The sequence below is a fragment of the Pedobacter sp. GW822-FHT03F06 genome (genome assembly GCF_058801365.1).
Genome location: NZ_JBXANE010000002.1, coordinates 393,356 through 451,026 on the forward strand (window position 1 = coordinate 393,356; position 57,671 = coordinate 451,026).

Annotated in this window: 49 protein-coding genes and 2 tRNA genes (2 of these 51 running past the window's edge); 37 read left to right on the forward strand and 14 right to left on the reverse strand. The window is 39.7% G+C overall.

The features are described from left to right. The 4 genes from AC1RJ8_RS04315 to AC1RJ8_RS04330 form a co-directional block, all read right to left on the reverse strand. A protein-coding gene (locus AC1RJ8_RS04315; RefSeq protein WP_057931304.1) for an efflux RND transporter permease subunit crosses the window boundary here: on the reverse strand, positions 1-2,432 show its 5' portion. 763 nt of this gene lie to the left of the window's left edge; 2,432 of the gene's 3,195 nt are visible here — the first part of the coding sequence; its start codon is at positions 2,430-2,432; its stop codon lies beyond the left edge, outside the window. 65 nt (positions 2,433-2,497) lie between these two features. Next, positions 2,498-3,565 carry an efflux RND transporter periplasmic adaptor subunit gene (locus AC1RJ8_RS04320; RefSeq protein ID WP_492952675.1) on the reverse strand — a complete coding sequence of 356 codons (1,068 nt, stop codon included), beginning with the start codon at positions 3,563-3,565 and terminating at the stop codon, positions 2,498-2,500. A gap of 2 nt (positions 3,566-3,567) precedes the next feature. Beyond that, positions 3,568-4,908 carry a TolC family protein gene (locus AC1RJ8_RS04325; RefSeq protein ID WP_492952676.1) on the reverse strand — a complete coding sequence of 447 codons (1,341 nt, stop codon included), beginning with the start codon at positions 4,906-4,908 and terminating at the stop codon, positions 3,568-3,570. A 91-nt stretch (positions 4,909-4,999) separates the two neighbouring features. After that, complete coding sequence (locus AC1RJ8_RS04330; RefSeq protein ID WP_492952677.1) at positions 5,000-5,611, reverse strand: TetR/AcrR family transcriptional regulator; 612 nt, start codon at positions 5,609-5,611, stop codon at positions 5,000-5,002. Between the two features lie 197 nt (positions 5,612-5,808). Between AC1RJ8_RS04330 and AC1RJ8_RS04335 the strand changes: the two genes are divergently transcribed. The 4 genes from AC1RJ8_RS04335 (at position 5,809) to AC1RJ8_RS04350 (ending at position 8,396) form a co-directional block, all read left to right on the forward strand. Beyond that, positions 5,809-6,219 carry a sterol desaturase family protein gene (locus AC1RJ8_RS04335; protein ID WP_493008031.1) on the forward strand — a complete coding sequence of 137 codons (411 nt, stop codon included), beginning with the start codon at positions 5,809-5,811 and terminating at the stop codon, positions 6,217-6,219. A gap of 10 nt (positions 6,220-6,229) precedes the next feature. Beyond that, a complete protein-coding gene (locus tag AC1RJ8_RS04340; RefSeq protein ID WP_492952679.1) occupies positions 6,230-6,679 on the forward strand; it encodes a hypothetical protein in 450 nt (149 codons plus the stop codon). A 41-nt stretch (positions 6,680-6,720) separates the two neighbouring features. Continuing rightward, positions 6,721-7,737 carry a UDP-N-acetylmuramate dehydrogenase gene (gene murB, locus AC1RJ8_RS04345; RefSeq protein WP_492952680.1) on the forward strand — a complete coding sequence of 339 codons (1,017 nt, stop codon included), beginning with the start codon at positions 6,721-6,723 and terminating at the stop codon, positions 7,735-7,737. Between the two features lie 128 nt (positions 7,738-7,865). After that, positions 7,866-8,396 carry an RNA polymerase sigma factor gene (locus AC1RJ8_RS04350; protein ID WP_492952681.1) on the forward strand — a complete coding sequence of 177 codons (531 nt, stop codon included), beginning with the start codon at positions 7,866-7,868 and terminating at the stop codon, positions 8,394-8,396. A 376-nt stretch (positions 8,397-8,772) separates the two neighbouring features. Here AC1RJ8_RS04350 and crtID read toward each other — a convergent pair whose 3' ends face one another. Continuing rightward, on the reverse strand, positions 8,773-10,254 hold the full coding sequence (crtID, locus tag AC1RJ8_RS04355; protein ID WP_492952682.1) for a bifunctional phytoene desaturase/3,4-desaturase: 1,482 nt from the start codon (positions 10,252-10,254) through the stop codon (positions 8,773-8,775). 284 nt (positions 10,255-10,538) lie between these two features. Further along, a complete protein-coding gene (locus AC1RJ8_RS04360; protein WP_492952683.1) occupies positions 10,539-10,751 on the reverse strand; it encodes a GIY-YIG nuclease family protein in 213 nt (70 codons plus the stop codon). Positions 10,752-10,970: 219 nt separating this feature from the next. Between AC1RJ8_RS04360 and AC1RJ8_RS04365 the strand changes: the two genes are divergently transcribed. From AC1RJ8_RS04365 to AC1RJ8_RS04375, 3 genes are all read left to right on the forward strand, one after another. After that, a complete protein-coding gene (locus AC1RJ8_RS04365; protein ID WP_492952684.1) occupies positions 10,971-11,501 on the forward strand; it encodes a hypothetical protein in 531 nt (176 codons plus the stop codon). Continuing rightward, positions 11,502-12,191, forward strand: a complete 690-nt coding sequence (locus AC1RJ8_RS04370) for a lycopene cyclase domain-containing protein (protein ID WP_492952685.1) — start codon at positions 11,502-11,504, stop codon at positions 12,189-12,191. 696 nt (positions 12,192-12,887) lie between these two features. Next, on the forward strand, positions 12,888-13,130 hold the full coding sequence (locus tag AC1RJ8_RS04375) for a cytochrome b5 domain-containing protein (protein WP_492952686.1): 243 nt from the start codon (positions 12,888-12,890) through the stop codon (positions 13,128-13,130). On the opposite strand, the gene AC1RJ8_RS04380 is transcribed toward AC1RJ8_RS04375, so the two are convergent. Beyond that, positions 13,117-13,944 carry a helix-turn-helix domain-containing protein gene (locus AC1RJ8_RS04380; protein ID WP_492952687.1) on the reverse strand — a complete coding sequence of 276 codons (828 nt, stop codon included), beginning with the start codon at positions 13,942-13,944 and terminating at the stop codon, positions 13,117-13,119. The genes AC1RJ8_RS04375 and AC1RJ8_RS04380 overlap by 14 nt on opposite strands. Positions 13,945-14,029: 85 nt before the next feature. Between AC1RJ8_RS04380 and AC1RJ8_RS04385 the strand changes: the two genes are divergently transcribed. Genes AC1RJ8_RS04385 through AC1RJ8_RS04395 form a run of 3 tightly spaced genes read left to right on the forward strand, consistent with a single transcriptional unit; the run spans position 14,030 to position 18,024 of the window. Further along, a complete protein-coding gene (locus tag AC1RJ8_RS04385; protein WP_492952688.1) occupies positions 14,030-15,367 on the forward strand; it encodes a TolC family protein in 1,338 nt (445 codons plus the stop codon). 1 nt (position 15,368) lies between these two features. Next, positions 15,369-16,436 (forward strand): HlyD family secretion protein, encoded by a 1,068-nt coding sequence (locus tag AC1RJ8_RS04390; protein ID WP_492952689.1) that lies wholly within the window; start codon positions 15,369-15,371, stop codon positions 16,434-16,436. Further along, positions 16,429-18,024, forward strand: coding sequence for an MFS transporter (locus AC1RJ8_RS04395; RefSeq protein ID WP_492952690.1), 1,596 nt, complete (start codon positions 16,429-16,431; stop codon positions 18,022-18,024). The genes AC1RJ8_RS04390 and AC1RJ8_RS04395 overlap by 8 nt, the downstream gene beginning before the upstream one ends. Positions 18,025-18,235: 211 nt before the next feature. On the opposite strand, the gene AC1RJ8_RS04400 is transcribed toward AC1RJ8_RS04395, so the two are convergent. Further along, on the reverse strand, positions 18,236-19,156 hold the full coding sequence (locus AC1RJ8_RS04400) for a PfkB family carbohydrate kinase (protein WP_492952691.1): 921 nt from the start codon (positions 19,154-19,156) through the stop codon (positions 18,236-18,238). 259 nt (positions 19,157-19,415) lie between these two features. Between AC1RJ8_RS04400 and AC1RJ8_RS04405 the strand changes: the two genes are divergently transcribed. Continuing rightward, a tRNA-Asn gene (locus AC1RJ8_RS04405) sits at positions 19,416-19,492 on the forward strand. 85 nt (positions 19,493-19,577) lie between these two features. Here the strand turns inward: AC1RJ8_RS04405 and AC1RJ8_RS04410 are convergent. Beyond that, a complete protein-coding gene (locus AC1RJ8_RS04410) occupies positions 19,578-20,480 on the reverse strand; it encodes a PhzF family isomerase (RefSeq protein ID WP_492952692.1) in 903 nt (300 codons plus the stop codon). Between the two features lie 223 nt (positions 20,481-20,703). Here AC1RJ8_RS04410 and AC1RJ8_RS04415 point away from each other — a divergent pair, with 223 nt between their 5' ends. From AC1RJ8_RS04415 to AC1RJ8_RS04435, 5 genes are all read left to right on the forward strand, one after another. After that, on the forward strand, positions 20,704-21,027 hold the full coding sequence (locus AC1RJ8_RS04415) for an ArsR/SmtB family transcription factor (RefSeq protein ID WP_057931288.1): 324 nt from the start codon (positions 20,704-20,706) through the stop codon (positions 21,025-21,027). A gap of 6 nt (positions 21,028-21,033) precedes the next feature. Continuing rightward, complete coding sequence (locus tag AC1RJ8_RS04420; RefSeq protein ID WP_492952693.1) at positions 21,034-21,501, forward strand: SRPBCC domain-containing protein; 468 nt, start codon at positions 21,034-21,036, stop codon at positions 21,499-21,501. A 6-nt stretch (positions 21,502-21,507) separates the two neighbouring features. Further along, positions 21,508-21,894 carry a DoxX family protein gene (locus AC1RJ8_RS04425; protein ID WP_492952694.1) on the forward strand — a complete coding sequence of 129 codons (387 nt, stop codon included), beginning with the start codon at positions 21,508-21,510 and terminating at the stop codon, positions 21,892-21,894. A 157-nt stretch (positions 21,895-22,051) separates the two neighbouring features. Beyond that, a complete protein-coding gene (locus AC1RJ8_RS04430; protein WP_492952695.1) occupies positions 22,052-22,636 on the forward strand; it encodes a YdeI/OmpD-associated family protein in 585 nt (194 codons plus the stop codon). Positions 22,637-23,056: 420 nt separating this feature from the next. Then, on the forward strand, positions 23,057-23,632 hold the full coding sequence (locus AC1RJ8_RS04435) for a DUF4256 domain-containing protein (protein WP_492952696.1): 576 nt from the start codon (positions 23,057-23,059) through the stop codon (positions 23,630-23,632). Between the two features lie 8 nt (positions 23,633-23,640). On the opposite strand, the gene AC1RJ8_RS04440 is transcribed toward AC1RJ8_RS04435, so the two are convergent. Further along, complete coding sequence (locus AC1RJ8_RS04440; protein ID WP_492952697.1) at positions 23,641-24,141, reverse strand: GNAT family N-acetyltransferase; 501 nt, start codon at positions 24,139-24,141, stop codon at positions 23,641-23,643. A gap of 422 nt (positions 24,142-24,563) precedes the next feature. On the opposite strand from AC1RJ8_RS04440, the gene AC1RJ8_RS04445 reads away from it, so the two are divergent. From AC1RJ8_RS04445 to AC1RJ8_RS04485, 9 genes are all read left to right on the forward strand, one after another. Then, on the forward strand, positions 24,564-27,815 hold the full coding sequence (locus AC1RJ8_RS04445; RefSeq protein WP_492952698.1) for a TonB-dependent receptor: 3,252 nt from the start codon (positions 24,564-24,566) through the stop codon (positions 27,813-27,815). A 240-nt stretch (positions 27,816-28,055) separates the two neighbouring features. Then, entirely contained in the window at positions 28,056-28,214 is a 159-nt protein-coding gene (locus tag AC1RJ8_RS04450; RefSeq protein WP_167346157.1) for a hypothetical protein, read from the forward strand. Positions 28,215-28,357: 143 nt separating this feature from the next. After that, complete coding sequence (locus AC1RJ8_RS04455; protein ID WP_057931281.1) at positions 28,358-28,927, forward strand: helix-turn-helix domain-containing protein; 570 nt, start codon at positions 28,358-28,360, stop codon at positions 28,925-28,927. A gap of 91 nt (positions 28,928-29,018) precedes the next feature. Beyond that, on the forward strand, positions 29,019-29,909 hold the full coding sequence (locus tag AC1RJ8_RS04460; RefSeq protein ID WP_492952699.1) for an alkaline phosphatase family protein: 891 nt from the start codon (positions 29,019-29,021) through the stop codon (positions 29,907-29,909). Positions 29,910-30,063: 154 nt separating this feature from the next. Continuing rightward, on the forward strand, positions 30,064-31,383 hold the full coding sequence (locus AC1RJ8_RS04465) for a DUF5690 family protein (protein WP_492952700.1): 1,320 nt from the start codon (positions 30,064-30,066) through the stop codon (positions 31,381-31,383). Between the two features lie 230 nt (positions 31,384-31,613). After that, positions 31,614-32,774 carry a TIGR03364 family FAD-dependent oxidoreductase gene (locus AC1RJ8_RS04470; protein ID WP_492952701.1) on the forward strand — a complete coding sequence of 387 codons (1,161 nt, stop codon included), beginning with the start codon at positions 31,614-31,616 and terminating at the stop codon, positions 32,772-32,774. Between the two features lie 105 nt (positions 32,775-32,879). Then, entirely contained in the window at positions 32,880-36,107 is a 3,228-nt protein-coding gene (locus AC1RJ8_RS04475; RefSeq protein ID WP_492952702.1) for a SusC/RagA family TonB-linked outer membrane protein, read from the forward strand. Positions 36,108-36,117: 10 nt separating this feature from the next. Further along, positions 36,118-37,686: a SusD/RagB family nutrient-binding outer membrane lipoprotein gene (locus AC1RJ8_RS04480; RefSeq protein WP_492952703.1), complete on the forward strand. Its 1,569-nt coding sequence runs from the start codon at positions 36,118-36,120 to the stop codon at positions 37,684-37,686. Positions 37,687-37,881: 195 nt separating this feature from the next. After that, a tRNA-Asn gene (locus tag AC1RJ8_RS04485) sits at positions 37,882-37,958 on the forward strand. Positions 37,959-38,109: 151 nt separating this feature from the next. On the opposite strand, the gene AC1RJ8_RS04490 is transcribed toward AC1RJ8_RS04485, so the two are convergent. Both AC1RJ8_RS04490 and AC1RJ8_RS04495 read right to left on the reverse strand, forming a co-directional pair. Then, complete coding sequence (locus AC1RJ8_RS04490) at positions 38,110-38,706, reverse strand: hypothetical protein (RefSeq protein ID WP_492952704.1); 597 nt, start codon at positions 38,704-38,706, stop codon at positions 38,110-38,112. A gap of 300 nt (positions 38,707-39,006) precedes the next feature. Then, the gene (locus tag AC1RJ8_RS04495) at positions 39,007-39,420 is read right to left on the reverse strand and encodes a VOC family protein (protein WP_492952705.1); all 414 of its coding nucleotides are present in this window, start codon (positions 39,418-39,420) and stop codon (positions 39,007-39,009) included. A gap of 177 nt (positions 39,421-39,597) precedes the next feature. Between AC1RJ8_RS04495 and AC1RJ8_RS04500 the strand changes: the two genes are divergently transcribed. The 3 genes from AC1RJ8_RS04500 (at position 39,598) to AC1RJ8_RS04510 (ending at position 43,064) form a co-directional block, all read left to right on the forward strand. Then, positions 39,598-40,752, forward strand: coding sequence for an aspartyl protease family protein (locus AC1RJ8_RS04500; RefSeq protein ID WP_492952706.1), 1,155 nt, complete (start codon positions 39,598-39,600; stop codon positions 40,750-40,752). A 426-nt stretch (positions 40,753-41,178) separates the two neighbouring features. Next, a complete protein-coding gene (locus AC1RJ8_RS04505) occupies positions 41,179-42,696 on the forward strand; it encodes an alpha-L-fucosidase (protein ID WP_492952707.1) in 1,518 nt (505 codons plus the stop codon). A gap of 29 nt (positions 42,697-42,725) precedes the next feature. Beyond that, positions 42,726-43,064, forward strand: coding sequence for an L-rhamnose mutarotase (locus tag AC1RJ8_RS04510; protein WP_492952708.1), 339 nt, complete (start codon positions 42,726-42,728; stop codon positions 43,062-43,064). 267 nt (positions 43,065-43,331) lie between these two features. Here the strand turns inward: AC1RJ8_RS04510 and AC1RJ8_RS04515 are convergent, their stop codons facing one another. Beyond that, the gene (locus tag AC1RJ8_RS04515; RefSeq protein ID WP_492952709.1) at positions 43,332-43,946 is read right to left on the reverse strand and encodes a hypothetical protein; all 615 of its coding nucleotides are present in this window, start codon (positions 43,944-43,946) and stop codon (positions 43,332-43,334) included. Positions 43,947-44,236: 290 nt separating this feature from the next. Between AC1RJ8_RS04515 and AC1RJ8_RS04520 the strand changes: the two genes are divergently transcribed. The 5 genes from AC1RJ8_RS04520 (at position 44,237) to AC1RJ8_RS04540 (ending at position 49,916) form a co-directional block, all read left to right on the forward strand. After that, the gene (locus AC1RJ8_RS04520) at positions 44,237-45,055 is read left to right on the forward strand and encodes an SDR family NAD(P)-dependent oxidoreductase (protein ID WP_492952710.1); all 819 of its coding nucleotides are present in this window, start codon (positions 44,237-44,239) and stop codon (positions 45,053-45,055) included. Between the two features lie 75 nt (positions 45,056-45,130). Then, positions 45,131-46,021, forward strand: a complete 891-nt coding sequence (locus AC1RJ8_RS04525) for a helix-turn-helix domain-containing protein (protein WP_492952711.1) — start codon at positions 45,131-45,133, stop codon at positions 46,019-46,021. Between the two features lie 375 nt (positions 46,022-46,396). Beyond that, positions 46,397-47,455 carry a sensor histidine kinase gene (locus tag AC1RJ8_RS04530; RefSeq protein ID WP_492952712.1) on the forward strand — a complete coding sequence of 353 codons (1,059 nt, stop codon included), beginning with the start codon at positions 46,397-46,399 and terminating at the stop codon, positions 47,453-47,455. Next, entirely contained in the window at positions 47,455-48,144 is a 690-nt protein-coding gene (locus AC1RJ8_RS04535) for a LytR/AlgR family response regulator transcription factor (RefSeq protein WP_492952713.1), read from the forward strand. The genes AC1RJ8_RS04530 and AC1RJ8_RS04535 overlap by 1 nt, the downstream gene beginning before the upstream one ends. A gap of 17 nt (positions 48,145-48,161) precedes the next feature. After that, the gene (locus AC1RJ8_RS04540) at positions 48,162-49,916 is read left to right on the forward strand and encodes a CocE/NonD family hydrolase (RefSeq protein ID WP_492952714.1); all 1,755 of its coding nucleotides are present in this window, start codon (positions 48,162-48,164) and stop codon (positions 49,914-49,916) included. A 344-nt stretch (positions 49,917-50,260) separates the two neighbouring features. Here the strand turns inward: AC1RJ8_RS04540 and AC1RJ8_RS04545 are convergent, their stop codons facing one another. Beyond that, the gene (locus tag AC1RJ8_RS04545; RefSeq protein ID WP_492952715.1) at positions 50,261-51,049 is read right to left on the reverse strand and encodes an AraC family transcriptional regulator; all 789 of its coding nucleotides are present in this window, start codon (positions 51,047-51,049) and stop codon (positions 50,261-50,263) included. A gap of 93 nt (positions 51,050-51,142) precedes the next feature. Between AC1RJ8_RS04545 and AC1RJ8_RS04550 the strand changes: the two genes are divergently transcribed. The 4 genes from AC1RJ8_RS04550 to AC1RJ8_RS04565 form a co-directional block, all read left to right on the forward strand. After that, positions 51,143-52,201 (forward strand): SDR family oxidoreductase, encoded by a 1,059-nt coding sequence (locus AC1RJ8_RS04550; protein ID WP_492952716.1) that lies wholly within the window; start codon positions 51,143-51,145, stop codon positions 52,199-52,201. Positions 52,202-52,352: 151 nt separating this feature from the next. Further along, on the forward strand, positions 52,353-53,888 hold the full coding sequence (locus AC1RJ8_RS04555; RefSeq protein ID WP_492952717.1) for a SulP family inorganic anion transporter: 1,536 nt from the start codon (positions 52,353-52,355) through the stop codon (positions 53,886-53,888). Positions 53,889-54,428: 540 nt separating this feature from the next. After that, positions 54,429-57,443 (forward strand): SusC/RagA family TonB-linked outer membrane protein, encoded by a 3,015-nt coding sequence (locus tag AC1RJ8_RS04560; RefSeq protein ID WP_492952718.1) that lies wholly within the window; start codon positions 54,429-54,431, stop codon positions 57,441-57,443. A 34-nt stretch (positions 57,444-57,477) separates the two neighbouring features. After that, positions 57,478-57,671, forward strand: partial view of a RagB/SusD family nutrient uptake outer membrane protein gene (locus AC1RJ8_RS04565; RefSeq protein ID WP_492952719.1) — the 5' portion only. It continues 1,321 nt past the right edge of the window; only the first 194 of its 1,515 coding nucleotides appear in the window; the start codon lies at positions 57,478-57,480; the stop codon falls past the right edge of the window.

The following is a 57,671-nucleotide window of genomic DNA, read 5'->3' on the forward strand; positions in this document are numbered from 1 at the left end:
TTTAAACGCTCCAACTGACTTGGGCCCGAACCTTCCGTAATGGTTGCAAACTGTGATAACTTAATCTGTTTACCATCGCTGTTTACAAAAATCAGGTTACGCACGTCATCAATATTCTGGCGGTTAAAGTTTTGATACTGGATATTGATATCGTACTCGTACTCACCTTTACGGTATTTACCATCAGTGTTACCCGCAAACGCTGTTTGCATGGTAGAACCTACCGTTTGTAAAGTTAAGCCAACTGCCGACATCTTATCGCGGTCTACCTGAACGTTAATCTCAGGAGTTCCCTTTTCTACCGATAATTTAATCTCGGTTGCACCAGGGATAGCGGCGAGCACTTTTTGAGCACCTTCAGCATACTTCAATGCGCTGTCTAAATCAGAACCCATTACCACCAATTGGATCGGTGCGTTTTCTGCAATACCCAAAATACTGATCGGAACGGTTTTAACTTTTGCACCAATTAATTCTTTCGCTAATGCACGGCTCATTTTCGTTGCGAAAATATCTGAAGAAACACCTTCACGTTGATCGCGTTCAACCAGCTTAACATTAATCTCCGATTTATAGGCTGTAGCCTGTGTACCACCAAAATCACCAGTCGATTGTCCAACTGTGGTAATTAACTGCGTAATTTCCGGTTGTTTGTCTAAGAAAGCTTCAGCTTTTTGTGTTAAAAAGTTGGTTTGCTCTAAAGAAGCATCTTTTGGTAGCTCTAACTGCACCAGGAACTCACCTTTATCTGATTTAGGGAAGAATTCCGATCCGATAAAACCACCTACCAGTAAACCGCATGAACTTAAGAACATCACCACAACCATAACTAATGTTAAAGCTTTGTGGTTTAACGACCATGTTAAAATGCTGGTAATCCAAAGCGTAAATTTCTTTAATTGTTTTTCGAACCAAAGAATAAAACGGCCGAATAGGTTTTTACCTTCAATACGTTCTAACTTACCGAAACGAGAGAAGATAAGTGGTACAATGGTAAATGAAGCTACTAACGAAAGTAAGGTTGCAATAATTACCACAATACAGAACTGACGTAAGATGTTCGATACCAGGCCTGTACTTACAGCAATCGGGAAGAACACAACCACAATTACGAAAGTAATAGATACTACGGTAAAACCAATTTCTCTTGTTGCATCAGATGCTGCTCTTACCTTGTTTTTACCCATCTCCATATGTCGCTGGATATTTTCCAGTACCACAATCGCATCATCTACCAGGATACCTACCACGAGTGATAGCCCCAGTAACGACATTAAGTTTAAGGTAAAGCCGAATAAGCTGATCCCGATGAAGGTAGCGATTAACGAAACCGGAATCGATACCATTACAATTAACGCATTACGTAAACTGTGCAAGAAGAAAAGCATTACGAAAGCCACCAGGATAACTGCCAGGATTAAATCGTGGATTACCGCATCAGCTGATTCTAAGGTGAAGATTGAACTGTCGTTAACAATTCTAATGTCTAATTTATTTGCTGCGTATTCTGTTTTAAGTTTGGCAATAATGGCGTGTACACCTTTACTTACTTCTACCGCATTTGCATCACTTTGTTTAATGATCTGGATGGCAATAGATGCTTTACGATCAATACGTGCCAGTTTTTCAGTTTCTTTTTGCGAATCCTGAACATCGGCAACGTCACCTAAACGGATCTGTGCACCATCTTTGGTCGTGGTTAGAACGAGGTTTCTCAACTCTTCCATACTTCTGTATTTACCCGATAAACGGATTAATACATCCTGGTTTTGGGTTTTAACACTTCCCGTAGGGAAATCAAGATTGGAGCTCAGAATCAGTTGTTGAACCTGAGGTACCGAAAGGTTGTATCCTTGTAGTTTATCAGCATTTAACGAAACCTGAATTTCGCGTTCCGAACCACCAACCAGGTTAACCTGTGCAATACCGCTCACCCTCGAAATTACGGGGGCAATACGTTTATCGATTAAATCGTAAAAGGTAATATCATCCATATTGGCTGATGCCGACATGGTAATTACCGGTAAATCATCCAAAGAGAATTTACTTAATGATGGCGTTTTTACATCCTCAGGCAGATCAGAAAGAATGGCATTTACCTTTCTTTGTGCATCATTTAAGGAAATATCGATGTTTGCCGCATCAGTTAAGGTGATGGTAACTGTAGATAAACTCTCAAACGATACAGAGTTGATTTTTTTGATGTTTTCCATCGATGATACCGCATCCTCAATTTTTTTGGTTACGGTATTTTCAACCTCATTTGGTGAAGCACCAGGGTAGATGGTCGAAATAGATACTACGTTGTTAGAGAATTTTGGAAGTAATTCATAACCCAACGAAAAGTAACTTAGTAGCCCAAGCAAAGTAAGTGCGGTAAACACCACAATAACCAGCGAAGGCCTTTTTATAGATATGTCTGTTATCTTCATTTTAATAAGTATTGCGTTTTGCGATTGGCGTATCGCGTTTTATAGCCAAAAAATCCCTCTCTAACTTATTTTACGATACTAACGGCAGTACCCTCAGTTAAGTTAATCTGTCCGCTGGTGATTACAGTTTCACCTTCTTTTAAGCCATCAAGAATTTCAACATTGTCTCCTAAAATACGGCCAGCTACCACATTACGGGTTTTAGCGGTATTGTTAGCTTTATCCAATACAAAAACCTGGTTGCTGCTTACACTACCTACAAATGAAGTGCGTGGAATCAGGATGCTAGGCGCCTGTTTAGGGAACTTAAATATTGCAGTTCCGTACATACCCGCTTTTAAAGTATTTTTATGGCTGTTCTCTACTTCAATTTCGATCGGGAAGTTTAGTGTTGCATCGGCTTTAGCAGCGATGAAAGTTACTTTTCCGGAGAAATTATCAGTTGGGAAAACAGAAGATTTAATGTCGATCTGATCGCCGATTTTAAGGTTGGCAACTTGCGATTCGTTAACGTTTACTTTCAGTTTTAATTTAGAAACATCAACAAGTTCGAACATCTGTGTACCCTGAGTATTTACAAATGCACCAACTTCAATGTATCTTTTGTTTACAATACCGTTAATTGGCGATTTAATGTTTGCATCACTCAGTTTACGTTGGGAGGCCTGTAAACGCAATTTTGCATTTCTTGTAGCCAATTTGGCCTGATCTAGCTGTTGTTGCGTAACACCACCAGTTGAGAATGAGCTTTGGTATCTGGCTTCATCTCTCACTGCATTCTGGTAGTTAGCCTCAGCAGTTTCTCTATCAGTATTGATAATTTCAGCGTCAACGCGGGCTAAAACCTGACCTTTGCTTACGCGGTCACCTTCATCAACATAAATAGCCGTAACACGACCTGCATTTTCTGATAAGAAGTTAAGTTCTTGTTTAGGAATAAAGTTTCCGTTTGCGCTGAAATCTAAATTCACAGCTTTTCTCTCTACCTGAGCAACCCGAACGGCAACAGCGCCACCACCTTTAGCAATGAAAGCAGTTTTTTCTTCGTTCTTCTTTTTATTGTTGCTTAAAACATAAGCTATTGCACCAAGGGCAACAACAACTACTATAATTATGGTAATTACTCTTTTCATTTCTATTGTACTAGCGATTTAATATTTCCGTTTGATTTGATTAATTGTATTTCGGCTATTTTATAATTCAATAAAGCCTGTGTATAACTGTTCTGCGCCTCAGTAAGTGCATTTTCTGTATCCAGAAGATCGGTTAAAGAAGCTAAGCCATTGTTATAATTGTTTTGTGTGCTTTTGTAAATTTCCTGCGCCAAATCCGCGTTTTTACGTTGCGATTTAATGGTGTTGATGTTATTGCGTAATTGGATTTTTGCGTTCTCATAAGCCAGATTTAGCGAGTTTACAGATTCTTTTCTGCTCTCTCTTGCTTTCTTGATATCCACATCTGCCTGGCGGATTTTTGAACGTGTTAAAAAACCGTTGAAAATTGGCACTTTCAAAGTCAGACCAACTGCTGATGCGCCATATCCGATTGCAGCAGCATTAGACTTTAGGAAATCGAAACCATCACTTTGGCTTGAGTAGGTATAATTACCCGTTAAAGCCAATGATGGATAATATTCGGCAACGTATGCCTTTCTTTGCAGTGATAAAAGTTTATCCTGATTATCCAAAAGTTTAACCTCTGTTCTGTTTGCCAGATCGATAGAGTCTGTAAATACAGGTAAAGTGGTTACTTCTGTTAATTCGGTAAATGGTAAGCTGATCGGGGTAGAAACCGGCATACCCATCGAGAATTTTAACTGATTCTCCAATTGGGTAATGGCATTAATCACCTGCTCACGCTGTGTATTCAGGTTCGTTAGGTTTACGTTGATCCTGTCAACATCGATTTTTCTGGCTAAACCATTTTTAAACTGGTTTGAAACAATTTTTTCTACAATTTTGACATTTTTAATATTGGTATCAATTACGTTTAACTGTTGTCTGTTTACCAAAACCTGGTAGTAATTGTTGGCCACCAGTTCGATGATCTGTTCTTCTGTTAATTTTGAAGTAAGGTTGTAATATTCCTCACTCGATCTAGCAGCCTGTAGGCCAGTAAAAACCTGTTGGTTGAACAATTGTTGTGAAAGCTGAACACCTGCAGTCGAATTCCAGTTCTGGCCTAATTTAATCGCCTGTGTCTGCCCGCCGAAATTAGCAACAAGCTGACCGATAATAGGATTATAAGTTAAACCAACATTTCCTGTAATTTGAGGTAAGGCCTGTGCCCTAACTTCCTCCACCTTGTATCTCCCGCCTTCAATATCCAATTTCGAGTTCCGGATCTTGGTGTTGTTTTGGAGCGCATAGGTCAGCGCATCTTTTAAGGTAACTTGCTGCTGAGCAACTACCAGCTGCGGTAAAGCCGAGCCGATAATGAGTATGAGCATTAATTTTACCGTTTTTACTCTAAGCATAATGTATTGTTTTTTTGTTTTTGGGTTCTTATGTATTTAAAATTTGCGGCCCCTTTACAATTGGTTTATCATTTGTTGCGGCCAGCGTATTTCAGTCTGAACATCGTAAGCCTCTCACAAATATGGTGGTGAGGTTTTTTTGCTTCAGTGTCATTTTGTTTAATGCTTTTTTATCGGGGAAAAGATCTTTGCCGGTTTCCATAATACACATGGTGCTAAGGCCCATCAAACTTTCCAGATAAAGTTCTGCAACATGGGCAGTATCATCGTGCTCAATTTCTCCCTTTCCTTTTGCCTGGCTAAAAATTTCTGCGAAGAAATCTTTTTCCGAGCTTTTAAGCGTCTGTAATTTGCCTTTAATCACATCATCGTTCAATAAATCAGGAATACCTTCCGTAATCCTTAACATGTAATATTTTTGGAAGAAAGTGTTCCTCACTTCTATGATGCTAAAAAGGATGTCTTCTAAAGGCTGATCTGGATTGTATTTCTTTTTGATCAACTCAAAAAAGTCGTTAAATACCCTTTCTATTACCCCAATGATTAAATGCTTCTTATCCGGGAAATAATAATAAAGCGATGGTTTGGAAACGGAAAGATCTTCTGCAATATCGTTCATTGTGGTTTTACCAATACCAAAATGGATAAAGCGTTTTATAGCGCCATCAATAATTTGCTCTCTCTTTTTATCGGCTACAATCATTTTACTTTTCTACTTTCTGACTTTTTTAATATTTTAGTCAAAAATAGTGCTAAAAAGTGATTTGTTATGAAAGGTTTGTTTAAAAGTGCATTAAGCTTACAATTTAATGACACAATTTTGATTCTTGCGCTGTTTATATATCTTTACAAACCAATCGTTTAGAAAATTTGTCAGCGTTAATCAACATCTTTATTGTATTGTTTACCATCATAGCCATGGAGTGTTTGTCCTGGTTTATACACAAATATTTGTTCCATGGACCACTATGGTTTATGCATAAAAGCCATCACCAAAAAGCAAAATCATTCTTCGAATGGAACGATCTGTTTGCCGTACTATTTGCTGCCCTGTCTCTGTATTTAATGTATATCGATCGCCATAATTTAGGGTATAGATTTTTTATCGGATTAGGTATTACCTTATATGGCATGATCTATTTCGTAGTGCATGATTGGTTTGTGCATAGGCGGTTTAAAACTTTTAAAAGCAACAACACTTATTTGCAGGCGGTACGGAAGGCGCATAAGATCCATCATAAAAATAGGGGCAAAGAAGAAGGCAAGGCTTTTGGGCTATTATTTGTAAGGAAAACGGTATTAAAAAACTAAATTACATGATATGAAAAATTGTTATCTGTTTATTCTTTTCGGAATTATTTGCTTAGCCTTATATTCATGCCATAAAAAAACAGATAAAGACCAGGCTATTGCACTTGTAGAAGCTAAATACGAAAACAGTAATCAGGATTTGAATTTTGATAGTTCCAAATTAGATAGCCTTTACAATATTTCTCCTCAGGCTTATGCTGATAGTCTAAAAAAAGGAAATGAGTTAGATGATACTTTAGCTGTCCTCGAGCGTGAGATAGAGCATTTAAGTCAGACAGAGTCAGATAGTGTAGGCTTAATCAGTGCAAAACTCACCAAAGAAAGATACCGTTTATTGGACGTTGCCAAAACCAAACCAGCTTTTGTCGGCTGGAAACTTTCGAAAGTAGTAGCTGAGGGAGAAAAAGCGGGCACTTTAAGCTTTAATTTCGATAAGGGGATAACCAAAATCGTTCCTTAACTATTTTTTATTTTACTTTTGCAGCATAACCCAGAATCAATATGCTTCAAATCCAGGAAAATATTTCGTTAAAACCATATAATTCGTTTGGTATCGATGTTAAGGCAAGCTACTTTGCCGAGATATTTTCTGAAGCAGATTTAGCCAGGCTGTTTAAAAACGAAATCGTAAAATCTCAAAAGCTCTTGGTTATTGGTGGGGGAAGTAATGTGTTATTTACTCAGGATTATAAGGGATTGGTTGTTAAAATCAGCATCAAAGGCATCGAATCCAAAACGTTTGATGATAAAGTATTGGTAACAGCCGGTGCTGGTGAAGTATGGAACGATTTTGTGAACTACTGCGTTGGACATCATTTTGCTGGTGTAGAGAATTTAAGCCTGATCCCTGGTACAGTGGGTGCATCGCCAATACAGAATATTGGTGCTTATGGGGTAGAGCTTAAAGATGTTTTCGAAAGCTGTAGCGCTTTTGAGATCAAAACCGGGAAAATTAAAACCTTTACTTATGAGGATTGCCATTTCGGTTACCGCGAAAGTATTTTCAAAGGTGAGTTGAAAGGCCAGTATATTATTACATCCGTTACTTTCCGTTTATCGGCGGAAGCGAAAATTAATACCTCCTATGGTGCCATTGAAACCGAGCTGCTGAACAGAGGGATCGAAAACCCGAATATTGCCGATGTTTCTGCCGCTGTATCACATATCCGAGTAAGCAAACTGCCCGATCCGTCTACTATTGGTAACGCAGGTAGTTTCTTTAAAAATCCAGTGATCGAAAAATATGAATTTGCTGATATTGTGGCGAAACACCCCGATGTGGTACACTATCCTACAGCTGATGATAAAATTAAATTGGCGGCAGGCTGGTTAATTGAGCAATGTGGCTGGAAGGGTAAAGTGGTTGGCCAAACAGGCACCTGGAAAAACCAGGCTTTGGTTTTGGTTAACCACGGACATGCGACTGGCACAGAAGTGTATAATTTTTCTGAACAGATTATAGACAGTGTAAAGTCTACTTTTGGAGTCACTTTAGAAAAAGAAGTAAATATTCTGTGACGAAAGCCTGCCCTTATGTAGTTGCACGCTTTTAACACCATGCCAGAAAATTTTGGTACTAAGTTTGTTTAGGTTTATGCGAACGAACAATAATTTATTTGTTTTTTATCTACCTAAAGCTAAATATCATGACAAAATTTGAATTCAATCATCTGGTTAATCATCACTCGGTATCACTTAGATCTTATGCTTTAAATTTTACTAAAGACGCAGAAGACGCAAATGATTTGGTTCAGGATACCATGCTGAAAGCGATCACTTATTACAATAAGTTTAAAGAGGGTACGAATTTAAAAGGCTGGTTGTTTACCATCATGAAAAATACTTTCATTAACAACTATCGCCGACTGGTGAAAACAAATACTTTAATTACACAGAGTGAAGATATATCTTCTGCAAATCTTTCTTATAGTGCAACTAAAAATCAGGCAGAGAGTAAATTTGTGTTAGGCGATATTGATAAAGCCCTTTCGCAATTGCCTGAAGAGTATTATGTGCCTTTTATCCGTTATTTTGAAGGGTATAAGTACCACGAAATTGCAGATATGTTAGCTATTCCGATTGGAACAGTAAAAACGCGTATCCACGTAGCAAGAGGTATTCTTAAAAAATATTTAAAAACCTATTCTAAAGAAATTGCCAGTACAGAAGTGGCTTAAGATACATCCATCGAAAAACTAGAGGCTCAGATTTATCTGGGCCTTTTTTGTTCGAGAAATCTATTTAATAGATCTCTCCATTTCGCTGCACTACAGTCGAGACGATTAGTGTTTTTATCTAAATCGTAATTTGAGGAAAGGATACTTTAAATTCTAAGCAAGTTATTTCCAAAACACCGTAAAAAGCAAAAGGCCTGAAAATTCAGGCCTTTTTGCTTATCATATATTTGGTTAGTTGATTCTTATTTTTTCTTTCAACAATTCGCCTTCTCTCTTATTTCGAAACAAATGCAAACCCCGAACGATTATGCGTTTTGAAGCTTTTTTGCAGTGTTTTTGTTTTGTGGTTATAAAGATAAGGGAAATTTTAAATTTGTCAAGCTTTTTTTAACTTTTTTTTTATTTCTTTTGCTACCACTTGCCCAGAGATGATTGCAGGTGGTACACCAGGCCCCGGAACGGTTAATTGTCCGGTGTATAAAAAATTTGTTACCTTACTTTTCATCTTCGGTTTTAAAAAAGCCGTCTGTTTCAAAGTGTTTGCTAATCCATACGCATTTCCTTTAAAGGCATGGTAATCTTCCACAAAATCATTCATGGCATAACTGCGCTTAAACAAAATATTTTCGCCAATATCGTTTCCGGTTAAATCTTTAAAGCGTTCAATCAATAAATTAAAGTATTCTTCCCTTTTACTTTCGCTATCTGCTAAATCAGGTGCTACCGGAATTAAAAAGAAAAGGTTCTCGCAACCCTCCGGTGCTACGGTTGGATCGGTTACGGAAGGACAACATGCATAAAATAGGGGTTTTGATGGCCATTGTGGATTGGTGTAGATTTCTTCGGCATGTTGATCGAAATCCTCATCAAAGAATAAATTGTGGTGTAATATATTGTCTAGTTTTTTATTTAATCCGATATAAAATAAAAGGCAGGAAGGAGCCATGGTTCTTTTGTCCCAATACTTTTTACTGTAATTGCGGTAAGGTTTATCAAAAAGATGTTGATCGATATGGTGATAATCGGCATTGCCCACCACAAAATCGCTTTTAAAGTTGCCCTTGTTGGTAATTACGTACTCTGCAATGTTGTTTTTAACTTCTATTTTGGTTACTTCGGTATCGAAAATAAATTTTACACCCTGCTCTTCTGCAATTTTTTGCATGGCCATTACAATTTTGTGCATACCCCCCATTGGGTACCAGGTGCCTAAAACCAGGTCGGCATAGTTCATCAAACTGTATAAAGCAGGTGTGTTTTGTGGCGTGGCCCCTAAAAATAAAACCGGGAATTCTAAAAGTTTCCTCAAACGCTCATTCTTGAACAACCGGTAAACATGTTTCCGCATATTGCCCAAAAGCTGCAGTTTGATTCCGCTAACAGCCAATCTGGGGTCGAAATATTCCATCACACTGTGCGAAGGCTTAAAAACATACTCATTCATTCCAACATCGTACTTGTATTTCGCCTGATCAAGAAAATGTTTTAGGTTTTTGCTGCTTCCTGGCTCTAGTTTTTCAAATAAAGCATATAAATCATCTAATGTTGCAGGAACATCAATAGTGTCCTGTTTGCCAAAATAAATGCGGTAAGAAGGACTTAATCTTTTAAGCTCATAAAAATCGGAAGCGGTTTTATTAAAGATATTGTAATAGCTTTCAAAAACATCAGGCATCCAGTACCAGCTGGGGCCCATGTCGAAAAGGAAACCGTCTTTTTGCCAGGTTCTGGCCCTGCCACCGGCCATTTCGTTTTTTTCGATCACCGTAACATCACAACCATCTTTAGCCAATAAAGCTGCTGCAGCCAAACCTGCAAAGCCAGCACCGATAATGGTAATCCTGGGTTTTTTCTCCATGGTGTAAATAAAGGAATTTTATTGCGTTTTGTTTTTGTTTTTTGTTATTCTGAACGCAGTGAAGAATTTTCTTTTGTTAGAAGTAATCTTTATGGGAGCATGATTCAATCGATAGTTTGGGTAACTGTATTTCATCAGTTGGAGATCCCTCGCTATGCTCAGGATGACACTATGGCGCCAAGATCAACAAATGATTTATTCTTCAACAATCATATCATTAAGAAAATCCCAATTTTTGTTTTCAAATTCAATTAACGCATTCTTTTTAGCTCTTGTCCAGCCTTTTATTTCTTTTTCGCGTTCAATAGCATATTCAATGTGTTCAAACCGCTCAAAATAAACCAGGTAGTGGCAATTGTATTTATAAGTAAAAGCAAATTTATTTTCTTTATTCTCGATATGTGTCTAAGTCTTGCTTCCAGATCGTTTGTTACTCCGGGATAAACCACGGTTTTGTTTTTATTGGTTAAAATGTAAACGAAATAATTATGATCCATTGTTAAAAATAAATGTTTTTTTATGATTTTAACTAAAGTGTTTTGTCATTCTGAACGCAGTGAAGAATCTGTTTTTCGTAAGTAGTTACTTAAGTGAGTCTATAGCTTTGAAGGTAAGGTGGTCTGGGTTCTTTATTTCATCGGTCAGAGATCCTTCGTTGCACTCAGGATGACAATTGGAGCAAATGAGCTTAGCTTTTCTTACCTTTGCTCAAACTCATGATTAAATTAGGAATTATATTTTTTCTGCTATTTGCAGCAAGCCATATTACTTACGCCCAGTTATCTACCCAAGAAATTGCGATATTAAAAACGAATATGGTTAAAGCGGTAGAAAACTCGAAGCTAACCGACTCATTGTTTACCAAGTTAGACAAGCTGACCAATAAAACCGCCTTAATTACTGGTTACACCGGAACGTTAGAGGCGCTTAAGGCTAAGCACTCATGGAATCCGTATAACAAGATCAAGTATGTGGGCCGATCGCTCAAAACCATGCAAAAAGCGATTGATATGGATAAAGAAAATATGGAGATTCGCTTCATGCGGTTTTCTATTGAGTTTTATACGCCTTCTTTTCTCGGCTTTAGTAAAGATTTAGCTCAGGATAAAAAAGAGATACTTAAACATTATCAAAATGAAAATTTTGGTCTAGCCGATCGTGAACTGGTTAAAAATGTAGCTAAATTTATGATCGATAGTAAAAAATGTACGCCAGCTGAAGTTAAAATTTTGACAAAATATCTTTAAATGAATTATACCTATCTACTTATCAATCTTGCTGTAATTTTCTTTCCCCTGGTTTTATCTTTCGATAAAAAGGTTCATTTTTTTAGCAAATGGAAGTTTGTATGGCCTTCGATATTAATTACAGGCTTGGTATTTTTAATTTGGGATATCCTGTTTACCAAACTCAAAGTGTGGTCTTTTAATCCGGATTATCTAATCGGTATAAATCTTATGGGGCTGCCCCTAGAAGAGATTTTATTCTTTTTAACGGTTCCTTATGCCTGTGTGTTTATTTACGAATGTTTGAATGCCTATTTCCCAAAAAACGACCTGCAAAAGTATAGCCTCGCATTAAGTAACTTATTCCTGGGACTTTGCGTGGCCATTTTATTTTTTGGTTATAACAGGTGGTACACACTGATCAATTTTGGCTTTTTATTTATGGTGCTGGCTTATGTAGAGTATGTAAATGTGGAGTTCAGGTTTATGTACAGGTTCTACAGGGCTTATCTGGTTTCACTTATCCCATTTTATATCGTTAATGGATTTTTAACTTCTATTCCGGTTGTGTTGTACAACGATCAGCAGAACTTGGGCTTTAGGGTGGGGACTATCCCTTTCGAAGATCATTTTTATTTAATGGGCTTGTTGTTGATGAATATTTACCTGTACGAAGTTTTTAAAAGCAAGGGTGGTAAAAGCCAGGCCTAAAATAAAATTGTTTATTTTTTTTTGGAAACGAATGTTCAGTAGCTCTTGGTAGGGTTAAGTCCCGCTTTCCATTACAAGTCCTCGCTGCGCTTTGGGCTTTTTATTGCAATCGGGTTTAAGAACAGGGGTTTGTGCACCGTGCAGCCGTACAAATGAAATACTGCTGTGGCCACCTAGCCCCGGTTGCAGCGTTACCCTGCAGCAACGAGGTACGAGGCAGCGAAGCGTAAAAGTGGAAAACGGGAAGAAACTTGGTGTTTTTTACAGGCCAGGCGCTCCAAATAATATTAATGTTTTTAGATTAGAAAATGATTGGGCTGTGGTTCTTGGAGGCTGGCAGTCCCGCTTTATGCTTTACTCCTTTGCACTTCGTGTTCGCGCCAATCGGGTTTAAGAACAGGGGTTTGTGCACCGTGCAGCCATACAAATGAAATGCTGTCGTGGCCACCTAGCCCCGGTTGCAGCGTTACCCTGCAGCAACGAGGTACGAGGCAGCGAAGCGTAAAAGTGGAAAACGGGAAGAAACTTGGTGTTTTTTACAGGCCTTGCGCTCCAAATGGGAATAATAAATTGAAATCTCCAGTGTAAGGTCTTCGACTCCGCTCAGACTGACAATGGCTTCAGTAAAAAGGATGTCATCCTGAGCATAGTCGAATGACAATCTTTTTTAATTATCTTCAACCCGAAATTAATTAAATGGATTTACCCAGCTATACGAAACAGCAACTCGCTTTACGCAACGGACAGGATAAACCTCAAATATGGGTGGCTTATAAAGGTTTAATCTACGATATGACCGATAGCAGGCTGTGGCGGAACGGTAAACATTATGAGCACTGGGCCGGACAGGATTTAACAGACGAACTGCCCGATGCACCTCATACTGAAGCTGTTTTTGAGAAATTTATACCGATAGCCAAATTGGCTATACCAAATTAATTTTAGTCAGGGTTGATTGCTTTAGCGCTTTAAACTCCGAGGGCCTTTTGCCCACCATTTTATAAAATGTGTTGCTGAAAGAAGAGATGCTGTTATAACCCACCTGATAGGCAATTTCGCTAATGGTGGCATCGCTTTCCAATAATTTTTCCATAGCTTTTATCATTCTGGCCAGTTTTAGGTACTGAAAGAAAGAGGTATCTAAAGCCGATTGAAATAATCTCGATAATGTACGTTCGCTAAAGCCTGTGGTCTTGCCCACACTTTCTAAACTCATACCATCATCGGCTAGCCCTTCTACAATGTGCTTTAATACAGGTCTTAGCCGCTGGTTATCGGTGGTTGGGAGTGCTATAGGGAGTGGGTGTTCGCTTACTACGGGTAGAATGTTTTTAAGCGTATTTAAAAAATCGTATTCTTTGGTCTGTGGTACAATATTGCCGTTCCAGCGCTCAGAAAAGAGAAACATCTCGAGCAAAAGGTTATTTACAGGATAAATCCCAATCTGTTTATAAAATGGATTTTCTTCATCTGTATGGGTATCGAAATAAATATTCCGCACAATTGCCGCGTAGTAACGGTGCTGTAAATGGTGCTCGACGCCTGCCGGAATCCAAACGTAATGCCGGGCGGGGAGGAAATAAGATTTCTCCTTAGTGTATAGAAAAATGATGCCACCCTCTACATATGTGAGCTGTCCTTTTAAATGCGTATGGTCTTGAAATCGGTCTTCGAACCTGCTATGCCAAACATACATGGTTTCTGGTTTTTCGTCGATTGCAAATAAAAGGTCTTCGTTGCTAACTTTTATCATTTGGCTGGTTTGAATAAATATCTGTCGGTTTAGATAAAACAAAGTAACAAATCTGTATCGAAATTTGCATCATTAATTAACAGATATGAATTTCAACAAGAATAAAAGAAGCTTTTGGTTGTGTATACTTTTTCTTTTATCATCAATTTTTGTTCATGCACAAGCTGTTCCAGATCAAAGCAATTTTACCATCAACCAGATTTGGGCATTAGCAGATAGCAATAATAAAAAGATTCAAATACAGGGCTTCAATGTGCAGGCAACTGATATGCATGTAAAGGTGAGCAAGTCAGAGAGACTACCAGAGTTGGCTGCTGAAGGTATTTATGCGCACGTTTTTCCCTTGCCGATTTACGAAAACGGATTGTTTCATACACCTGGCCAGTTTCCGGTGGTGCCCACTTATTACAAAGCTGGTGCTGATGCCTATTTCAATATTTATAACGGAGGGAAAACCACAGCCGAAATTAATACATCGAAAGTAGAAAGTGAATTGAGTAGGATACAAAAGGGGCAGAGCAAGCAGGAAATTCATTATACTGCAGCGGTTTATTTTTATGATGTTTTCAGGAATATCTCCTATCAGGTTTTATTGGAACAAGACATCCGCGACGGCGAAAAGCAGCTGGCTGAAATCAATCAGCTCTATAAAAACGGTACGATATTAAAAAGTGATGTGTTAAGGGCTGAGTTGCGCCTTTCTAAACAACGTATGCTATTAACCGAAATTAACAACAGCATTAAAATTGCGAAACAGAAACTCAATATTTTGATCGGGAGAACAGATGATGCACCGCTGAATCCACAAATTTTGGACAATGAAACAGATGCCATTGCGCTAAAACAGGTTGACGAATATTTTAACGATGCCAAAACATCATCTTATAAAATACAGATTTCGGAAAAAGAGCAGGCTTTGGCCAAGCTGAAACTGAAAAATGTGAAATCGAACATTATGCCTTCTCTGGGTTTCTTTGGCGAGTACGCTTTTGCTTATCCGCAGATCCAGTTTTACCCTTATGCACTTTCACTTTACAGTACAGGTATGGTAGGATTGAAACTTAAAATCCCGATCTCATCCTGGTACACCAATCAACACAAGGTAAAAGAAGCGGAGATCAGGGTGCATCAGCAGGAGGTTGAAGATCAAGATGTGAAAGATCATATCCGATTGGAAGTGCAGAAAAATTACATCCTTTACAAAGAATCGGTACAACGTATTGCCCTGGCTGAAGAAAATATTAAACAGGCTGCCGAAAGTTACCGCATTGTGCAGAATACCTATTTCAATCAGTTGGCGCTTTTAACCGATCTGCTGGATGCCGAAACCCAATTATTGCAATCGAGGTTCGAACTCACCACTGCAAAAGTGAATGCCAAAATACAATATTATCAATTACAAAAAGCTGTAGGAAACTTATAAAATGAACACACAGAAACAAACTAAAGCCGATAAAATCATCAGTAGAATCACCACCATAATATCGCTCATCGTGTTGGTGGTGTTGGTGATATGGGGTGGGAAAACGCTCTTTGGCTATATTAAATATGAAGAAACCAACGATGCTCAGGTGGATGAATATATTAATCCGGTAACGGCAAGGGTGAGCGGTTATATCAAAGATGTAAAGTTTGAGGAGAATGGAGATGTGAAAAAAGGCGATACGCTGGTTTTGATAGACGATAATGACTATACCGTTCAGGAGGATGAGGCCTCGGCATCTTTATTAAATGCCCAGGCACAGGTTTCTGTGCAGCAGAGCAACATTAAAACCGCCCAGAGCACTGCACTTGTTGCTGAAGCTAAAATTGCTGCCGCCAAAGCTAAACTCTGGAAACAGCAGACCGAGTATAACCGTTATAAAAAACTGTTCGATGCTGAATCGGCTACTCGCCAACAGCTAGAAACCATAGAAAGTTTGTTGCAGGTGGCGCAGGCAGAATACCAGGCGGCTAAAGAAGATTATGCTACTGCTATTTCGAGGATAAACGACATTAAAGCGCAAAGTGATGTGTTGCAATCTGAAATAAAAAGAAGACAAGCTATTATGAAAAGGAATAACCTAAACACCTCTTACACGGTTATTTTAGCGCCTTATGATGGTAAAATGGGTAGAAGAACCATTCAGGCAGGTCAATTGGTTCAAGCCGGCCAAACCATTGCCTATATTGTAGACAGAAGCGCAGGGAAATGGGTGGTGGCTAATTTTAAGGAGACCCAGATTGCGAAAATGCATGTTGGCGAAATGGTAAATGTTGAAGTTGATGCTTTTCCGGGACAATCGTTTATGGGCGAAATTGAATCGCTTTCGGCTGCTACGGGATCGAGGTTTTCGTTACTGCCGCCAGATAATGCGACCGGGAACTTTGTGAAAATTGCGCAACGTATCCCTGTGCGTATTCGCTTAGATAAACAGGGTCGTGATGTCGATTTGTTGAGTGCAGGAATGAGTGCAAGCGTTAAAGTGAAAAGAGACGGGAAAAATGACTGATCATTTGACCATCTTTAAAGCAAGAGTACCCGAGTGGCTCGTAATACTGAGCGTTTTTGCGGTGCTTTTATCTTCTGTATTGCTTTTTGCATTGTCAACCGCCGATGGCACAGCAGCTGCAGGTTATTATGGCGCAAGTGCTTCTGATATTCAGTTTTCGTTATTGATGTTTTATGCAGCAGTGGCCAGTTTCGCGGTAGTAGAGCGACGTTTTTTTGCCCGCGTGGTTACTAAAGATTACCTCTTGATCTGTATTATTTTAGAAATCCTGATTGCTTATTGGTGTTACCAAACGCGCGAAATCTGGCTGATTTTTGCCTTAAGGTTTTTACAGGGCATCATAAACTGCGGTCTAACCAGCATTTCGCTCAACTTGCTATTTAGCAGGCTAAAATCGGAGTACGCAAAAGAAACCGGCTATACCATTTTTTACGGAATGATTTTGTGTGTATCGCCCGTTACCGCCCTGTTCTCCGTGCCTATTGTCGAGAATTTTGAATATAATGTGGTGTACAAAGCGATCATATTTTGTTTTTTGCCTAGTGCCATCCTGCTTTTTAGTATCATGAACAGGGTACATATTTTACGTAAAACACCTTTGTACAAAATAGACTGGATGAGTTTTGTACTCTTCGCAACAATGCTGGTGTTAATTGCCTATGTACTTGTTTACGGGCAACAATACTATTGGTTGGATGATTCGAGTATTCTGTACTCCATTTTTGCCATTCTGTTTTTGTTTGTGGTTTCGATAGCCAGGCAGCAAACCTTGAAAAGGCCAGCGGTTGATCTGAGTATTTTCAGGTCGCGGAATTTTGCCATCGGGATTGTCTTTTTGGTTATTCTGTATATTATCCGTGGAGCTTTCAGTTTAACTTCCTCATACTTTATTAACGTTTTGAGTATGGATTCGCTGCATGCCAATGAAATCATGGTCTTTAATATCGCTGGGGTAATAGTTGGATCAATAATCGCGATCCGCTTTCTTATCCGCCAGAAACATTTACGGGTACTGTGGATAACTGGTTTTGCATTTCTTTTTGTATTTTTCTTCTGGATGTGCCAACTGTTTGCCAGTGAGGCCGGAACAGATAACTTTTACTTGCCCTTGTTTATGCAGGGGGTGGGGGCGGGGATGGTCATGTCGCCGATTGTGATGTTTATTATGTCGTCCGTGCCAGAGAATATGAGCCAATCTGCATCATCGGTAGGTGTTTTCGTGCGTTTTTCTACATTTAGTTTAAGTTTGGCTTTCATCAATTTTTACCAACTTTATTTCAAAGGGCAACATAACGATGCTTTGCGTAATACACTTACATTGGTGGATTTTAACCTGCCTGAAAGAATAAAAATGTACCAATCTGCCTTGAGCAGTAGGGGAATGCCCCACGATGAGGCTGGTAAAGTGGCAATTGGTTTGCTGAATAAGGCTGTGCAAAAACAGACCTTTCTGCAGTTTTGTGTAAGCTATTACGAATGGATTGCAGTATTGTGTTTCTTAAGCATTATTCTTATTGTTTTGCAACCCGTAATTAGTAGAAAAGTAATTAACTTGAGGAATAAACAACCTTCAGCGGCTGGGTTTTAGGTTGGTTCTCAATTTGCAATTTTCAGTTTGCATAATCTATCTAAACAGATTTCTCAGCTTCTTTGCATTGGAAAGATATTAATAGAAAGCTCGTTATTACGCTTATGGGAATGACGATCCCCTGTAAATAAAAAACCGCAGATATAAAGAAATGTACCTCTAAATCTGCGGTTCGTTTATTTGCAATTAAAACTGCAAACCGTATAACTTACTATACTTCTATAGTGAAAGCACTTAAGCTTACAAATTCCTGGATTCTTGCTGCCACTTCTTCATCGGTTAAATTTAATAACCTTTCCGTTCCAAATTTCTCTACGCAGAAAGAAGCCAGTGCAGAGCCATAAATGATCGCGTTTTTCATGTTATTGAAGTTGATTGTACCCACTTTAGCCAAATAACCGATAAAGCCTCCTGCGAAAGTATCGCCGGCACCAGTTGGATCAAATACTTCTGCCAAAGGCAAAGCCGGAGCGGAGAAAATCTGATCTTCATGGAATAACAATGCACCATGCTCGCCTTTTTTAATGATCAGATATTTTGGCCCCATGGCAAGGATTTTTTTAGCAGCTTTAACCAATGAGTATTCGCCCGATAACTGACGCGCTTCGGCATCATTGATCGTTAGTACATCTACCATTTTGATGGTTTCCAGTAAATCATCCATCATAATATCCATCCAGAAGTTCATGGTGTCCATTACGATTAATTTCGGGCGGTTTTTAAGGCGTTTGATTACCGTTTGCTGCACCTGTGGGGTTAGGTTTCCTAACATCAGGTATTCGCAGTCCTGATAGCTCTCTGGGATAATCGGGTCGAAATTTTCCAGTACATTCAATTCCGTAATTAAAGTATCGCGGCTATTCATGTCGTTGTGGTATTTTCCAGACCAGAAAAATGATTTTTCATCCGCTTTAATCTGTAGTCCTTCGGTATCAATACCGTGTGTGGTGAAGGTGTTAATGTCTGATTGATGAAAATCATCACCTACTACTGCTACAATTTTTGCTTTATTATAAAAGTAGGACGCCGCTAAACTTGCGTAAGTTGCTGCTCCACCTACAATTTTATCTGTTTTTCCGAAAGGAGTTTCAATAGCATCAAAAGCTACAGTACCTATGATTATCAGGCTCATATCTATGTGTTGATTTTTTTTTAAAATTTTTCACTGCAAATATTGCATAAATAATTTAAAAGCCCTAATATTGCATTCCCAAAACGAACAAGGGTATGTGTGCTGTAAAGTGCAAAGAACCTCGTTTTAGGAAACGACCAGTACTCCTTCTTAGCTCAGCTGGTTAGAGTCCCGATGCATCGGGATTAATCAGAGGGTAAGAAAAGATCAAAGGATTTTGATCGATATTAATGAAAACACAACCAGAATAAATAAATATTCCTTCTTAGCTCAGCTGGTTAGAGCATCTGACTGTTAATCAGAGGGTCGCTGGTTCGAGCCCAGCAGAGGGAGCCAAAGCCCGCAACGAAAGTTGTGGGCTTTTTGCGTTTAGAGGGGGGGTAGGCGAAATTTATGCTGAAATGTTTAAAGCCTTTAATTGTTATATTTTAATTTCAGTTTTAAAAACAACCGTAGCATCACCTTTTATCTTAATTAGCGAGGGTAGACCATTTTCAATTCCGACACTAACGCTTATCATTCCGAGCCTGTTTATCTTTTCTCCTTGTTTACCATTGAATTCGAAGAGGCTATCCTTAAAATCAACAATTTTATTTTGTATAAGGTATCCGCCTAATGGTCCGTTTGCATTACCTGTAACCGGATCTTCATTTATTCCGATTGCAGGGGCAAACATTCTTCCATAGGTTAATATGTCATCATCATCCGAGTCAAATGTGAATACAAAATAGCCATTGCAATTAATCTGTTTACTTCGGTCAATCAAATTATTGTAATCAGGGGTAAGATTGTTCAGCTTTTCTCTGCTTTTTATCCCGATCATCACTTTTGAATGTCCTGTAGAAGCAATCTGGACCGGGCATCTTTCATCAATATCGTTATAATGAAGTCCTAGCGCTGATAATATTTGTTGAGTGGTAGCGGGATCGAATATCGGGCTGAGTTCAAATTTACCTTGGGTCATTATAATTTGGTAATCCTCATTTTTTTTGACGATCTCAAAAGGAAGTGTGCCAACCTTGGTTTTATATTTCAAAATACAAGCGTCTAAATTGTATTCAATAGCTTTTGCATACATCGCGGCAATTGTAGCGTGGCCACAAATGGGAACTTCCGATGTTGGTGTAAAATACCTGATTAAGCCATCAGAATCATTGTCGTCGGGAGAAAAAAGAAAGGCTGTTTCAGAATTGTTTAATTCTTTGGCAATCTGTTGCATTTGAGCATCAGTCAGCCCATCGGCATTCACAACTACGCCCGCCGGATTTCCGCTAAATCTCTCCTTTGTAAAAGCATCTATCTGGTATATTTTATACGTTTTCATATCGTTTAAGGCTTTATCTTCTACGCGCAGTTTGCTTGTTGCGTAAACTGCATCTGGTTCAAATATATTCAATTTAACAAGCAGGATCCTGGTGTTTTAATGGATGTGACGGAAGAAGTCAAACTTATGACGGTCTGTTGAAGAAAGCCTTATTAAAAAAAATCTCATAAAAATTTGCGTAGTCAAATAGCTACATTTATATTTGTAGTCAAATAGCTACATAATGAATTTAAGAAGAGATGTATTTCAGGCCATTGCCGACCCTACAAGAAGGGCTATACTGTTGTTGGTGGCCTCGCAGTCTATGACGGCTGGCGCAATAGCTACCAATTTCGACACCGCAAGGCCAACTGTTTCAAAACACCTGCAGATCCTTACCGAGTGCGAGTTGTTAGAGCAAAAACAAAACGGCAGAGAAATTCATTACCACACCAACGCAAAAAAAATGAAAGAAATTGCTGATTTTATTGAGCCGTTCCGCAAAATGTGGGACGACAGGTTTAATAAATTAGAAGATATCATGAAAAACTATAAACCAAGCAAATAGCGTAACATGGAGCAGAAAACAAAAATTGATGCCGAAAATGGCAAACAGGAAATAATCATTACCAGAGAATTTGATCTACCTGTAGCATTGCTTTTTAAGGCTTATGTTGAGCCTGAAATTATAGCACAATGGATGGGAACGAAAGTGTTGAAACTTGAAAACAAAAAGTACGGCAGTTACCAGTTCGAAACGGCTGATGCTAAAGGGAACGTAGCGTTTGTAGCCACCGGCGTGATACACGAGTTTTTGCCTGATGAAAAAATAACGCGGACATTCGAAATGGAGCAGACACCTTTTGGCGTTCAGCTTGAGTTTTTAACCTTCGAAAAACTAACCGATGATCGTAGTAAACTTACTATGCATGTGATTTACAGATCGGTAGCATTAAGAGATCAAATACTCGCTTTGCCTTTTGCTCAGGGTATTAATATGGCACATAACCGTTTGCAAAACATTGTAAATCAATTAAAATAACACATTATGACAAAGAGAAACAAAATTATCTATTGGATAGCCACCGTTTGGCTATCGTTAGGCATGTTATCAACAGGAATAGTACAGCTGATAAAAATGAAAGAAGAAGTGGCATTGTTTACGCAATTGGGGTATCCGCTTTATTTTCTGACTATATTGGGGATTTGGAAAATTTTAGGTGTGGTTGCAGTGTTAATTCCTAAATTTACTTTATTGAAAGAATGGGCTTATGCAGGTTTTTTCTTTGCCATGTCTGGTGCTGTTTTTTCGCACATTGCAATTGGCGATACCAGTACTTCTGCATACTTCGGGCCGATATTACTACTTGTGTTAACTGTAGTGTCGTGGTATTTTAGGCCTGCAGATAGAAAAGAGGCTGTATCATATTTGTAATTCAATCGAATTTGTCACGTTGAGCCTGTCGAAACGCCTTGTAAGGCATTTAAAATATGTCCTTCGACAAGCTCAGGATGACAATTCTATATTTATGATACAGACGCTGAAACCATAAGGAAGGAACAGGGCAAAGGAACAAACAAATTTGACTGATATGAAAACGAATCCAAAAGTTGATTTTTATTTTAACAAAGCAAAAAAGTGGCAGGAAGAACTGCTGCTGCTGCGGGCAATTGCCTTAGATTGTGGGCTTACCGAAGAATTGAAATGGGGAGTGCCCTGTTATACCTGGCACAACAGCAACATCGTTTTAATACATGATTTTAAAGAATACTGCGCATTTTTGTTTTTCAAGGGCGTTTTATTGAATGATGCCGCAGGGATCTTGATCCAGCAGACAAAGAATGTACAATCGGCAAGACAGGCGCGCTTTATCAACGCTCTCGAAATAGTGGAACTGAAACCCATTTTGAAGACTTATATTTATGAAGCCATTGAAGCGGAAAAAGCTGGTTTGAAAGTAGAACTGAAGAAAACTACCGAATATAAGATTCCGGCTGAGTTTCAAAGTAAATTGGATCATATTCCAGATTTAAAAATGGCATTCGAAGCCTTAACGCCTGGCCGTCAAAGGGCTTATCTGCTTCATTTTGCGGCACCCAAGCAAGCTAAAACCCGTGAGGCAAGGGTGGAAAAATTTCTGCCGCAGATATTAAGTGGCAAAGGATTGAATGACTAATCGTTCCCTGTTTCGTGGTGTCGGATGTTATCACTATTGGTTTGTCATCCTGAGCGTAGTCGAAGGATCTTTTAATGTAGTGTAAAGGCATTGTGCTCCAGGTAGAGATTAGTGTTTTTTGAAATTAGGAAATGAGCGGTTTGTGGCTCTTGGAGGCCCTCAGTCCGGCTTTTCGCTTTACTCCGTTACACTTCGTGTTCGCTGCAATCCGGTTTAGGAGTAAGGGGCTGTGCGCCCTGCAAGCCCCAAAATGAAAAACTGCCTTAGCCATTTAGCCCCGGTTGAAGCGTTACCCTGCAGCAACGAGGTACGAGGAAGCGAAGCGTAAAAGCAGAAAACGGGAAGGAACTTAGTGTTTTTTACAGGCATTGCGCTTCAAAACTATTTATAGACGAAGGATTTTAACCAAAAATAAAACTGATGAGTAAAATAAATAACAATAAAAAAGAGTTGCTGGTAGTGCAAGCAGAAGAACTCCTCCATACTTTAAAAGTCCGTTTCGAGAAAAACATGGACCGCCATAAAGGTATTGAATGGGTTAAAGTAGAAGAAAGGTTAGTTGCCCAGCCCGAAAAACTATGGATACTCGATGAAATGGAAATAACCGGCGGCGAACCTGATGTTGTTGATTATGATAAAAAAACGGGCGAATATATTTTTTACGATTGTTCGGCAGAAAGCCCTAAAGGCCGTAGAAGTATTTGTTATGATTTGGAAGGGCTGGAATCGAGAAAAGAGCACCAGCCGGAAAATAATGCGGTTGATATGGCTGCTGCAATGGGTGTAGAACTCTTAACAGAAGAACAGTACCGGTTTTTGCAGCAACTTGGAAAATTCGATATCAAAACATCGAGTTGGATTGTTACTCCTCCCGAAATCAGAAAATTAGGTGGTGCCCTTTTCGGTGATCGCCGCTACGATCATGTGTTCGTGTATCACAATGGCGCACAATCGTATTATGCCGCAAGAGGGTTTCGTGGTTTGTTAAAAGTTTAAGCTAATAATTACAATAATTTTTGATAACAAAAGAAACGGAGGCCAGGTCGTTTAGCCAAGCTAATTTCACCACTAAACTGATAGCCGAGCTTCGGGAAAAGCGCCTGGGTGGCCATATTTTCGCTATTGGTATCCACCCTTAAGATGGAAATACCCGAAGCTTTTGCTACCGCCTCGGCCTGGTTCATCAAAGCCCTGGCGATACCCATGCCCTGGCAATCAGGGTCTACTGCTAAACGGTGTGTAACAATGGCTTTTTCGTTAATATCCCAACCTGCATCAGCATACTCGGGATCTTGATCTGTAGTAATTGCAGAAACACCAACAACCTGCTCTTCCAGCTCAGCTACCCATAACTGACCGATGGTAATATCGCTGGTGAATACTCCTGGGTTCGGATAATCATCTCCCCACTGGAAATTCCCTGCAGCACGCATTAAGGGTACAACTTTACCTACCAGGTGCATTATTTTCGGAATATCTGCTGTTACGGCTAATCTAATTGTCATGCCTGCAAAGATAATGAATGAGTTTATTTATCATTCGTTTATTGGTTAGTATGGCGCAGAAACTTGTGTAACGGTTAACTGGTTAATTGTTTAAATCGGTTAGTTGACTCCAAACACACGACTCCAAGCTTCCGACTCAAAAGGTTAATCAACGCTAAACGCCCAACTCCAAACGCATGGCCGTTTAATCGACTTTGGACTTTGGACTATCCCAAACTTCATTAAATCTTCATCTTTCGTTTTCATCTTTGGTCTTTCTATTCTTCATCATATTCCGGCCTGAAATATTGGTTGTTAAGGAATTGTTTTCTTATTGTATTATTCTGATTTTCATATTGTTAACGTAATGTTAAACTTAATTTATTGTTAATATTGAATTAACATTAGGACTGTTGTTTTGCATAAAAATAAAATAACAGAAAATGAAATCACGCATACTATCCCTAGTAAGTATTCTGCTGCTCTTGGTCGCATTTGCTCAGGCACAGGTTACAACATCTAGTATTAATGGAAAGATTAAGGATAATAAGGGTATCATCCCAGGGGCAACCATTGTAATGATACACGTTCCAACAGGTACGGTATCTAAAGGTTCGTCAAATGAGAACGGCCTTTACCGCATTGGTAACTTAAACCCGGGCGGGCCGTACAAAATCACCATAACCTTTGTGGGTTATAGTCCGGTGGTTAAAGAAAATATTTATTTAACTCTGGGTAACGACGTAAAGCTCGATATCGATCTTCAGGAGCAGGGCAACCAATTGGCCGAAGTAAGTGTTAAAGGCCAAAAAGGCGGAACAAAATCTGGTGCAGGTACCAGTATTGGCGAAGGTCAGATTAAAACTTTGCCAACTATGAACCGCAGTTTGCAGGACGTTACCCGCGTAACCCCTCAGGGCAGTAAAGACAATACCTTTGGCGGTACCAACTTCAGGTATAACAACGTGACCATTGATGGTGCGATTAACAATGACGCTATTGGTTTTAGTCCTTCATTAGGTGGTCAGAGCGGAAGCTCAGGCATGCCGGGAAGCAGTACACGTACCAACCCGGTTTCACTTGATGCGATCCAGGATGTTACTGTTTTGCTTTCTCCTTATGATGTTAAAGTCGGTAACTTTTTAGGTGGTAGTATTAACGCCGTTACGCGTGGTGGTACAAATGAGGTTGTAGGATCGGTTTATGGTTATGGCCGTAACGCTTCACTGATCGGTAGAAACAAAATTGGCGATAACAGCAAAGAACCTTCAGCTTTTCACGATTATCAAACCGGTTTCCGTGTGGGTTTCCCGATTATAAAAGATAAATTGTTCTTCTTTACCAACGAAGAGATTACCCGCCGTCAGGATCCGGTAATTTTAGGTGCAGGATCGTCTGACATGAAATTGCTTACCTTAACTGAGGCACAGCAGATTTCTGATCGCATGAAAACAGCTTATGGTGTTGATGCAGGTTCGTTTGGCGATTACAATATCTATTCACAATCTAATAAATTCTTTAACCGTTTAGATTGGAATATCAATGAAAATAACCAGTTGACCATCAGAAATAACACCATAATTTCAAAAGCAACAAACTTAGAAAGAGATCAGTCTAACTTCAGGTTTGGCGGTATCGATTTTAAACAGAACAACAATCAAACTTCAACCGTTGCAGATCTGAAAACCCGTTTTGGCAATTCAGCTACCAATAACTTAATTGTGGGTTATTCTACTGTTCACGATTATCGTGATCCGCTTTCTAATCCGGCTTTGCCACAGATTGAGATTGCTTCGAACGGTGGAACATTGTTTTTAGGTACCGACCGTGAGGCAAGTATCTTCAATATGAAACAGAACACTTTCGAATTTACCGATAACTTTACGTACAGCACCGGTAACCATACTTTTACCGTTGGTACACACAACGAATTTTATAAAATCAATTATGGCTTTGTAAACTCATGGAATGGCCGTGTGGCTTATAGCAGTGTTGCCGATTTCCTGGCTAATCAGCCAAATAGGGTACGTACCAGCTATAACTATGATGATAACAGCCGTGATAACATCATTGCAAACCCAACTGCAGAATTTAATGTGAACATGTACAGTGTGTATGGTCAGGACGAAATCCGTATCGGCGATCGTTTTAAATTAACACCGGGTTTGCGTTTTGATATGGCAAACTTGCCTGATATGCCATCATTAAGTTCAAAAACAACAAACTCTCCGGTTGATCCCAACTATGGTACAACTTATACTTATACGCAGCCATCATCAATTACCGGAAAATTCCTAAACAAAATACAGATTTCTCCACGTGTTGGTTTTAACTTCGATGTATTAGGTAACCAAAGTTTGGTTATGCGTGGCGGTACCGGTTTATTTACAAGTCGTGTTCCTTTTGCATGGATAGGTTATGCCTATTACAATAACGGAGTTAACTACGGTGCTTTTGATAAATCGTATGTTTATACAAATGCTGATCCTAGCAAAATCGTGAAACCGGTTGCGGGTTCCGATCCGATTAAAGATGCTTTAACCGGTAATGGCGAAGCAGGTTATGTAACTAACCAGGGCATAAATGTTAAAGATGCAAGTGGCGCTACGCAGGTAGATTTGGTTGATAATAACTTTAAAATGCCTAAAGCCTGGAGAAGTAATTTGGCTTTCGATTATAAAACTGATGACCAGTGGAAATTTACATTGGAAGGAATTTTTAGCCAGGTGATCAAAGATGTGCAGTTTCAACAGATCAACTATGTAGATAATCCAAAATACATGGTTTACGATACACAGAAACAGATGCCGATTTATTCAGGTACTAAAATTAATCCTTTATATACCAATGCTTACCTTTTATCAAATACAGATAAAGGATACAAATACAGTTTAACAGCACAGATAAGTAAATCACTTCCTATGGGTTTAGATATCATGGTGGCTTATACCTACGGACGATCGAAAGATATTGCCAATGGCATCCGCAATTCAATGGAATCTAACTGGCAGTTAAACCAGGCCCTTAGTCCAAATAACCCAGGCTTGGCTTATTCTAATTTCGATATCCGTAACAGGGTTATCTCTACCATCAATTATAGGTTAGATTGGGCTAAAAACGGTAAATATGTGTCTAACTTCTCCTTATTCTTTAGCGGTCAATCGGGTTCGCCATATTCATTGGGTTTAGTAAATACCAGGATCAATGGAACTGGTCAAACTGTAAGTTTGATGTACATTCCGGCTGTAGGAGAAACTGCCAAGTTCTTTGCAAGTACACCTGATGGTATTGCGCAGGCTGCTGCATTTGATAACTATATTAACGGGGATAAATATCTGAGCACCCGTCGCGGTGATTTTACAGAGCGTAACGGCGCACGCACCCCTTGGAATGTTCAGGCTGATTTCCGTTTCGCTCAGGATATTCAGGTGGCAAAAGGAAAGCACCCACATATACTTACCCTAACTTACGATATTATTAACCTGACCAATTTGGTAAATAAAGACTGGGGAATTCAGTATTTCTCTCCTAATACCTATAACTCAATGGCTAGTGTAGGCATTAAGGTGGCAACTGCAGGTACACCAACAACATATCCGGTGTATACTTTTGCACAGAAAGATGTAACCTCTTATTCAAAAGATTTCTTTGCCTCACGTTACCAGATGCAATTGGGATTGAGATATAGTTTCTAATCTTTTTTAAATATATAAATGAAGCGGTCTGGCCAGTATGGTCAGGCCGTTTTTCTGTGCAGCGTCACCCTGAATTTATTTCAGGGTCTTATTTGAAATAAAAAGATGCTGAAACAAGTTCAGCATGAGGTTAACTTTATAAGTAAAAGCAATGCCAATTAAACTTTTCTTTTACCCAAGCGTCAAAATAAAACACACAGCATAAAGCTTGATTTATTTTTCAATTTAAAAGGTTAGGTTATGAAAAGGATTGTAAATGCATTGCTCTTATTGGTTATGGCGGTTAATTTTAGTGCATGCGTGGTAAGCGCGCGTGCACCAAGGGCACATTGGGTGCGCGGGCATTATAATATTGGCCCTCATGGCGGTCGGTATTGGGTACCCGGACATTACCGTTAAATTTTTGCGATCGCCGTCTTTTTTAAGGCGGCGATTTGTTTTTATAAGCATGTTAAAAAATGTAATTCGGTAACTAATGCGATTGTTGATTTCGATTGTAGGAATAAAATAATACATTAGCGTTATTAACACGATTTTAGCATATGCAAGAAGAAATTCTTTTACAGATTAGCCTTAAAATTAAAGAAAGACGTAAAGAACTGGGTATTACCGTTCAGGAGCTTGCAAATAAAGCAGAGGTAAGTAAAGGACTGATCTCTCAAATCGAAAATAGCCGTACCATTCCGTCTTTAATGGTATTAATGGATATTATTAAAAGTCTGCAGATAGATCTGAACAGTTTTTTTAAGGATATCAATTTTCATAAAAAAGATGCTCCCGTTCTGGTGAAACGAAAAGATCAGTACCAGAAGTTCGAAAAGGAACAGGCCACAGGCTTTAACTACTCGCGTATTTTAACTAAGAACATTAAATTTTCGACTGCCGATTTTGTGTTGCTCGAGCTCGAGGTGAATGCGCACCGCCCAATGGTGAAAACCGAAGCTTTCGAATTTAAATACATGATAGAAGGTAAGGTAGAGTACCAGTTTTCGAAAAAGAAAATTATACTCGAAAAAGGAGACTCCATGCTTTTCGATGGAAGGCTTTCACATACCCCGGTTAACGTTGGCGATAGCAAAGCGCTAATGCTGGTAATTTATTTTTTTGAGTAACATTTTGTTAAACAAAGTTTATTAATACTTAACAAATATTTATCTTCATCTTTATAAACCAATCTTAGGTTTGGTAATAGAAAATATGAATATGAAAAGATTTTTGAAAAGTACTTTATTCTTACTTTGTTTATGTATATCTGCGCAGGCACAATCTAAAAAAATTAGACACGTAATCTTAATTGGTTGCGATGGTTTTGGTGGTTACGCTTTGCCAGAGGCGAATATGCCTAATCTTAAGGCATTAATGGCCAACGGCTCGTGGACTACACAGGCACGCTGTGTATTGCCATCTTCCAGTGCTGTAAACTGGGCTTCCCTGTTAATGGGTGCTGGGCCAACTGAACATGGTTATACCGAATGGGACAGTAAAGTGCCCGAAATTCCATCTGTCACCAAAACATCTTATGGTTTGTTCCCTGGGATATTTAGTGTAATCAGAGATCAAAAAAAACAGGCTAAAACAGCTATTGTGTATAGCTGGAGCGGTATTGGTTATTTATTTGAAAAAGAAGCAGTAAACATCATCGTTAGCGGAAACGATAAAGATGATTTTTGCACGGATACTACTGTTGCGATTATCAAAAAAGAAAAACCTTATTTTACCTTCCTGCATTTAGACGAACCTGATGGTACGGGGCATTCAATCGGTCACCGTACACCGGCTTATTATAAACAACTGGAGTTGGTAGATCAGCGGATCGGTAAGATTCTAAAAGCAGTTAACGATGCAGGCATAGCCGATGAAACTGTTATCCTGGTTACTGCCGATCACGGTGGTAAAGGTAAAGGCCATGGCGGTAAATCGCTCGATGAAGTGCAGATCCCGTGGATTATCTCAGGTCCTGGCGTTCGTAAAAACCATGAATTAAAAGATGCGATTGTTACCTACGATACCGCCGCAACACTAGCCTGGTTAATGGGGTTGCAACAACCGCAGAGTTGGAGGGGAAGGCCGGTACTGGAAGCTTTTGCAAAATAAAACAAGCCCTATGCCGTAAAAACTTAACAATTTGATAATTCTGACATTGTTTACTAATAATAAACAATGTTTACTATTGTGTTTTTAGATAAAATACATATGTCAATCAAATTAGTAGTGTTCGGTATAGTAAACAACTTAAGCAGATATTAGGATGAGTTTACTTCATCTTGCCCGAAAAAAAGCACTTAATTGGCCTTATTGGCTAATTACAATGCTTGGTGGTATAGCAGCGTTTGGTTGTTATACCAGCATGTATGCCTTTCGTAAAGCTTTTGCCTCTGCTACTTTTGAGCACCAGGAATTTCTGCATATCGATTATAAAGTCTGGTTGGTTATTGCACAAATGGTAGGTTACACATTAAGTAAGTTTTATGGTATCCGTTTTATTTCCGAATCGGGGAAAAGTAACCGGGCGCGGAGCATCATTTTTCTGATTCTTTTTTCCTGGCTTGCCCTGCTCGGATTTGCTTTGGTACCTGCTCCTTACAATATTGTATTTCTTTTCCTCAATGGTTTCCCTTTGGGGATGATCTGGGGTTTGGTGTTCAGCTATTTGGAAGGAAGGAAAACAACCGAATTTATGGGTGCATTAATGTCGATCAGTTTAATATTTGCCTCAGGTTTTGTTAAAACGGTAGCCCGAACGCTGATGTCGTTTGCTTCGGTAAGCGATTATTGGATGCCTTTTCTTACCGGACTGGTTTTTCTGCTTCCGCTTTTCCTGTTTGTTTTTTGCCTGGAGGTTATTCCGCCGCCTTCAAAAGAAGATCAGGAGTTACGTACCAAGCGGGTGCCGATGGATGCGAAACAGCGCAGAAAGTTTATCACCACATTTTTGCCGGGTATCATCTTAACCATTATCATCTACGTGCTGCTTACCTGTATCCGCGATATGCGCGATAATTTCGAAGTAGAAATCTGGAATGGCTTAGGTATTCATAACAACCATATCTACACGCAGATTGATACCCTGATTTCGGTTGTGGTATTGGTGATGATGGGGCTTTTGATCCTGATTAAAGATAACCTCAAAGCTTTTACCGTAATCCACATCATGATTATTTCAGGCTGTTTGCTGATCGGCGTAAGTACATTCTTTTTCGATAGGGGGTACATAGGGCCTGTTAGCTGGATGGCTTTACTGGGGATGGGGCTGTATATGGCCTACATTCCCTATAACGCCATTTTCTTTGAACGGATGATTGCCAATTTTCACTATAAAAGCAACATCGGTTTTATTATGTATGTGGCCGATTCAATTGGCTACGTAGGTAGTTTTTCGATACTGCTGTTTCATGAGTTTGGCGAAACGGGTACCAGCTGGATGCACTTTTTTAAACAGTGTTTGTTTGCCATACCATTAATTGGCGGAGTATGTAGTGTGCTTTCTTTGATCTATTTTAGAAGAAAGACTTTGGTTACAAATAAAAAGATGCAGGCAAGGGGAAAAATGGTTTTAACAGGGGAATGAAATGGCTTGCTTCATCGTCATTTCGAGCGGACCCGATAGCTATCGGGTGCAACGCAGTCGAGAACCACAAAGTGCTCAGCGAAGCTAAATCTGCTTCAATAGATCTCTCCATTCCACTGTGTTCCAGTCGAGATGACGACCATTCTAATAATTGGAATAATGGAAGATAATGTGATAAAAACAACATTAACGAAGATGATTTTTAATAGCATCTCATAAAAAAATAAACAATGAATAAACATTTCGATCTTATTGTAATTGGTGGAGGGATTTTAGGAACATTCCATGCTTATCATGCTTTACTTTCAGGCAAATCGGTACTGCAGCTCGAAAAAGACAATTTTCCGGTAGGCGCTACTGTGCGCAATTTTGGTCAGGTGGTACCCTCGGGTATGGAAGCCGAATGGTTCGAATACGGTGTTGCAGGATTAGATATTTATAAATCTATCCAGCAGGAATTCGATATTTCCGTGCAGCAAAACGGCAGTGTGTACATCGCATCAGATAACGATGAGCAAACCTTGATCCACGAGCTGAAAGCACATTACGATACTATCGGTTACGAAACCGAATTGCTTAATCAGGATGCGGTGTTAAAGAAATATCCTGCTCTTAAATCTTCTTATGCCAAAGAAGCCATCTTTTTCCCTCAGGAAATTAGTGTAGCACCAGATCAGATGATCTACCGTCTGCACGAATATATGCAGGCTAAGTTTGCACAATATACGCTTAAATACAACAGTCCGGTTACTGCCTGCGAAAGCAAAGGTACTGGTGTTGAAGTAGGTTTAAGAAACAATACCATGCTTTTTACGGCAGAGAAAGCCATTATCTGTAACGGTTACGAGTTTAAATTGCTTTATCCCGAACTATTTAGCGAGAGCGGTATTGTGGTTAGTAAACTGCAGATGATGCGCAGTATACCTATGCCGGAAGCAGCTTTAGCAGGTAATATTTTAACAGGGCTTACCACAAGGCGTTACGAAAGTTTTGAGCACTATTGCCCTTCGTTCAAAAGCATTAAAACGCCTGAGCATTACGAAGAGCTTAAAAAATGGGGTATCCATATCCTGTTTAAAAAGGCTGCAGATAATACAATTATTATTGGCGATTCTCATATCTATGCTGATGTAAACCATTTCGATGATCTTGGTTTCGATTTAAATCACCACATTAATGAACTCATGCTCGAAGAAGCCGCCCGGATAGTTGATTTCGATGTGCGCAAACTGCAAAGTACCTGGGCCGGATTTTATCCGCAGCATGCCACAAAACATATTGTAACATACGATCTCGACAATCGCATCCATATCCGTACAGCTATTGGTGGCAAAGGAATGACTGCTAGTGCAGGTTATGCCGCAGAAAGTATTAAGAAAATATTTAGTTAACAAATACTAAACAAAAATAAGGGTTTTTGTTAACTGAAAGTTGGCATTAGGCTAACATGTACATCTTATCATTGCATCTATAAAACCTAAAAAAATTATAGATAAATGAAACATCTCTACAAGATGAAGATGTGCATGATAGTTTTGCTGCTATTATGCCTCACGCCTTATTTTACCTGGGCGCAAACCAAAATTGCCGGTTTGGTTAAAGACGATGCGCAACAGCCGATCCCGGGCGTTAGCATAATGGTAAAAGGGACTAAAAAAGCTACTTCTACCGATTTATCGGGCCGCTTTACCCTCGATGCCAAAACAGGCGAAACACTTGTTTTTAGTTCGATCGGATTTCTCCCGCAAGAAGTTCAGGTTACAGGTGCAAACCTGACCGTAACTTTAAAAACAGACTCGAAAAATTTAAACGAGGTAGTGGTTACCGCCCTCGGTATCCGTAAAGAAAAAAGAAACCTGGGTTATGCCATTCAGGAAGTAAAAGGAGCAGATCTGGTAAAAGCCAGGGAAGCTAATCCGGTAAACGGATTGGTGGGTAAGGTTGCCGGTTTAACTGTTGGTGTATCCTCCGAGCTTTTGGGCCGTTCATCGCTTTACCTTCGTGGTAACGATGTTAATTTGGTCGTGGTAGATGGGGTGCCGATCAATTCGGATACCTGGAACATCAATCCGGACGATATCGATACTTATACCGTGCTTAAAGGCCCGGCAGCAGCAGCGCTTTATGGCTATCAGGCTTATAATGGTGCATTATTAATCACCACTAAAAAAGGTAAACTGAGCGATAAAGGTTTTACCGTAGAACTAAATTCGAGCACGCAGTTTAACAAAGGCTTTATCGCTTTGCCGAAAAGCCAGGATGAGTACGGGCCAGGTGAGCACAGTGCCTATGCTTTTGGTGATGGAAAAGGTGGTGGCTTAAATGATGGCGATTATGATATCTGGGGGCCAAAATTCGACGGTCAGTTGATTCCTCAATATGATAGTCCGGTTATAAACGGCGTGCGCCAGGGTACGCCATGGGTTGCCCGTGGAAAGGATAACTTAAAACGTTTTATCCAAACCGGATTACTTTCTGCAAACAACGTTGCCTTATCTTCTGCAACAGATAAGTATAATTTAAGGGTTTCTATTTCCAATAATTATCAAAAAGGAATTATACCGAACACACAATTAAATATCAACAATTTTAATGTAAGTGGTTTGTATAACATCAGTCCGAAATTAAGGGCCGAGGCCTACATTAATTACAGTCGACAGTTTTCTGATAATATTCCGGATGTAAACTATGGACCGAACAGTGTGATTTATAACATGACCCTTTGGGGCGGTGCCGATTGGAACATCGACGACATGAAAAACTACTGGCAGCCGGGCAAAGAAGGCATCCAGTCTATTTACGCCGAATACCAGCGTTACCACAATCCTTATTTTATGTCGTACGAATGGCTGCGCGGGCATAAAAAGAACGATATTAACGGTTATGCCTCTTTAAACTATAATGTAACCAAAGGACTGGATGTATTGTTAAAAACGCAGATTTCGACCTACGATCAGTTAAGGACAGAGAAAATGCCGTTTTCTGCTCACCCATACGGACGTGAAGAAGGCCTAGGCGATTACAGGGAAGACCGCCGTAGCATGTTCGAAAACAATACGCAGTTAATTTTGAAATACAACAAAAACGTTGGTGATTTATTCGAGATCAGTGCTTTTGGTGGAGGTAATGCCCGTAACTTCAGTTACAACTCGAGCTTTACCACAACTGATTATTTAAACGTTCCGAATGTATATAACTTCTCGAACTCTAAAAACCCGGTAAAAGCATTCGATTTTAACTCTAAAATGTTGGTATTAAGTGCCTTTTACTCAGTAGATTTGAGCTTTAAAAAGTATCTGAATATCAATGCCACTGGCCGTGGAGATAAAAACTCTGCACTTCCTCCAGGAAATAATTCAGCCTTCTATCCTTCGGTTTCATTAAGCTCGGTAATTTCCGATTATGTAAAAATGCCTGCTTTTATTTCATTTGCAAAAGTAAGGGCATCATATGCAAATGTTAAAGACCCGGGTTTGGGCACACAGGAATTTATCGGTGCAACACCACTGCAAACTTATCCAATTGGTTATGGTGCAGAATACACTTCATCATATGGTGGTCCTGGTTATGGCCTTTCTTCGCCATACAGCATCAGGCCAACCTATAATAACCAAACAGGTGCCTATTATACCAACAACCTCATCGATCTGAATGCGGTAAAAGCACAGAGCAGAACCAATTACGAAGGTGGTATCGATCTGAAGTTCCTTAAGAACAGGTTAGGTTTCGAAGCTACGTATTTCAGGTATATCGATGGACCGAAAATTATCAGACAAAATATCTCAGCAGCTACAGGCTACCAAACCAATACCATCAACGGCCGTAAAACGCAGAATAGTGGTGTGGAATTAAGTTTATCAGGCGCACCAATCATGACCGACAAATTTGGCTGGGATGTAATGATCAACTGGTCTACCTATAAACAGATTTATAAAGAGCTTGCCCCAGGAGAAACCTCAGTTGATCAATTCTTTAAAACCGGCGATCGTATCGATAATATTTACGGTTCTGTTTTAGCTAAAACGCCAAGCGGACAGGTGATTCATACTTCAAGCGGAACGCCGATTTCGTTACCTGTTAACCAGCTGCTAGGGCATGCCGATCCAAACTGGGTATGGAGCATTGGCAATAAATTCAGGTATGAGAATTTCTCTTTCAGTTTCCAGTTAGATGGTAAAGTGGGTGGAGTAATGCAGGATTATGTGAGGTTAAAATCGTTCCAGGGTGGTCGTCAGATCGAAACCATCCAGGGTAAAATGGGTGAAGCCAGATATCAGGATTACCTGCGTGTAAACGATCCAACTTATAAAGGCACCTGGGTAGGCGATGGTGTGGTGGTTGCCAATAACGGTAAACTCAATTTCGATCCGGTTACGGGTGTAATTACCAATTATGGCGACCTAACTTTTGCGCCAAATACCACTCCGCAGTTATTACAGGATTACCTGGGCGTTTTTTATGGTGCCAAAGAAAACACCATGATGAGCCGTACCTATGCCAAATTGCGTGAAGTAACCTTTGGCTACCAATTGCCTAAGAAATTATTGGAGCGCACGTTTATCAAATCGGCCAATATTTCGGTAGTAGGGCGTAATCTCCTGTACTTTATCAATTCTACTTATAACGATGTAGATGTAGATCAGTACTCAGGCAGAGAAGGTACTTCTACGCTGCAAACACCAACTACCAGAAGTATAGGTTTTAACCTTAATGTTACTTTTTAATCGCTATAACATGAAATCAATATATAAAATCCTGTTCCTCTTCATCATCGTTGCAGTGTGCGGCGGATGTAAGAAAGAATTTGAAGAAAATTTTAAAAATCCGAACCAGGCCGAAACCGTTCCGCCAAACTTGTTATTGAACGGCATCTTGTTCGATATGTACGAAGCACCTTTTTCGGGCTCAGAAAGGTGGAACCAGTACACGGCTGCCAACTATTTCTATTACGCAACCAATAACTACGATTGGACAGGCGCTTCGTTAGATTACACGACTTTGAAAAATGTGGTGAAAATGGAAGAGGAAGCTAACCGTTTAGGCGGTGCAGTGGCTAAACCTTACCTGGCGCTGGCTAAATTCTTTAAAGCGTATTATTTTGTGAAAATGAGTTTGAAAGTAGGCGATTTACCGATGACAGATGCCTTAAAAGGTTTCGCCAACTTAACACCAAAGTACGATACCCAAAAAGATATTTTTAAACAATCGTTAACCTGGTTAGAAGAATCGAACAACGATTTATCGGCTTTAATTACTGCGGGCAACAAAGAATTAAAAGGCGATATCTACCTTAAAAATGACCTGGTAGCCTGGCAAAAGGTGGTGAATACTTTTAAATTACGGACTTTGATCAATTTGAGTACAAAAGCGGATGATGCTGACTTACAGGTAAAACAACAATTTGCTGCGGTATTGGGCAACCCGACCAAATATCCGGTTATGGAGAGTATGGCCGATAACCTGCAGTTTGTGTACAACGAGAGTTTTAACAAGTATCCTAACAATAAAGATAATTTTGGTAATGATGCCTTGCGTTACAATATGGCGGGTACTTATTTAAATACGCTTTCGAGCCTTAAAGATCCCCGGGCCTATATGGTAGCCGAGCCGGCAAGGGGGATAGCAGAAGCCAACGGTTATGCCATTACCGATTATCGCAATTTTATTGGTGCGCCTACGGGTGAAGATCAGGGGCTAATGTTGGATAAGGTACAGAAGGGACTGTATTCGCTGATTGGCCGTTATCGCTATTATAGTGGTTATACAGCAGAAAATACCTTTATCATTGCTTATCCTGAGCTTTGTTTTATCAAAGCAGAGGGCATTAACCGCGGTTGGGCTACTGGCGATGCCGAAAGCTGGTATAAAAAAGGAATTCAGGCTTCTATTGGTTTCTATGGTATTAAAGACGGTGTTAATGTGGTCACCTTCTTAAAAAAGGACGGGAAGCTGGGCGAATTTGAAAATTTTAATGTTAATTTCTCTTTCGAAAGTGATTATTATTCGCAGGCTGCGGTTAAATATGCCGGTAATACAGCCGATGGTTTAAAGCAGATCCTGACACAGAAATACCTGGCTTATTTCCGTAATTCGGGTTTCGAAGCTTACTATCAGTACCGCCGAACTGGTGTGCCAACTTTCGATTTAGGTCCGGGCGTAGGTAATAGTAACAGGATTCCTAAGCGTTTTCAGTACCCTAATATTGAAAGAACAACCAATGGCGAAAACCTAAAACAGGCTTTACTTCGCCAATATAACGGAACTGACGATATTAATCTAACGCCGTGGATTGTTAAACCATAATTGTTAATGGTCTGATATTCAGTTTGAAATTTGCAAAACGATCCTCCACTGTAAAGGGAGGGTCGTTTTCTTAAATAATAATTGAATTAATTTTTGCATAAATAGTTTAAAAGCGCTAATATTGCACTCCCAAAACGAACAAGGGTATTTAACTGCAAAATGTAAATAAGCCTCGTTTTAGGAAACGACCAGTACTCCTTCTTAGCTCAGCTGGTTAGAGCATCTGACTGTTAATCAGAGGGTCGCTGGTTCGAGCCCAGCAGAGGGAGCCAAAACCCGCAACGAAAGTTGTGGGTTTTTTGCATTTAGGGCGGGGCGAGAAGTTTATCCTGAGCGCAGGCGAAGGGAGCCCAGCAGAGGGAGCCAAAACCCACAACGAAAGTTGTGGGTTTTTTACGTTTAGGGCTGGGCGAGAAGTCTAATTTAACCTCCCTTTTCCCAAAAACCTTTTTCGTCAAGAATTTTCAAATAGCTGTTATGTGGTTCGTCAGCGTGATAAAGTTGATACAGTTGGTCGGTCAGCGCTGTTAGAAAGTTAAAGAAAACAGAAAAGTCTTCTTTTGAATTGTAAAGGCTGCCCCACTCACCTAATACCCAGTTTAAGGTGTTGCCGTGGCTAACCGTGATTGCAAATACGAGCGTCGGAGGATCGGCATCAGTTTGTTTATAATAGTCATACTGCTTTCCTCCTAACAATGCTATTTCTCGGGCCGGAACCTGGATGGAGCGTATCTCCGAAAACAAAACAGAACCGAAACAAGAACTGGTAAAGCCTTCATTACTTAGTGAAATAGTTTCTGTCGACCGCCTTGCGGATGCTGCTTTAAACAGCTTGTAAATAGCCGTAAACATTAATGGCAAGAAGATCAACAATAGCCAGGCCGGGAAAAGTGGATGCGGATCTGGCAGTAAAGCGATGATTGTTAGTGAAACAGTAATCGTTAGTAAGGTGGTGAAAAACCAAAACAGAATAGTTGAGGTTTTCTTGCTGTTATTAAAACGGAAGCGATAGGTATCCATATCTGTCCAAAGCGTTAAAAAATAGGGCACAAAAATTTAGGTTTAGTTACAAAAGAAAACCACCATTTCCGATAGTAAAAGTAAATTTATTTGGCCAAATATTAGCGCATACAAATTTGAGTTTCTGCTTACAGTTCTCTCAGAGGATGTTTACGCTGCCTGCTGAACGGGATACTCATCCTGTTGTTCAGGATTAGATTGATGCATTGGGATATTGCAATAGTAAATTGCCCCATGTGTCGAGAGTAAGGGCAAGCACAAAAAAACGTTGCTTGCCCTTTTTATTAACGTTAAATATCACTACGCCTGGTGCTCAGGTGTTCCATTTGGATCCATCCATACATATTCCCAATGGTGGCCATCAAGATCGTCGAAACTATGTTGGTACATAAAGCCATAATCGGTAGCCGGATTCGGTATGGTGGCGCCAGCAGCTACCGCGTTATTTACCATTTCGTTAACCGCATCTTTACTATCGGCCGATAAGGCAATGGAAGTTTCTATTGCTTTGTGGGCATCGATGATTTCTTTTTCGGTAAAAGTCTGGAAAAAGGTTCTGGTGAGCAGCATGACATAAATGGTATCGCTGATGATCATGCAGGTTGCTTTCTCGTCGGTAAATTGCGGGTTAAAAGTATAACCGAGCTTGGTGAAAAACTCCACCGACTTATTAAGGTCGTTAACAGCCAGGTTCACAAAAATTTGAGTTGCCATATTGTTTTCTAATTTAGTTTACTCAAAGGTATAGCAAAGCTATTTAGGTATTAATGTGCAAAAACGACAAGTTAAGGGGTTAAACGCGACTTATGTGAATTCTTTTTATCTTTAGTTCCGGTTTCCGATGGTCACCACTAAATGCAAGCTTTAAACCACCAAATCTATTAGTCGCTCATGAAACAAATATTACTCATTTTAACAATCCTACTTCCCTTTTATACTTTCGCTCAAAAGAAATTACCAGTTGTTAAAGCCGGAGTTGGTCAGGCAAAATTCTACGAAGCGTACAAGGCATCATCGAACTGGTACATCAATCCCAAGATAAAATTAGATGTGTTTACAACTGGTAAAATAACCAAATCAATAAACATAAAATTCAAAACGGATATAGATTCTATCGTGTTTAGAATAGGACCTGGGGAGCAAAAAGAATTTATTGTTTTGTTGAACGGCAAAGATTCCTGCCGAACCAAGATTGTGTGTCCTGAGCTAAAAAACTTCAGCAAAATATCGCCCGAAGTGCACGATTCAATTCCTTTTTTTGTAAATAAATACAATACGAACTTTTTACCGGTGGTTTTCAACAAAACTGATTCCCTTTTATTGAACTTCGATTCAGGCGCTACCGAAGTAGATCTTACTACCGCTGCACTTAAGCAAAAAGTTAAATCTAAGCCCAAGCTTTATAACACGGATTATGATATCAAAATTGGGAGTCAGACCTATAAAAGCAAAATTTATGATATTGAATTGGCTGGTAATGAGACCGATGGTTTGCTTGGCTGGGATATATTCGACGGTATGATTGTAGCGTTGGATTATGATCAGAATAAAATGATGGTGCATTCTACCATGCCCAAGCAGATTTTACGGGATAAACAATACACCAGGTTTAAGATTACTTATATCAAAAACAAACCTTTTATAGAGAGCGAAATTTCGCAAAGCGGAACCAAAAATAAAAGCCTGTTTTTCTTCGATTTAGGTTACCAGCGTACTGCTATGCTTGATAAGGATTTGCTGCGGGAAATGCGCTTTCCGACAGATGAGATGGAAGTGATCAAAAAGGTAATTATGCATGGTACAAGAGGGAATGAAGTCCCTGTAACCACCGTAAAACTGCAAAGTTTGAAGATTGGTAATTTTGAATTGAAAAATGTTCCGGCACAGGTTATGGAGCAAAATAAACCCATGCCAGGGGCTAACGTTCATTATCTGGGAACCGATATTCTGAAAAGATTCAATACGGTTTTTGATTTTCAGAATGATGTGATCTATTTAAAGCCAAACCATCTCTATAATGTTGCCTATGCAGACGAAAAGATTTAATATCATCAGTTTTTTAACCGCAAAGACAGCGAAGTGAAACGCAAAGAACGCAGTATTTGATCGTCATCTCGACTGAAGTGAAACGAAATGGAGAGATCTTTTTAAGTAATCCTTTTAGGTCCATCATCCATTTAACCACCCATCTGTTATCCTATATAGTTGGTTTTATAGGTATGCGGCCACATGTCAGTGTTCTTGGGTGGATTTGAAATTAAGAAAAAGAATCAAGATCGATTTGGGTTGCCGTTTCAGCATAAATCAATCGGCGGGGCTGAGTTCATAATCTACAGTTCAGCAAGGAAAAGGTGCGCTGTAATGTTTTTTTATCATATCTTAAATGTCGGATTTTTACAACAAATAGTCTATTTATTTCAAGAATTGAGCGGATGAGTTACCTATTTTTGATTAAAACCAAATATAAGGAAGATGAAAAAAATAGTATTAGTTGGTCTTATGGCGTGTTCCCTGGGTTTAAACCTCAAGGCACAACAAAAAACGGATAAGGTAGAACAGGGGATTTTTAAACCTACCGATGAATCCTTAAAGCAGTATAAATATCCAGACTGGTTCAGAGATGCCAAGTTTGGAATCTGGTCGCATTGGGGACCTCAGGCAGTTCCCAGACAGGGTGATTGGTATGCGAAGAACATGTATGTTCAGGGCAGTGCGCAGAATAAGTACCACGTGGCAACCTATGGTACACCATCTAAATTTGGATACAAAGATATTATCGCTTTATGGAAAGCAGAGAAATGGAACCCTGAGCAGTTGATGGCCTTATATAAAAAGGCCGGTGCCAAATATTTTGTAACCATGGGCTCGCATCATGATAATTTCTTTCTATGGAACTCCAAAATCCATAAATGGAACTCGGTAAATATGGGGCCAAAAAAAGATATTGTGGGTTTATGGCAAAAAGCAGCTAAAAAAGAAGGGCTCCGTTTTGGTGTTTCCGAGCATCTCGCGGCCAGTTTTAACTGGTTTCAGCCAAGTCATGGCGCAGACAAAACAGGGCAATTTGCAGGCATTGCCTATGATGGGCACGATCCGAAATATGCTGATCTTTATCATCTACCTGCTGATTCGGCCGATATGAAAGAGTGGCTGACCAATAATCCGGGCTGGCATAAACAATGGTTGGAAAATGTTAACGAACTGATCGATAATTATCACCCCGACCTGCTTTATTCGGATAGTAAACTTCCTTTTGAAGATATAGGGCGTACAATGGTTGCGCACTATTACAATGAGGATATGGCCAAAAATAAAGGCAAACTGGAGGCAGTATATACGCCAAAAGAGCCATCTGAAGGTAAATGGGCACAAGATGTAGAACGCGGGGTATTGGATTCGATCAGCCCATTTCCGTGGCAAACCGATACTTCGATAGGAGATTGGTATTATAGAACTGGTCAGAAATATAAAAGTGCAAATGAAATCGCCCAGCTTTTGATCGATATTGTTAGTAAAAACGGAAATCTTTTGATCAATGTTGTACAGACTCCAGAGGGAGACCTGGAGCCTGATGTTGTAAAAATTGTTACAGAAATTGGCGACTGGACCAAATTGAATGGAGAAGGTATTTATGCATCGAGACCATGGAAAGTATATGGAGAAGGCCCTTCTACCATTAAATCAAACCAGAAAAAGGGCCATTTTGGTGGTTTAACCGATTCAGGTGAATATCAATCGACAGACATCAGGTATACCACAAGGGCGGACAATCTTTTTGCTTTCTGTTTAAATGTGCCAAATGAAAGCATCAGAATGACCTTACTTGGGCGCAGATCGAAATACCTGGAGAAGCCCATCACTTCGGTTACGATGCTGGGCAGTAAAAGTAAATTAAAGTGGGTGCAGGAAGATGATGCCCTCGTAATTAGCAAACCCGCAGATTATCCGGCCTGGTTGGTAACTGGTTTCAAAATAGAATTCAAAAAATAGGGAGAGCCGCTTACATTTTAAAGTGAAAGATGAAAAGATATTGTTTGGCACTGGATCTCGTTGATGATCCAAAACTCATAGCGGAGTATGAAACTTATCACCTTAATGGTTGGCCTGAAATTAAGCGGAGTATTGTCGAATCAGGGGTTTTGGAAATGGAGATATACCGCATTTCAAACCGTTTGTTCATGATCATGGAAACTGATGATAATTTCAGTTTTGAAAAAAAGACAGCTATGGATATTGCTAACCCTAAGGTGAAAGAGTGGGAAGAACTCATGTGGAAATATCAGCAGGCATTACCCTTGGCAAAGCCTGGAGAAAAGTGGTTGCTGATGAAAAATATATTTAAGTTAAACGAAATGTGATATGAAAAAGCCGAACGGGCACATGCATACTGAACACAGCTAAAGTCAGTTGGTTTGGTATCTTCTGTGGGGGGTAAGGACGAAAGATTGGAAAGTGATTTGCCCTTGCCGCAAAAGATCCGCCCTTAACCTTTTGGAGTGAAATGCAGCACGTTTAATTAATTGAAAATGAATCTTTAGTAACAATATCTAGCTAATGTAAATCTTCGGTTTTACTTAAAAGCAAAAGGAGAATGCGCTTAGAACATTCTCCTTTTGTATTTTCTGTTAATCAATGAATTGTATCTGTTGTACCAGGTAGGCCTTCCCAAATTTCTGCGGATCCTGTATCACTGTTGCTTTAATGGCCTTCCATTTTGGCTGTTGCCCTTTTTGCCAGTTTGCACGGATTTCCTGTGCATTTAGCCAGATTTCTTCAAGTTCGTTCTGAACCGTGCTATTTGCATAAGTGAGTTGCAATTTATCAGGAATGAGATAATAGTCATTTCCTGTTTTGCTTAGTCTTATTACTGGTCCGCCAGGTACATATGAAGTAATCAGTTGAACAGGAAAAGACTCCGTTCCTTTGTATTGCTCTTTGCTAATTATATTTTCAAAAATAAAATAGTATTCAGGTCCGTCTTGAAGTGGCTCTTTATCGCGGTTGAATCTGGCTTTAACGCGGTAAGAATAACCAGGTTCCCTTTGATCAAAACCCCATAACGAAGCACCGGCATCTACATTGCCTGGCAACTTCAAAAGCACATCATTATCTGCAGCATAACGAGGGCTTACCAGCAGTTCAACTTCCTGTCCGTTTTTTAAGTTCAGCGGACCATATCTTTCCGATTTTTTGCAAGAAACAAGTGCAAAGGCTACAAAAAGAAAAAGTAGATTTTTCATAGGTGAGTGGTTTTTAGATTAATGGTTTCTCATGAAACGTAAAGATACCGATAGACGCTACAAGATATTGAAAGTTTTGTGCCATGCGCTAATTTAAGCGCTTGGTTATTGAAAATCCCGATTTGGCAATGCAATAATTACCTAATCCTTATGCCTCAATACTTTGGTTATTCTTAAATATTCGCACAAATTTAGCTAAACCTTAAAATGTGCTAATAGTCCCGTGTTTTGTATAAATCGGTCTTAGCGCTCCGCAATACCTTTGTTATCAATATTTAACAAAGAAAAAAATGTCGAAAATAATTTTAATTACCGGTGCCTCACGTGGTTTTGGTAAAATCTGGGCAAAGGCCCTTTTAGAACGTGGCGATAAAGTGGCTGCAACTGCAAGAAATACAGCAGATTTAAATGATTTGGTAGAAGCTTATGGTGATGCCGTGTTTCCGCTTCAATTGGATGTAAATGATAGGGATGCCTGTTTTGCCGTAGTTGAAAAAGTTAAGCAACACTTTGGCCGCATTGATGTATTGATCAATAACGCGGGATTTGGTTTATTTGGTGCGATAGAGGAAACCACCGAACAACAGGCCCGTGCACAAATGGAGACAAACTTTTTCGGATTATTGTGGGTAACACAAGCTGTTGTTCCGGTAATGCGCGAACAACAGGCCGGGCACATTATCCAGGTCTCGAGCTTCCTGGGCTTGGTAACTTTTCCTGTGCTGGGTTTATACAACGCATCCAAATATGCGGTAAATGGCTTAAGTGAAACGCTGGCACAGGAAGTAAAAGGTTTTGGCATTAATGTAAGTTTAATCGAACCAAATGGTTTTTCTACCGACTGGTCGGGTGCTTCAGCTTTCCAAACAGCGTCGTTAGAAGCATATGCTCCAGTTAAAAAAGCATTTTTTGATGCTTCAACACCCGATAGTTGGGGCAAACCAGAAGCAACGGTATCCGCCGTATTGGCATTGATCGACAGTCCTAAACCTCCTTTACACTTCTTGTTGGGTAAAGTGGCTCTCCCAGGTGTTAAACAGGTTTATGCAGAACGTTTGGCCGAATTTGATGAATGGGCTGAAGTGGCGATCAATGCGCACGGTCATTAATAAATCATTTAAAACCTTTAACTACAAGCTGTACGGGGTAATTGTGTAGCTTGTGGTTAATTACCGTTCAAAGGGATGAAACACTATAAGAACTTGGCCGAATTCCATAGAGAAAATGCATTTCCGCCACCGGAGAATCCATTGTTTAGCATTTACAAATGTGACCACATGTGTACCATGGGCGACCGGGAGTTTACGAGCGATTTCTATATGATCGGTTTTAAAAAGATTATTGCGGGTCATATCCTTTATGGGCGTACAAAATACGACCATGAGTGTGGTTCGATGATGTTCTTTAAACCTCATCAGGTAATCGAAATGAAAAACCTGGAGCTGGATGAAGACGGTTTTTTGATTTTTATTCACGGAGATTTTCTGAATGGACATATGTTGCATGATACCATCAAAAAATACCATTACTTCGATTACGAAACCAACGAAGCGCTGCATCTCTCGCCCAGTGAAGAAAGCACAGTATGGGAGCTGTATCATAAAATTGAAACCGAATACCGAAACAACCAGGATGAATATAGTCGCGAATTGATTTTGGCCAATGTAGATACTTTGCTAAAGTACAGTCAACGTTTTTACAAAAGACAATTTCTTAACCGCACAGAAATTTCGGGCAAAACAGTAACCAGGTTTAATGAAGAAATAAATAAATATGTTGCTAATGGATTACTGGCTACTAAAGGTTTGCCATCAGTGCATGATATGGCAGCGCGTTTAAACATTTCGGCAGGTTATTTAACAGATGTTTTAAAACAGGAAAGTGGAAAAACCGCTTTAGAACATATCCATATTTACCTGATATCTGAAGCAAAAAACCGTTTGATCGGTGAAGATAGGTCGGTTTCGGAGATTGCTTATGCATTGGGATTTGAGAACCTCTCTTACTTCTCACGTTTATTTAAAAAAGAGGTGGGTGTTAGCCCGAATACCTTTAAAAAGCAGTTGCTAAATTGATGTTTTAACCGCAAAGGACGCTAAGAGGGGCGCAGAGAGCCCAAAGTTAGGCCTATTATTGGTCAGGATTTGCAATCCAACCCCAAGTGCTACGGATTTGCAATCCGTTTTAACTATTTATTTGTCCCGCAGATCTAGAAGATGAATGCAGAGGGCACATATTTTGTTTCTTTGGCACGATAGGCTTTAGACTTCCTACTCCGGACTATTTCTATCCTTTAGGCACAAAGCGCACAAAGGTGTGTCTATTTGTTTTGCACGATAGACTTCTGACTCCCGGCTAAAAGAACCACTCATCCCCCAAAGGCCTACGTTCCTGTACTTTATCTTTTTTCTTAAAATTAGTTTTCGTTGCTTTGTTTCAAGCAGAACATTTTGGAAAAGCAACCTTACATATCACTTTACTGGAAATGCCAACTCATTGGTTGGTCGGTGGCTGCGCTGTATTGGGCTTTTCAAGGCTGGTCTGCTGCTGGTCGTTTCAGATTCGATATGGCAGTTGTACAGTTTATTTCGGATGTGGTGATGTATATATTGATTACCCATTTGTACCGTAATTTTGCACGTAAAAACCATTGGCAAGACCTGGCGCTCGAGAAACTGATCTGGCGGGTGTTGATCGTTATTCCGGTGATGGGTGTTTTTTTTACCATCGTTACTGTGAGTAAACTGTACCTGGTGAGGTTGTTGTTTCTAAGCCACCCAACTCAGTCGTTTGCTGATTTTTTTAGTTTAAATGCAGCAGGCATTTTTATTGCCGGTATCCGTTTAATGGCCATATGGCTTTTGGCCTACCACCTTTACCACTACGCAAAACGAGAAATGCGGTTATCGGTAGAAAATGCCAGATTGGCGCTTAGCTTTAAACAATCTCAGCTGGATAATCTTTCTGCGCAGTTAAATCCTCATTTTTTATTCAATGCACTTAATAACATAAAATCATTGGTGTACACCCGCCCCGATGCTGCTGGCAGGGCAATCGACCTCCTAAGCGAACTGTTGCGCAGTGGATTGTATAAAGGCAATGCCATGCTGATCAGATTAAATGAAGAAGTAGACCTGGTGAGAGATTACCTGGAGCTGGAAGGGTTGAGGATGGAAGAAAGATTACAATACGATTTGGATATCGATATTTCGCTCTCTGGATTGATGGTGCCACGCCTTTGCATTCAAACATTAGTCGAAAATGCGGTAAAACATGGCATTGCATTAGAAAAGCAGGGTGGAAAGATCGAAGTAATCATTCACGAACAGCATGGATTGGTAAGCATCTGTGTTTTAAACCCTGGCAAGTTAGAACAGGATAAAACGGTGGCTGGTATAGGGCTTCGGAACCTGAAAGAACGGCTCGATCTGAGTTATCAGCATCATGCATCTTTCAGTCTGTATGAAATGGAGCAAAAGGTTTGCGCCGAAATTAAAATCCCAATGTGATGAGAAATATTAGGTCGCTGATTATTGATGATGAACGTGGCGCAAGGCAGGAATTGATAAGGATGTTGAAAAGCTATCCAGAGGTTACGATATTGGGTGAGGCTGCCAATGCTGATGAAGCAGAACAGCTTATAGGACTTTTAAAACCTGACCTGATTTTTTTGGATATACAGATGCCTGGCCGTTCGGGTTTCGACCTGTTGGAGAATTTGGTACATGTGCCACAGGTGATTTTTGTAACCGCTTTCGACAGCTATGCGGTGCAGGCTTTTGAAGTAAGCGCCTTGGATTACCTCATGAAACCTGTACGGGAAGAACGCTTTAAAAGTGCAATGGATAAAACTATAGAAAAGATCGGTGCGAATGACGCAGCTGTTTTTGTAAAGGATAGGAGCAAATACCACCTCATTAAATGGAAAGATGTGTACTTGATTGAGTCGGTAGATAATTACGCACGGCTCTTTTTCGGGCAAGAGCAGGTGTTGCTCAAAACCTCCTTAAACAAACTCGAAGAAAATCCAGATTGTGAAAGATTTTTTAGAGCCGGCAGAAGTATATTATTTAACCTCGACTATATCAGTTCGATAAAAAAAGATGATGAGGGGATGTTTGTAGAACTTAAAACGGGGAATTTAATCAGAATATCAGAACGGCAGGCTGTTAAATTAAGGAGCCTCATTAAAATATAAACTATAATTTCTTGATCATGAAAATAAACTTAGTAAAACTGGGTATGGCTGTGCTATGCCTCTTAATGGGCATTGAAACCTTTGCACAGCAAAAACTAACCTTACCCGATAGCACTAATTATATCATCAATGATAGCGTGATGATTAAAACAAAATACGGCATTACGCTATCAGCTGTAGTGGTGAGGAAAAAAGGTGTGCAGCAGAAATTGCCTGCAGCATTATTTTATTTTATCTACTCCAATACCGATAAAAGTCTGATGGAAGCCAAGTATGCCGCCGATCATGGTTACGTAGGCATTGTGGCCGATGCGAGAGGAAAACGACTGAGCCCTGATCAGCCAGCGCCTTACGAACATGAAGCAAAGGATGTAAATGCAGTTATCAATTGGATTATTAAACAATCGTGGAGCGATGGCAGCGTGGGCATGTATGGCGGAAGTTATTCCGGTTTTGCACAATGGGCAGCGGCCAAATACCTGCATCCGGCGCTTAAAACCATTGTACCCTATGTAGCGGCGATTCCAGGGCTTGGCTTACCCATGGAAAATAATGTTTTTTTAGCAGCCAATTATCAGTGGGCATTTTACATCACCAATAACAAATACACCGATGATGCTGTGAATAACGATAATGCCCGTTGGCGCAGGATGCGGAATAACTGGTGGGAAAGTGGGGCCGCCTACAATAAGATCGACAGCATTGATGGTACACCAAACCCGATGTTGCAGAAATGGCTTAGTCACCCCGATTACGATGCCTACTGGCAGTCGATGGTGCCCTATGGCAAAGATTTTAAACACATCAATATTCCCGTGCTCAGCATTACCGGTTATTACGATGATGGGCAAATTTCGGCATTAGAATACCTGCGCGAACATTACAAGTATAATCCATCAGCCGAACATTATTTAATTATAGGCCCTTATGATCATTTTGGATCGCAGATAGGTGGTGTAGCCAAGCTGAGAGGTTATGAAGTAGATTCAGTTGCCCTGATCAATACCCGCGAAATTACCTTCCAATGGCTTGATTATATTCTTAAAGGCGGAAAGAAACCTGCACTGTTAAAAGATAAGATCAACTATGAGGTAATGGGCGCAAATAAGTGGAAGCATGCTCCTTCATTGTCAAAAATGGAAGATCACCGTGTTAGGTTTTATTTAGATAGTATAAACGGAACAATGCTGCTATCGGAGCAAAAGCCAGCTGAACAAGTTTTTATGCATCAGCAGGTCGATTTGGTAGATAGAACCGCCTTCTACAATGATTATTATCCTAATCCGATCGTTAAAAAAGAAATTGACAGATCCAATGGGCTGTTTTTTATCACGAAGCCATTTAATCAGGCCATTTCAGTATCAGGTACACTAGAGGGGCAGCTTAAGGCCGTCATCAACAAAAAAGATATGGATGTAGGCCTTGTCCTGTACGAAGTTACGCCCACAGGTGAATACTTTCAGCTTTCTTATTATTTAGGTAGAGCCAGCTACGCACATGATATGAGCAAAAGGAATTTGCTTAAGCCTGGGAAGTTAGAAACGATACCTTTTTACCGGTCGAGAACATTCAGTAAGCAACTGCAAAAAGGTAGCCGGTTGCTTTTAGTGCTGAATATTGATAAAAATCCCTTTGCGCAGATCAATTATGGAACCGGGAAGGATGTGAGTAAAGAAACCGTAAAAGATGCAGGGGGTCCACTCGAAATTAAATGGTCGACAGGAAGTTTTATCGAATTAGGTTTTTCGGGAAATGTTAAAATTTTGTTTTAAATAAAATTACCGCTCATTGGAGGCTATATCATATTTGTAATTCCATTCGAATTTGTCGCGTTGAGCTTCCCGAAGAATCGGGACAAGTAGTCGAAACGCCTTTCTAGATATTTAAACAGGTCCTTCGACAGGCTCTCCACAGGAGTCCTTTGGACAGGATGACAATTCTATATTTATGATACAGTCTCCTAAACACCAGGGATTTGCAATCGGTTATAAATATTTGTTTGTCCCGCAGATATAGAAGATGGGCGCAGAGGGTACCAAGGCATGTTTTGTTTCTTTCGTGCAATAGACTTCGGACTTCTGACTCCCGACTTCAGACTAATTCATCTTTCCTCTCTTCAGAATTTTCGCAACAGTTTACTCACGTGGCTTTCATCAACAAGGCCAAATTCTATGGCAATTTGTTTCAGTCCAAATCTTCCGCTTTCTATTCGCTGTTGAATTAAATGCTGACGATAATTGTGGATATACTGGCGTAAGGTTATGCCTGTATTTCTTTTAAAATAGGGCCCTATATAGTCTTCTGAAAGATTAAAGTGTTTTGCCATTACATTCGCCTTTAAATTTTTAGGCTGGTAAATATATTTGTGCAGGTAACAGAAAATGGCTTGAATGTCTTTTGATCGTTGTGCACTGCTTTTAATTTCGGGCATATTGCGTTGCATAATAGTGGAGAGCATTAAGATCTGTGTCCAGATTAAAGCTTCATTTTGCAACATGTTTATGTTGAGTGATAGGATGAGCGCAATGATGTTTTCAACAATCAACTGATCATCGGCAGTAAAGTTAAAACTTAGAAAATGTGTTTCCCGGCTTTTGATCAGGTATTCCAGGTATTGCAAGCCCGTTGGGTTAACCTCTTTTTGATGGATGTATAGATCAGTAAACTTGATGTAAATGAAATGTGTTTTTTCATCAATTTCGAAACGATGGTCATCATCCGGACCAATTAGGAAGAGATTCCCTTTTTCGTAAACAATTGGAATTTCGTTAATGATATGATGGCCAGATCCATTTTTAATGTATATCAGTTCGTAATGGTTGTGCTGGTGTACAGGGTGCTGCCATTTACTTACTTCAAATGCTGAAATAACAATTGGTTGAAATTGGACGTATCGCTTCATCATAGATTTATACAAATCTATCATACTATTTTACAAAAACATATCTCTGGTTTGTCAGGATCTTTGCTTTACATGAATCAATTTAAATCAAAAGAGATGAATAACAGTAAAACAGCATTGGTTGTGGGTGCAAATGGCGTAATTGGTAGTAATTTAATCAGCCATTTAGAAAGTCTTGGCGATTGGGATATTATCGGTTTATCGCGTCGGGGCGGGCTCGATACAGATAAAACCACGTACATTTCTGTAAACCTGCTCGACCCAGAAGACAGTAAGGAACAATTGAGCCCTTTAACTACGGTAACACATATTTTTTATGCCGCGTATCAAGATAAACCTACATGGGCGGAGCTGGTTGCGCCTAATTTGGCGATGCTTGTAAACGTGTTTAATGTTATGGAAAGTATTGCAAAAAACTTACAGCACATCAGTTTAATGCAGGGCTATAAAGTATACGGGGCGCATTACGGTCCTTTTAAAACACCAGCAAAAGAAAGCGACGGTGGACATATGCCTCCAGAATTTAATGTAGATCAGCAACAGTTTCTTGAGGCACAGCAAAAAGGTAAAAAATGGAATTGGTCTGCGCTTCGGCCATCTGTAGTTGCGGGTACCGCATTGGGCAATCCGATGAATTTGGTTTCTGTAATTGCAGTTTATGCATCCCTATCGAAAGAACTGGCTTTGCCTTTGCGTTTTCCTGGCAAAGTAGGGGCTTACGATAAGCTTTTAGATATTACAGATGCTGGATTATTGGCAAAAGCAACAGTATGGGCGGCTACTAACCCGGCATGTGCCAATCAAGCTTTTAATATCACCAATGGTGATCTGATCCGCTGGAATGATCTTTGGCCTAAAATTGCAGCTTATTTTAAAATGGATGCTGCACCTCCACTTCAAATGCCTTTGCAAACCGTAATGGCCGATAAATCGGCTTTGTGGATACAGATGCAAGAAAAACATAACCTAGCCAAACACAGTTATGAAGAAGTATCTTCTTGGGCTTTTGGCGACTTTGTTTTTTCCTGGGATTACGATTTTTTCTCTGACGGTACCAAAGCAAGGCGATTGGGCTTCCACGATTATATTGATACTGAAAAAATGTTTTTTGATCTGTTTGACGAACTTAAACGCAAAAAAGTTATCCCGAGTTAGTTTTCAGATCTGGAATTATCATTAATCAGGATTTGTAACCCATTTATAAATATTTTTTGCCTGCTCATGCTGACTTATTCAGTCTCCATTTTTATTATAGAATTAATGTTCCAATAAAATTGGATATTTGCAATTGCAAATAATTTAACTGATGAAGCCCTACCTGCAACTTTTCGATTTTTCGAAGAAAATAAATTATAAAACTGAAATTCTTGCAGGCTTAACGGTGGCTATGACAATGATCCCCGAATCGTTATCATTTGCTATCCTGGCGGGTTTTCCTCCTTTAACAGGTTTATACGCTGCTTTTATTATGGGCTTGGTTACAGCTGTTTTAGGCGGCAGGCCAGGTTTGATTTCTGGTGGGGCAGGTGCAACAGTAATTGTGCTTATCGCCTTAATGAAAACCCAGGGTATAGAATATGTTTTTGCAGCAGTGGCTTTGGCAGGGGTAATTCAGATTATGGTGGGGCTGTTTAAGCTTGGAAAATTTGTCAGACTGGTTCCGCAGCCCGTAATGTTCGGCTTTGTTAACGGTTTGGCAGTTATTATTTTCATGTCGCAACTGGAACAGTTCAAAACCCTTGTTAACGGCAGAGTAGAATGGTTGAGCGGTACTCCTTTATATATCATGTTGGCTTTGGTATTACTCACTGTTGCAATAGTGATCATTCTCCCTAAAATAACCAAAGCCATTCCATCCTCACTGGTGGCTATTATTGTGGTTTTTCTTATCGTTTTATGTTTTGGAATTGATACCAAACTGGTTAAGGATATTGCTTCAGTAAATGGAGGTTTTCCTCCCTTTCATATTCCGGAAGTGCCGCTGAGTCTGGATATGCTGAAGATCATTTTTCCTTATTCACTCATTATGGCAGGTGTAGGCTTAACGGAGGGCCTGCTCACCTTAAACCTGGTTGATGAAATTACAGAAACCAAAGGGGATAGGAACAGGGAAAGTATTGCTCAGGGAATTGCCAATATTGCAAATGGCTTTTTTACGGGTATGGGCGGCTGCCCAATGATTGCCCAAACACTGGTTAACCTCTCGGCAGGTGCGAGGGCGAGGTTATCGGGCATTATTGCTGCCTTAACTATATTGCTTATTATCTTGATAGGCGCTCCGGTAATCGATCGTGTGCCCATGGCCGCCTTGGTTGGTGTAATGATGATGGTGGCCATTGGCACTTTTGAATGGATGAGCTTTAAAGTGATTAATAAAATGCCTACACAGGATATTATTATTGGGATTCTGGTGGCTGTGATTACAGTTTGGCTGCATAACCTTGCGCTTGCGGTATTAATAGGCGTAATTATTTCGGCACTTGTTTTCGCCTGGGAAAGTTCTAAACGGATACGTGCTACTAAACATATCGACGACAGTGGTGTAAAGACCTACGAAATATTCGGCCCCTTGTTTTTTGGATCAATTGCTAATTTTAATGAGCTTTTTGATGTAGCTCATGATCCTCAACATATTATAATTGATTTTAAGCATAGCCGTGTTTTTGATATGTCGGGTATTGATGCGCTGAATAAGCTAACCGAACGCTACCGGTTGGTTGATAAGAAACTCCAATTAAAGCACCTGAGCGACGACTGTAAACGCTTACTGAAAAATGCAGATCAGATAATAGAGGTAAACATTATAGAAGATCCAACCTATCGGGTGGCCACCGAAAAATAAATTAATTTTAACCTCCTGTTTTACGGTGTAAAATACCATGGTATCGAAGCTAATCTTATAAGGTATAATTGGGTAGTGGCTATTCCCATCCCTAAACAATTATTGCCGGTTTAATCTTTACTGCCTTATCTGCGTTTCGTGTTTTTACTAAAACGTTTAAGTTCTTTAGGAAAATAGCAACATAAAATTGTGCGATTTATTGTTATTGTTGGCGAAAAATTCCCTTATAGACTGTTTTATAGGATGTTAATTTTTTAAGGTATTCTGATAATATTTACTTTTTTACCTGTCTATTTGACAATTAAATTAATAGAATTAAATATTATTGTGATGTTTTATAAAAATTTCATAAAAATGACAATTTGTTATTAAAACGTTTTAGTATAGTATATATTTGAGTTAACCAAATGCTAAATTTTATGAGAACCCCTAACTATTACTACCGAAGTACCTGTCTCTTTAACCTGAGATATACTATGCCGTTTCCGAAAAAATAAGTTTTAGAAATCATTTTTTTACCAATTAAAAGATCCATTAACTATGCGATACTTATGGGCGTGCCTTGTCTTTTTTGCCGCGTTTACATTAAACGTTTTACCTGTTTTTTCGGCAGGCAAAAAAGTTCATAAAGGCCTAACAACCAATCTTTTTGTTCTGCAGGATACAACTAAAATTAAGTATGTATCGCCAAAAGACTCTTTAAGGAAAGACAGTTTAGAACAAATTAAACTCAAAACAATTTACCGTAAATTATCGGGAGGTGTACAGAAAGATGTTAAAGATCTTTCACTGTTTCCGGCCATTACCCTACAACAAGGCCTGAAAGGTAATTATGCGGGCTTATACGTACAAGAACCATCAGGCGAACCTGGTTCTATTCAGAACATGATCATCAGGGGTGCTGCTATGCCACTGCTTTCAAAGAAAGATGTATATGCCGTACAGCCATTGGTGGTATTGGATGGAATCCCCTTAATCGGAGAGCACCCTTTTGCCTTCGATATCCAACAGTACGATTTTAACAGAATTGGCCCAGCCACTAATCTCCTTGCCGGAATTGATCTCAATAACATTGCATCTGTAGAGGTATTGAGCGATTTGGCAGGATCATCCATCTATGGGCCCAGGGGAGTAAACGGTGTTATCGTGTTAACCTCAAAAGCGGCTTCGGGCAATTCGAGGAGTATTAGCTTTAATTCATATATCGGAATGGTGCAAAAACCAACGGTTAATACCATTAATGGTAAATATGAAAATGAATTCAGGCAAAGGTTCTATGATATTTATACAACCAATGGCAGGTATTCTGATGATGAAGAATATCCTGTTTATTTAAGCGACTCGCTTAATAATGTTTACAGCGGTAAATCGAACTGGACTGATCTGTACTATAAAAACGCACTGATATACGGCATAAATTTTGGCTTAACCGGAGGGTCGGACCGTGCGAATTTTAGATTTTCGTTAGGTAATGCTAAAAGCCAGAGTGTTGCCGATGGTACAGGCTTAGACCGTTACAGCGCCATGTTTAATATTAATATGCGCCCGGTTAAATGGCTGCTTTTCTCTGCCATGATTAATGGGAACAGGTTAAACCGCGACCGGAACAGAACACTTAGGGACCGGTTTGCACAGGTTAATTACTTTCCCGATCTGAGTGCCCCACCTGCACCCAATAAAGATTATTATGGCACTTATTTAAATGAATACAGCAAAGGTTTTGATGATAATAAAACCAACCTGATCCAGGGGTATGCCAAATTGGTGGCTACACTGGGCAAGGTTAAATTATCATCGGCTTTTAATGTAGATTATAATGAAGGTTACCGGGATATATTTTATGCCAGAACCTTGTTGCAGGGCAATAGCTATGCATCAAACTATTATGGTTTTAACCAACGGTTAATGATGGATAATAAAGCAGCTTACGATTTCAAGCTGCATACCGCACATGATTTTCATGTGGAGTTAGGCCAATCGATGATGTGGGATATTTATAAGTATAACTATGCTTATGCTTATAAAGGCGCCAATGATTATATCAAAATTAATTTATTGGATTCTGATCCAAAATTACCAAATGGGGCTGATAATCCTAATTACCTGGTACCAAGAGCATTTCCAAGAGAACTTACTTATCGCTTTTTAGATAAAACGGAAGACAACCTGTTATCCTTTTATGGTAAAGTAAACTACTCGTATAATGATAAGTATTTCCTATCCGGAACATTACGTTTAGATGGATCATCTAATGCACAGCCAACCAAACGCTGGTTTTATTCTCCTGTAATTTCAGGTGCATGGAATGTTAAAAACGAATTACTAAAAGATACCAGATTAGTTGATGATTTAGTTTTAAGGGCAAGTGTTGGCCGTTTAGGCAGAACATTTACCTATGATAATTACGCCCAGGGGCCACAGTATACTGCATCAGTTGGTTATACCGGCAATTTAACCGTGCCAGGATACAATGCTTTCGGTGTGTTAACCAGGCCCTATTCGTTTGGCTGGGTGGGTTATGGCGTGCCATGGGCCTATTCAGATCAGTTAAATATCGGAGCTGATGTGGCCATGTTGAAAAACCGGCTGCATGTTTCGGTCGATTTTTACACCAAGGCTGATAAAAACCAGTTGATCGGCATTCCATCGTACGCAGAATATGGTTACAAACAATCAATAGAAAGCGGAATGGATGTGAGCAATACCGGTGTCGATTTATCTATCCACGCATTGGTAATGGCTAAAAATAAATTCTCGTGGAATTCTTCATTAAATTTTAACCACAATAGCAACACCTTAAAAGCATTGCCAAGAGGCTTAAATGAAATTATAATCGGAAACAGGTTATTAAGAGTGGGCGAACCGGTAGATCAATATTGGTTATTGGAAAATGAAGGTATCTACACTTCAACTGCACAGGTTCCTGTAGTAAATGGTCAGCCGTTAAAGTATAACGGACAGGCATTAAAGGCTGGAGATCCGAGATGGAAAGACCAAAATGGTGATCATGTAATCGACGAAAAAGACAAAGTATTAAAAGGGCACTCATTGCCAACACTTTCTGGTGGTTTTGATAACGCTTTTACTTATGGCAACTGGAGTTTGAGCACCAATTTATATTTCAATTTGGGCAGAAAGCTGATTAATCAGGAAATGGCCAGCCGCTTCGATTTTGTAAACCGCGAAGGTAATACCGATGTAAGCTCGGTGAAAGAAATTACTTTTTGGGAGAAACGTGGCGATTATAGCAAATATCCGCTATACAATCCGTGGAGCACCGTTATTCCTTATCGTGTAGATCAGGATCTTTTCTTAGAAAACGCCTCGTTCTTAAAATTGAGATCGGTATCGGTAGGTTATGAATTGGGCAACCTATTGAAAAAGAGAAATATAAAGGTCAATAAATTCTTCGTTTACGGCGCCGTAAGCAATGTATTTGTCATCACCCCTTACACCGGGCAAGATCCGGAACTGGTAAGCTATGATGGCGTAGATACCGGCTACGGACAACCGATACCAAGAACATACACTTTAGGCGTTAAAATGGAATTATAATATGGAAATAGCTACTAAAAATACATCAATTACGATGAAAAATATATTATACGCATTTCTCCTTGCTGTGGTGGCTTTAACCAGCTGCAATAAAGCATTGGAAACCGACTCGAGCAGGGTGGTGGGCGAAAAAAATATGTGGAATACGGTAGAGGATGCCCGTGCCGGAATTCTGGGGGTTTATGCCTTAACCAGAGCTGCACTTTCTGATAACAACAGCCACTGGAT

Bases quoted from the DNA above. Each gene is read 5' to 3' on its own strand.
- murB (WP_492952680.1), top strand. From the start codon at position 6,721: ATGCTTCAAATCCAGGAAAATATTTCGTTAAAACCATATAATTCGTTT.
- AC1RJ8_RS04330 (WP_492952677.1), bottom strand. From the start codon at position 5,611: ATGATTGTAGCCGATAAAAAGAGAGAGCAAATTATTGATGGCGCTATA.
- AC1RJ8_RS04400 (WP_492952691.1), bottom strand. From the start codon at position 19,156: ATGAGCCTGATAATCATAGGTACTGTAGCTTTTGATGCTATTGAAACT.
- AC1RJ8_RS04435 (WP_492952696.1), top strand. From the start codon at position 23,057: ATGAGTAAAATAAATAACAATAAAAAAGAGTTGCTGGTAGTGCAAGCA.
- AC1RJ8_RS04340 (WP_492952679.1), top strand. From the start codon at position 6,230: ATGAAAAATTGTTATCTGTTTATTCTTTTCGGAATTATTTGCTTAGCC.
- AC1RJ8_RS04525 (WP_492952711.1), top strand. From the start codon at position 45,131: ATGAAACACTATAAGAACTTGGCCGAATTCCATAGAGAAAATGCATTT.
- AC1RJ8_RS04350 (WP_492952681.1), top strand. From the start codon at position 7,866: ATGACAAAATTTGAATTCAATCATCTGGTTAATCATCACTCGGTATCA.
- AC1RJ8_RS04555 (WP_492952717.1), top strand. From the start codon at position 52,353: ATGAAGCCCTACCTGCAACTTTTCGATTTTTCGAAGAAAATAAATTAT.
- AC1RJ8_RS04365 (WP_492952684.1), top strand. From the start codon at position 10,971: ATGATTAAATTAGGAATTATATTTTTTCTGCTATTTGCAGCAAGCCAT.
- AC1RJ8_RS04495 (WP_492952705.1), bottom strand. From the start codon at position 39,420: ATGGCAACTCAAATTTTTGTGAACCTGGCTGTTAACGACCTTAATAAG.
- AC1RJ8_RS04375 (WP_492952686.1), top strand. From the start codon at position 12,888: ATGGATTTACCCAGCTATACGAAACAGCAACTCGCTTTACGCAACGGA.
- AC1RJ8_RS04520 (WP_492952710.1), top strand. From the start codon at position 44,237: ATGTCGAAAATAATTTTAATTACCGGTGCCTCACGTGGTTTTGGTAAA.
- AC1RJ8_RS04505 (WP_492952707.1), top strand. From the start codon at position 41,179: ATGAAAAAAATAGTATTAGTTGGTCTTATGGCGTGTTCCCTGGGTTTA.
- AC1RJ8_RS04470 (WP_492952701.1), top strand. From the start codon at position 31,614: ATGAATAAACATTTCGATCTTATTGTAATTGGTGGAGGGATTTTAGGA.
- AC1RJ8_RS04515 (WP_492952709.1), bottom strand. From the start codon at position 43,946: ATGAAAAATCTACTTTTTCTTTTTGTAGCCTTTGCACTTGTTTCTTGC.
- AC1RJ8_RS04450 (WP_167346157.1), top strand. From the start codon at position 28,056: ATGAAAAGGATTGTAAATGCATTGCTCTTATTGGTTATGGCGGTTAAT.
- AC1RJ8_RS04370 (WP_492952685.1), top strand. From the start codon at position 11,502: ATGAATTATACCTATCTACTTATCAATCTTGCTGTAATTTTCTTTCCC.
- AC1RJ8_RS04385 (WP_492952688.1), top strand. From the start codon at position 14,030: ATGAATTTCAACAAGAATAAAAGAAGCTTTTGGTTGTGTATACTTTTT.
- AC1RJ8_RS04380 (WP_492952687.1), bottom strand. From the start codon at position 13,944: ATGATAAAAGTTAGCAACGAAGACCTTTTATTTGCAATCGACGAAAAA.
- AC1RJ8_RS04535 (WP_492952713.1), top strand. From the start codon at position 47,455: ATGAGAAATATTAGGTCGCTGATTATTGATGATGAACGTGGCGCAAGG.
- AC1RJ8_RS04480 (WP_492952703.1), top strand. From the start codon at position 36,118: ATGAAATCAATATATAAAATCCTGTTCCTCTTCATCATCGTTGCAGTG.
- AC1RJ8_RS04360 (WP_492952683.1), bottom strand. From the start codon at position 10,751: ATGGATCATAATTATTTCGTTTACATTTTAACCAATAAAAACAAAACC.
- AC1RJ8_RS04510 (WP_492952708.1), top strand. From the start codon at position 42,726: ATGAAAAGATATTGTTTGGCACTGGATCTCGTTGATGATCCAAAACTC.
- crtID (WP_492952682.1), bottom strand. From the start codon at position 10,254: ATGGAGAAAAAACCCAGGATTACCATTATCGGTGCTGGCTTTGCAGGT.
- AC1RJ8_RS04550 (WP_492952716.1), top strand. From the start codon at position 51,143: ATGAATAACAGTAAAACAGCATTGGTTGTGGGTGCAAATGGCGTAATT.
- AC1RJ8_RS04455 (WP_057931281.1), top strand. From the start codon at position 28,358: ATGCAAGAAGAAATTCTTTTACAGATTAGCCTTAAAATTAAAGAAAGA.
- AC1RJ8_RS04390 (WP_492952689.1), top strand. From the start codon at position 15,369: ATGAACACACAGAAACAAACTAAAGCCGATAAAATCATCAGTAGAATC.
- AC1RJ8_RS04425 (WP_492952694.1), top strand. From the start codon at position 21,508: ATGACAAAGAGAAACAAAATTATCTATTGGATAGCCACCGTTTGGCTA.
- AC1RJ8_RS04415 (WP_057931288.1), top strand. From the start codon at position 20,704: ATGAATTTAAGAAGAGATGTATTTCAGGCCATTGCCGACCCTACAAGA.
- AC1RJ8_RS04395 (WP_492952690.1), top strand. From the start codon at position 16,429: ATGACTGATCATTTGACCATCTTTAAAGCAAGAGTACCCGAGTGGCTC.
- AC1RJ8_RS04420 (WP_492952693.1), top strand. From the start codon at position 21,034: ATGGAGCAGAAAACAAAAATTGATGCCGAAAATGGCAAACAGGAAATA.
- AC1RJ8_RS04560 (WP_492952718.1), top strand. From the start codon at position 54,429: ATGCGATACTTATGGGCGTGCCTTGTCTTTTTTGCCGCGTTTACATTA.
- AC1RJ8_RS04545 (WP_492952715.1), bottom strand. From the start codon at position 51,049: ATGATGAAGCGATACGTCCAATTTCAACCAATTGTTATTTCAGCATTT.
- AC1RJ8_RS04460 (WP_492952699.1), top strand. From the start codon at position 29,019: ATGAAAAGATTTTTGAAAAGTACTTTATTCTTACTTTGTTTATGTATA.
- AC1RJ8_RS04320 (WP_492952675.1), bottom strand. From the start codon at position 3,565: ATGAAAAGAGTAATTACCATAATTATAGTAGTTGTTGTTGCCCTTGGT.
- AC1RJ8_RS04540 (WP_492952714.1), top strand. From the start codon at position 48,162: ATGAAAATAAACTTAGTAAAACTGGGTATGGCTGTGCTATGCCTCTTA.
- AC1RJ8_RS04325 (WP_492952676.1), bottom strand. From the start codon at position 4,908: ATGCTTAGAGTAAAAACGGTAAAATTAATGCTCATACTCATTATCGGC.
- AC1RJ8_RS04475 (WP_492952702.1), top strand. From the start codon at position 32,880: ATGAAACATCTCTACAAGATGAAGATGTGCATGATAGTTTTGCTGCTA.
- AC1RJ8_RS04490 (WP_492952704.1), bottom strand. From the start codon at position 38,706: ATGGATACCTATCGCTTCCGTTTTAATAACAGCAAGAAAACCTCAACT.
- AC1RJ8_RS04445 (WP_492952698.1), top strand. From the start codon at position 24,564: ATGAAATCACGCATACTATCCCTAGTAAGTATTCTGCTGCTCTTGGTC.
- AC1RJ8_RS04430 (WP_492952695.1), top strand. From the start codon at position 22,052: ATGAAAACGAATCCAAAAGTTGATTTTTATTTTAACAAAGCAAAAAAG.
- AC1RJ8_RS04465 (WP_492952700.1), top strand. From the start codon at position 30,064: ATGAGTTTACTTCATCTTGCCCGAAAAAAAGCACTTAATTGGCCTTAT.
- AC1RJ8_RS04500 (WP_492952706.1), top strand. From the start codon at position 39,598: ATGAAACAAATATTACTCATTTTAACAATCCTACTTCCCTTTTATACT.
- AC1RJ8_RS04410 (WP_492952692.1), bottom strand. From the start codon at position 20,480: ATGAAAACGTATAAAATATACCAGATAGATGCTTTTACAAAGGAGAGA.
- AC1RJ8_RS04440 (WP_492952697.1), bottom strand. From the start codon at position 24,141: ATGACAATTAGATTAGCCGTAACAGCAGATATTCCGAAAATAATGCAC.